Origin of the sequence: Devosia sp. (assembly GCF_028290625.1) — a bacterium.
GTDB lineage: Bacteria > Pseudomonadota > Alphaproteobacteria > Rhizobiales > Devosiaceae > Devosia.
In genome coordinates, this window is the sequence record NZ_JAQGJM010000022.1 from 1 (window position 1) to 56,974 (window position 56,974).

The window sequence follows — 56,974 nt, forward strand, 5'->3', positions numbered from 1 at the left end:
GAACGGCCGTGGGGAGTTTGGTGGGAGGGGAATGCGGTCGCGCGATCCCTGGGCCAGCGCGACGTTCGTCTCCTGAAACAATGGAGGCCACGTTCGAGCGGCCAGAAACCCCATCGCATGCGGCGAGACGTTGTCTCGCTTACTAATATAACCCATGAGGCACGTCTCGCCGCATGCCGCAGTCTTCTGCAAACCCGGAGGTCATCCCGTCCGGCGCTCCGACACGCCCACTTCCATACTAGTCAAGTCCGCCTCGCCCCGCTAAGCCTGATGCAGCTTGAGGAGGTATCCATGACCACGACCAAAAAAATCCGCTGGGGCATTCTGTCCACCGCCAATATCGGCATGGCCAAGGTGACGCCCGCCATCCAGAAATCGGCCCATTCCGAAGTCGTGGCCATCGCCTCGCGTGATCTTGGCAAAGCCCAGGCCGCCGCCGCCGAGCTCGGCATCGCCAAGGCCTACGGCTCCTACGAAGAACTCTTCGCCGATCCCGATATCGACGCCATCTACAATCCCCTGCCCAATCACCTGCATGTGCCGATGACCCTCGCCGCCGCCAAGGCCGGCAAGCACGTGCTGTGCGAAAAGCCCATCGCCCTCAATGCCCAGGACGCCGAGGCGCTGCGGGGCATCCCGCCCGGCATCATCGTGCTCGAAGCCTTCATGATCCGCTTCCACCCGCAATGGCTGCGCGCCCGCGACATCGTGCGCTCAGGCGAACTGGGCGACGTGCGCGCCATCAACGCGGTCTTCTCCTACTTCAACAACGATCCCTCAAACGTCCGCAACCAGGCCGATATCGGCGGCGGCGGCATCATGGATATCGGCTGCTACCCGATCACCGCCGCGCGCTTCATCTTTGGCGCCGAGCCCAAGCGCGTTGTTTCCCTCGTGGAACGAGATCCAAATTTCGGCACCGATCGCCTCGCTAGCGTGCTGGCCGATTTCGGCAATGGCCGCCAGCTCAGCTTCATCTGCTCCACCCAGGCGGCCGCGCATCAGCGCGTGCAGGTGCTCGGCACCAAGGCCAAGCTCGAAATCACCATCCCGTTCAACGCCCCTGCCGATGAATTTACCGCCATCACGGTGGACAACAGCGGCGGCCTTGATGGCTCGCTCGCCCGCCGCGAAATCCTGCCCTCCGTCGATCAATATACCGAACAGGCCGAAGCCTTCGCCCTGGCCGTGCTCGGCGAACAGCCCCTGCCCTGGGGCGTGGACGACGCCATTGCCAGCATGCGCGTCCTCGATGCCGTCGTTGCCAGCGAAAAGTCCGGGGGCTGGGCGACTGTCTAGTGCAGTTCCGGCTCGATCAGTCGCCGGCACAGCAATTTGATGCCGGCGACCATTTGGGCCTCATCGGTGATTTTCAACGCAACGCCATAGGCTGCCGCGCAGATCACCCTGGTCAACAGCTCGGGCTCGCCGACCCCGGCGGCCCGGAGCGCCGCGGCGATCTCGGCCTCGGCCCGCAGATCCTTCTCGCGGAACCTTACGCCGACCCGCTTGTGTTCGCTCATCAACTCGCCAGCATGTGGCGATCCCGCCAGCGTCCGGGCCAGTATCGCATATTGGCCCGCCAGCGCCGCGCCGACACGCTCCGAGATATCCCCGCCGCCCGCCATGCCGCTATCATAGGCGGCAAGCAGATCGTCCATCATGGCATCGACAATGCCGACAAAGATCGCATCCTTGTCGGCAAACTGGGCATAAAGCGTCGGCTTGGCGATCCCAGCTTCCCGGGCGATCGCCTCCATGGTGGTGCCGCGCAAACCATTGCGCAGCACCAGAAAACGCGCCGCTTCAAGGATGCGCCGCCGTTTTTCCTGGGTTTTGCCGTCGGCCAATTCGTTCAAATCTAAAAACTCACTCTTGAACTAACTGAACGAAGATAGTATCTATCGTTCAATTCGTAAAGGAGACCTTCATGTCCGACCGTGTCCTGCTCACCGGCATTTCCGGCTTCCTCGGCGGCCACGTCGCCCTCCAATTGCTCAACGCTGGCTACACCGTTCGCGGCAGTGTGCGCAATCTCGACAAGGCCGACAAGGTCCGCGCTACCTTGGCCAAGGCCGGCGCCGATGTCTCCGGGCTCGAATTCGTCGCCCTCGACCTGCTGAGCGACGCCGGCTGGACCGACGCCGTTAAGGATTGCCGCTACCTGCAGCACACCGCCTCCCCTTTCATCCTTGAAACGCCCAAGGACCCCGACGAGCTGATCCGCCCGGCCGTCGAGGGCACCCGCCGGGCCATCACCGCAGCGCTGGCCGGCAAGGTCGAGCGCATCGTGCTGACCTCCTCCATCGCCGCCATCCAGTATGGCCACGCCGACTATTCGCGCCCCCTGACCGAGGCCGACTGGACCAATGCCGATAGCCCGACCACCGGCCCCTACCCCAAGTCCAAGACACTGGCCGAACGCGCGGCCTGGGCGCTGATGGATGCGGCCGGCCGGCACGACGATCTCGCGGTCATCAATCCGGCCGGCATTTTCGGCCCCCTGCTCGATGAAGACCCCGGCACCTCGTCCCTGCTGGTGCGCCGCCTGCTCGATGGCAAATTGCCCGCCGTGCCAAAGCTCGCCATGTCGGTAATCGACGTGCGTGACGTCGCGGCCTTGCAGGTCGATGCCATGACCAATCCCGCCGCCGCCGGCCAGCGCTGCATCGCCTCCGAAGGCACCTATTGGATGTCCGATATGGGAAAAATGCTTAAGCCAGCCTTCCCGGATCGCCGCGTGCCCACCGCCGAACTGCCCAATTGGGTGGTGCGCCTGGTCGCGCTGTTCGACCGCGACGTGCGCGACAACATGCACGAAATGGGCATCCAGAAACGCGTCGACGGCCATCTCGGCAGCGTTCGCCTCGGCCGCCCGCTGATCCCCGCCGCCGAGGCATCCGTCGCCACCGGCAACAGCCTGGTCCAGTTCGGCTTGGTCTGATCACAGTGGGCAAGCGGGCGCAATATCCCCCTTGCCCTCCTCACGATTTTTCTTCATACCACGCGCTGTCGGAACGGGGCTGTAGCTCAGTTGGGAGAGCGCGTCGTTCGCAATGACGAGGTCAGCGGTTCGATCCCGCTCAGCTCCACCATTCCGGCATAGGCCCGTATTGCCCATAAATTCAGTGGGTTACCGGAGGCCGATCCTCATCCCACATTATTTCGCGTCGGTCGACGTCGACCTTGATGCTTGGCGCCCCCCGCACCTCAAGCTACCTGTGTGTCTGAGACACAAACGCACTTTGATGTCTTGGGCAAGGCGGCGCGACGCGGTAGCTTGCCTCGACCACGGGGACCCTCATGCAGAAGATCATCGCCGAACTCGAAGACAAACGCGCCCAGGCCCGGCTCGGCGGCGGACAGCGGCGCATCGATATCCAGCACGGCAAGGGCAAGCTGACCGCGCATGAGCGGCTCGACGTGCTGCTCGATCCGGGCAGCTTTGAGGAATACGACATGTTCGTCACCCATCGGGCGACGGATTTCGGCATGGGCGAGACCATCATTCCTGGCGATGGCGTGGTCACCGGCTGGGGCACCATCGAGGGCCGCTTGGTCTATGTGTTCAGCCAGGATTTCACCGTGTTCGGCGGCTCGCTGAGCGAAACCCACGCCGAGAAGATCTGCAAGATCATGGACCTGGCGCTGCAGAACGGCGCGCCGGTGATCGGCCTCAACGACAGCGGCGGCGCCCGCATCCAGGAGGGTGTCGCCTCCCTGGGCGGCTATGCCGACGTATTCTGGCGCAACGTGCAGGCATCGGGCGCCGTGCCGCAGATTTCGGTCATCATGGGCCCCTGCGCCGGTGGCGCGGTCTATTCGCCGGCGATGACCGACTTTATCTACATGGTCAAGGATACGAGCTACATGTTCGTGACCGGCCCCGACGTGGTCAAGACCGTCACCAATGAGAGCATGACGCAGGAAGAGCTTGGCGGCGCCTCCACCCATACCAAGATATCGTCAGTGGCCGATGCCGCTTTCGACAACGACATCGAGACGCTGCTCGAAGTACGGCGCCTGTTTGCCTTCCTGCCGCTCAAGGCCGGCGAGAAGCCGCCTGTGATCTCGACCGCCGACCCGCTCGATCGCCGCGACGATAGCCTGGACACCATCATCCCCGATGGCGCCAACAAACCCTACGACATGCGCGAGGTGATCCAGAAAGTCGCCGACGAGGGCGACTTCCTCGAGCTGCAGAAAGACCATGCGGGCAATATCCTCACCGGTTTCATCCGGCTCGGCGGCAGCACCGTCGGCGTGGTAGCCAACCAGCCGCTGGTGCTGGCCGGTTGCCTCGACATCAACGCCTCCAAGAAGGCCGCCCGCTTCATCCGTTTCTGCGACAGCTTTGAAATCCCCATCCTCACCCTGGTCGACGTCCCCGGCTTCCTGCCCGGCGTCGCCCAGGAATATGGCGGCATCATCAAACACGGCGCCAAGCTGCTCTTCGCCTATGCGGAGGCCACGGTGCCGCTGGTCACCGTCATCACCCGCAAGGCCTATGGGGGCGCCTATGACGTGATGGCGTCCAAGCACATCAAGGCCGACGTAAACTACGCCTGGCCGTCGGCCGAAATCGCCGTGATGGGCGCAAGGGGCGCGACCGAAATCCTTTACCGCTCCGAACTGGGCGACAAGGACAAGATCGCCAAGCGCACCGCCGACTACGAGGCCCGTTTCGCCAACCCCTTCGTCGCCGCCGAACGCGGTTTCATCGACGATGTCATCATGCCGCACGGGACCAGACGGCGAGTCATCCGGGCGTTCTCGACGCTGCGCAACAAGACAGTCACGATGCCGAAAAAGAAGCACGACAACATTCCCCTTTGAGGAGCCGGGCCATGATCACCAAACTCCTCATCGCCAATCGCGGCGAGATCGCCTGCCGGGTCATCAAGACCGCCAAGAAAATGGGGATCGCCACGGTCGCGGTCTATTCCAATGCCGACCGCGAGGCGCTGCATGTCCGCATGGCGGACGAGGCTGTGCATATCGGGCCGTCGCCGGCCAAGGACTCGTACCTCCAGATCGACAAGATCATCGCCGCCTGCAGGCAGACCGGCGCGCAAGCGGTGCATCCGGGCTATGGCTTCCTCTCGGAAAACCCCAAATTCGCGGCGGCGCTCGAGGCCGCAGGCATCATCTTCGTCGGGCCGCCGGTCGGGGCCATCGAAGCCATGGGCGACAAGATCGCCTCCAAGAAGCTGGCGGCCGCGGCGGGCGTATCGACTGTGCCGGGCCATATGGGGCTGATCGCCGATGCCGAAGAGGCCGTGACGATCTCCAATTCCATCGGCTATCCGGTGATGATCAAGGCCTCGGCCGGTGGCGGCGGCAAGGGCATGCGCATTGCCTGGAACGACGCCGAAGCCCGTGAGGGTTTTGCACGCTCCAAGTCCGAGGCCGCCTCGTCCTTTGGCGACGATCGCATCTTCATCGAAAAATTCGTCACCGAGCCGCGCCATATCGAAATCCAGCTGATCGGCGACGCTCATGGCAACGTGCTCTATCTGAACGAGCGCGAATGCTCGATCCAGCGGCGCAACCAGAAGGTCATCGAGGAAGCGCCTTCGCCATTCCTCGATGAAGCCACCCGCAAGGCCATGGGCGAGCAGTCGGTCGCTCTCGCCAAGGCGGTCGGCTATACCAGCGCCGGCACGGTGGAATTCATCGTCGACAAGGATCGCAATTTCTACTTCCTCGAGATGAACACCCGCCTGCAGGTGGAGCACCCGGTAACCGAGTTGATCACCGGGCTCGATCTTGTCGAACTCATGCTGCGCGTCGCCAATAGCGAAAAACTGCCGCTGACCCAAGACCAGGTCCAGCGCAATGGCTGGGCCATTGAGAGCCGGCTTTATGCCGAGGATCCATACCGCAACTTCCTGCCCTCGACCGGTCGGCTGGTGCGCTACCGTCCGCCAGTAGAAAGCGTCCACGCCGACCGCGTGGTGCGCAACGATACCGGTGTGTTCGAGGGTGGCGAAATCTCCACCTTCTATGATCCGATGATCGCCAAGCTGTGTACCTGGGCGCCGACGCGGCTGGAAGCTATCGACGCCATGGCGTTGGCCCTCGACACGTTCGAGGTCGAGGGCGTCGGCAATAATCTGCCGTTCCTCTCCACCGTGATGGACCAGGAACGCTTTCGCGAGGGCCGCCTCACCACCGGCTACATCGCCGAGGAATTCCCCGAGGGCTTTTCCGGCGCCGAGCTGCCGCGCGGCCGCCTGTTCGAGGTTGCTGCCGCCGCAGCCATGATGCGGCACCTGCAGGAGGACCGCAAAGGCCAGGTAGTGCATGCCGCCATGGGCACCGCCACCGAAAGCTATGGCGAATGGGTCGTGGTGCTGGCCGGCGAACCGGTGCCCACCCGCCTGCATCGCCTCGACCCCGGAGGCACCTGGGAGCTGAACCTGTTCGACCAGACCGCGACCGCCACGCGCTTCGACTGGGCGCCCGGCCAGTCCATCGCCCGCGTCGATTGGGCCAGCGGGGAGGTCAGCGTGCTCAAGGTCACGCCGACCACGTCCGGCTTCCGCATCGGCTATCGCGGCGCCGATCTCAAGGTCATCGTGGTTCGGCCGCACATCGCCGCGCTGCTGCCCCTGATGCCGGCCAAAGTGCCCGCCGATATGAGCCGTTTCCTGCTTTGCCCGATGCCGGGGCAAGTCGTGCGTATCGACGTGGTCGAGGGCGACATCGTCGAGGACGGGCAGACCCTCGCGATCGTCGAAGCGATGAAGATGGAAAACGTGCTCAAGGCGGAAAAGCGAGCGCGGGTGAGCAAGGTACACGCGATGCCAGGCGCCGTGCTGGCGGTGGATCAGGTGATTTTGGAATTCGAGGCGTTGTGATGAGCGATAAGCCCAACTTCGCCCACTGGGCCACACTCGCCCAAAAGGAACTCCGCGACATCCCGCTGTCCTCGCTCGACCGCGACTATGGCGGTGTTGCAGTCAAACCCGTCTATTTCGGCCCCGACTCCGAGAGCCCCGGCGTCGAGCCCTTCACCCGCGGCGTGCGGGCCACCATGTATGCCAACCGGCCCTGGACCATCCGCCAATATGCCGGCTTCTCCACGGCCCGCGAGAGCAACGCCTTTTACCGGCAGGCGCTAGAAAAGGGTCAGAAAGGGCTCTCGGTCGCCTTCGATCTGGCCACCCATCGCGGCTATGATAGCGACCATCCGCGTGTCATCGGCGATGTTGGCAAGGCCGGCGTGGCCATCGACAGCGTCGAGGACATGAAGGTGCTGTTCGACGGCATCCCGCTCGATCAGATGAGCGTCAGCATGACCATGAACGGCGCCGTCATCCCGGTGCTGGCCATGTTCATCGTTGCCGCCGAAGAGCAGGGTGTGCCGCAGGCCAAGCTCGACGGCACTATCCAGAACGACATCCTCAAGGAGTTCATGGTCCGCAATACCTATATCTACCCGCCAGAGCCCTCGATGCGGATCGTCGGCGACATCATCACCCATACGGCCCGCCATATGCCAAAATTCAATTCGATTTCGATCTCGGGCTACCACATGCACGAGGCCGGCGCGACGGCTGTCCAGGAGCTTGCCTATACGCTGGCGGACGGCATGGAATATGTCCGCGCCGCCCAGGCCAAGGGGCTCGATATCGACGCCTTCGCCGGTCGCCTGAGTTTCTTTTTCGGCATCGGAATGAACTTCTTCCTCGAGATTTCCAAGCTCCGCGCGGCCCGCCAGTTGTGGAGCGAAATCATGACCGGCCTGGGCGCCAAGGATGCCCGCAGCAAGATGCTGCGCACCCATTGCCAGACCTCCGGCGTGTCCCTGACCGAGCAGGACCCGCACAACAACGTCATCCGCACCACCATCGAGGCCCTGGCATCGACGCTGGGCGGCACGCAGAGCCTGCACACCAATTCCTTCGACGAGGCCATCGCCCTGCCCACGGAATTTTCCAGCCGGCTGGCCCGCAATACCCAACTCATCCTGCAGCACGAGTCGCGCATCACCGACGTCGTCGATCCGCTCGGCGGCTCCTACTATGTGGAGGCGCTGACGGCACAACTGGTCGTGGGCGCGCGGGCACTGATCGGCGACGCCGAGGCGCAGGGCGGGATGACGCAGGCCGTGCAGTCGGGCGGCCCCAAGCTCGAGATCGAAAAGGCAGCTGCGCTCCGCCAGGCCCGCGTTGATCGCGGCGAGGATGTGATCGTGGGCGTCAACCGCTACCGGCTCGATGTCGAGGACGCTATCGAGGTCCGCGACATCGACAATGCCAAGGTCCGGGCCGAACAGATCGCGCAGCTCCAGCGCATTCGCGCCACGCGTGACGAAGCCCGGTGCCAATCCATGCTGTCGGCCCTACGCGAATTCGCCGCCAAGGACGAGGGCAACCTGCTGGAAGCCGCCATCGAAGCGGCGCGGGCTCGAGCCACGTTGGGTGAGATCAGCCTGGCGATGGAGGACGTGTTTGGGCGCCATTCGGCAGTGACGCGGGTGATTTCCGGTGTCTATGCGGAAGGCTATGGGGACGATCCGGAATTCTCGGCGATTGCTGGCCGTATTGATGCCTTCAAGGCGGCACGCGGTCGGGCTCCCTCCATCTTCATCGCCAAAATGGGACAGGATGGCCATGATCGCGGCGCCAAGATCATCGCCAGCGCCTTCGCCGACCTCGGCTTTGCCGTCCACATGGGCGACCTGTTCGAAACCGCCCCCGAGGTTGCCGCCCATGTCGATGAGTTCGAGGTGGACGCCGTTGGCGTGTCCTCACTAGCGGCCGGTCACAAGACCCTCGTGCCCGAACTGATTGCCGCATTGCGGGATCGCGAACTCGGTGAAGTAACTGTCATCGTCGGCGGCGTGATCCCCGAACAGGACTATGGCTTCCTGCTCGATGCCGGGGTCGCGGCGATCTTCGGGCCGGGTACCAACGTGCTCAGCGCGGCGTTTTCGGTCCTCAGCCAGATCGAGGGAAGGCTGTCCAACCGATGATCGGGCGCCTCAACCACATCGCCATCGCGGTGCCCGACCTGGCGACGGCGTCGGCAAAATATCGCGACCTGCTTGGCGCCCAGGTCGGCCAGCCGATCGCCTTGCCGGAGCACGGCGTCACGGTAATCTTCATCGATACCGGCAACACCAAGGTGGAATTGCTCGAGCCCCTGGGCGAAGGATCGCCGATCGCGGGCTTCCTGGCCAAGACGCCTGGTGGCGGCATGCATCACATCTGTTTCGAAGTCGCCGACATCACCGCCGCGGCCAGGGCGCTGGTCGCCGGCGGCGCTCGTGTGCTGGGCGACGGGGAGCCCAAGACCGGTGCCCACGGCCTACCCGTGCTGTTCCTGCATCCCAAGGATTTCGACGGCACGCTGATCGAGCTCGAACAGCACCGATAGCGCACCCATCGACAAGTAAGCTGGGCGCGCACCAAAAGTGCGTGCCGGACCGACCAGCTTACCGAGCTGTCATCAGCGCCTTGGCGCGTTCCAGGCTTTCGGGTTGCTCGCTGCGATAGCGACTGCCGATTTCCATCATCAGGATGGTATCGGGCAGGAAGTCGAGTTCGGCGAAAATCTCTTCCCAGGCGATGTCGCCCCAGCCCAGCGGCATGTGCAGATCGCCAATGCCCATCGCGGTGTTTTCCTGCGGGAAGAACGGCTTGTAGAAGGCCTGCGGACGGCCGAAATTGTCGTGCACATGCAGGTGGCCGGTGACCGGCGCCATGGCGGCGATCTGCTCGCGGAAGTTGAGGCCCTTATACGTGCTCTCGAGATAGGCGTGGCCGAAGTCGATCAGCGCGACGACGTTCGGGTGGTTCACCGCCTTGACGGTCTCGGCGAGTTCGGCCGGGGTCTGGCGATACTGGCCGGGCTCGGTGCTGAAGATGTTCTCGAAGGCAATGCGCACGCCGTGCGGGCTGGCGAAATTGCCGAGTTCGACCAGGGCCTCGCGTTCGCGCATGTCGGCGTTGGGGCGATCCTGCCACTGGTCGGCGCGCAGGCACCCGCCATGCTGGACGATGATGCCCGAACCGATGTCGTTGCACACTTCGATCAGCGCCTTGGCGGCGGCGATCTGATAGGGCGCGGTCACCGGGTCCATGAAGTTAGACGAAACCAGGCCGTGCACGGTGTAGCGGAAATCGAACTGGCTGGTGAGCACCTTGAGGCGACGGGCGCGTTCGGGGATGATGCGGCCGCCGGCGACCAGGTCGAGGCTGGTGACGGCGAGTTCGACCGTGTCGACGCCCATATCGGCCAGCGCGCGCAGGTCAGCCTCGAGGCTGGGCAGCTCGCCATCGTCGGAGCCGGCGTTGAAGCCGGTGGCGGTAATATTGCTCATGAGAAAAGTCCTTGCGATCAGGCGTTGATGGTTTTGTTGGCGTGGGCCGCCATGCGGGCGGCGCTGGCATGGGTTTCGATGCGGCGGCCGTCTTCCCCGAAGAGATGCACGTCCTGCTCGCTGAAGGTGAAATGCAGCTTGGTGCCGCTCGGCAGGTGACCGGTGCCGTTGTCGACGGCGATCAGGCGGCTGCCATCGGCGTCGGCATAGATCAGGCGGGAGGCGCCCAGCTCTTCGACATAGTCGACCACCGCGGCGACGGCACCGTTGCTGCCGGCCTGGGCGCGGCGAACGGCTTCGGGGCGTACGCCCAGCGTGATCTTGCGGCCGGCCAGGGCCAGGCCGGACTCGGTGGACAGCCTGCCGCCCTTGCCATGGTTGAACGCGCCCTTGGCGTCGAACTGGCCTTCGATTAGGTTCATGGCCGGCGAGCCAATGAAGTCAGCGACAAAGCGGCTGGCGGGGTTGTGATAAACATCAGAAGGTCGCCCGATCTGCTCGACGCGGCCGGCATTCATGATGATCAGCCGGTCGGCCAGCGTCATGGCCTCGGTCTGGTCATGGGTGACGAACACCGACGTCACGCCGAGGTCACGGTGCAGCCGCCGCACTTCCGAGCGCATGGCGACACGCAGCTTGGCATCGAGGTTGGAGAACGGCTCGTCGAACAGGAACACCTTGGGCTCGCGCACCATGGCGCGGGCCATGGCGACGCGCTGGCGCTGGCCGCCCGAGAGCTGGCCCGGCAGGCGATCGAGATAGGTTTCGAGGCTCACCGATTGGGCCACCTTCATGACGCGGTCTTCGCGTTCGAGCTTGGGAACGCCCGCCACCTTGAGCGCATAGCCGATATTCTTGCGCACCGTCATGTGCGGATAGAGCGCGTAGTTCTGGAACACCATGGCGCAGCCGCGCTCGCGCGGCTCCAGCTTGTTGACGACGGTGTCGCCGATCAGGATTTCGCCATCGCTGATCTCTTCCAGACCGGCGATCATGCGCAGCAGCGTGGACTTGCCACAGCCCGATGGCCCCAGGATGACGACGAACTCACCAGACTGGATCTGGGCATCGACGCCGTGCACGACCGGGGTCTTCTGGTAACGCTTCTTGACGGACTTAAAGGTGATTGTGGTCATCGATCGATCCGATCACTTGTCGCTGGAGATAAGGCCGCGCACGAACCAGCGCTGCATGAGGGCCACCACCAACAATGGTGGCAGCATGATGATGAGGGCGCCCGCCATGGTGACGTTCCAGTCCTGCGTGCCGTTCAGCGCGGGGATCAGGGACTTGAGCTGCATCACGGCGGTGCCGAAATGCTGCCGATCGGTGGTGATCAGGAGGGGCCACAGGTACTGGTTCCAGGTGGAGACGAAGAGGATGGTGGCAAGGGCGACCATGTTGGTGCGGCTCAGCGGCAACAGCACGTCCCAGAAGAAGCGCAGTGGGCCGGAGCCATCCATCTTGGAGGCTTCCACCAGCTCGTCGGGGATGGTCATGAAGAACTGGCGATAGAGGAAGGTGCCGGTCGCGGTCGCCACCAGCGGCAGGATCAGCCCCGGATAGGAATTGAGCAGGTTCCATTCCATGTCGATCCGCAGGCCGGACAGGGTCTCGACTAGCCCGGTGATCCCCAGCGTATCCAGGATAACCTGGAACGGCATCAGCGCATTGGCGGCGATCGAATAGGTCGGCACGATGCGCACTTCGAGCGGCAGCATGAGGGTCGCGAAGATCAGCCAGAAGCAGATCATACGGCCGCGAAAATTGAAGAACACGATGGAGAAGGCCGAGATCGAGGCGAGGCTGATCTTGGCCACGGTGACGCCGACGGCCATGATCATGCTGTTGAGCAACTTAGGGCCGAGGTCCGCGCGGGTCCAGGCCTCCGCCAGGTTGTCCCACAGGTGGCTCGACGGCCAGAGCACGATCGGCACCCGGCTGACTTCGGCCAGTGACTGTGACCCTGCCACGATGGTGATCCAGAACGGCAGGACCACCACGATCACGCCAAGAGCCATCACCATATAGGTGACGATGTCGAAAATTCGCGAGCGTTCGATCATGACCGGCCCTCAGTTATAATGGACGCGCTTTTCGACCCATTTGAACTGGACGAAAGTGAGCGCAACGACGAGCAGCATGAGGATGATCGACTGGGCGGCGGCGCCCGAATAATCGAGCCCCTTAAAACCGTCGAAATAGATTTTGTAGACCATCACCTCGGTGGAGCCGAAGGGGCCACCCTCGGTCATGGTGTCGATGAGCCCAAAACTGTCGGTGAAGCTGGAGATCAAGTTGATGATCAACAGGAAGAACACCGTGGGGGCGATCAGCGGCAGCTGCAGGTCGAGCATGCGGCGCACCGGGCGGGCGCCGTCCATGGCCCCGGCTTCGGAAATCGAGCGCGGGATCATCTGCAGGGCGGCGAGGAAGAAGATGAAATTGTAGCCGATGCCGAGCCAGGAGTGGCAGACGATGATCATGCCGAGCGCCTGGTAGCCATTGATGGCGGGGTTCCAGATGCCGGGCCAGATATCGTTGATGGCGCCGATCAGGCCGGCCTCGGGCGCGAACATGAAGCGGAAGGCCACGCCGGCCGCCGGAGCCGCGATGGCATAGGGCCAGACATAGACGGACTGGAAGGCTCGGGTACCCTTAAGCGAGCGATCGACAAACACCGCCAGGGTCAGCGCCATGAACATGGAGAGCGCCGTGGTGCAGCAAGCGTAGAACGCGCTGCGCACGACCGTGCCCCAATATTCCTTATCGTGGAAAATGCTGAGGAAATTGTCCCAGCCGACCCATGTATTGCCGCCGCCCCAGGGCTGCTCGAGCGTGAAGGCCCAGTAGAGCGCCTGCGAGGTTGGCCAATAGAAGAATACCAGCACGAGCAGGAGCTGGGGCGCGATAAGCAGCCAGGGCAGTCCCTTATTGCGGTAGTAAGCGCGCCGTTCCATGCAGATACCCGCCTCGTCAAAATGAAAGAGCGCGGGCGGCCTGATGGCCGCCCGCGCAGTTAGTCAACCGATCAGGGGAGAACGGCGTCCTTGTAGGTGGCCTGGAAGCGACGCAGGATGTCGTTGCCCTTGGCGTCGAATTCGTCCAGCGCCTGCTGGACGGGGACGTTGTTGAACAGAACGTTCTGGATGGTCTTGACCATTTCGGCGCGGATCGAGGCGTAGTTGCCAAGACGGATACCGCGGGTGTTTTCGGTCGGAGGGGTGGCGGTCAGGCTTTCGATGGCGCGCTGGCGACCGGCGTAGGGGGCCTTGTCGTAGAAGCCGTTGGCCTTCATGGCCTCAAAGCCGGTATTGGTCACCGGGATGTAACCGGTCACGGTCGACCACCATTCGGCCTGCTTGGGAGTGGCGAGGAAGTTGTAGAACGCAGCGGCGCCCTTGTACTCTTCCGGGGTCTTGCCCTTAAGGGTCCACAGCGATGCACCACCCACGAGGCTATTGGTGCGGGTGACGCCGTCAAGCGTCGGCAGCATGGCAACGTCCCAATGCAGATCCGGGATTGCCTTGGCGGTCACGCTGCCGTGGCCGGCGATCGAACCCGAGAAGATCTGGCATTTGCCGGCAGCGAAAGCGTCCTGGTCGACTTCGCCGGTGTCCTTGGACTTCAGGACGAGCAGGCCTTCGTCGTACATGGCCTTGAGCCAGGTGAGCTGCTGGACGAACTTGCCCTTGCCAACGACCATTTCGGCATCGAGGCCGTCAAAGCCATTGCCGTGGGTGGCGATGGGCTGGTTGTGGACGGCTTCGAACTGCTCGAACCACTGCCAGGCACCGGCCGGATCGAAACCGATCGGGCAATCGTAGCCAGCAGCCTTCATCTTGCGGGCGACGTCTTCAACCTGCGACCAGGTGGTCGGCAGGCCTTCGAAGCCGACCTTGGTCAGAGCGTCGGTGTTGTAATAGATCATCGCGGTCGAGGAATTGAACGGCATCGAGAGCAGTTCGCCCTTCGAGGTCGAGTAGTACGACGCGATACCGGAAAAGTAGTTGCTCCAGTCGATGTCGTAGCCGTTCTCGGTCATCAGCTGGCCGATCGGCAGATAGGCCTGGCTCAGCATCAGGTCGAGCGTGCCGGCGTCGAAAATCTGGCTGATCGTCGGCTGCTTGTTTGCACGATAAGCAGCAATTGTGTTCTGCAGGTTGGTGTCGTAGTCGTTCTGGCTGGTGCAGACGATTTCGTAATCGGCCTGGGACGCGTTGAAGTCCTTGCACATGTCCTGGATGCGCTCGGACAGATCGCCCGACAGGCCATACCAGAAATCGAACTTGGTCGGAGCCGCGAGGGCGGGCGCAGTGGCGAGCGCAAGCGCGCCTACCGTAAATGCTGCATTGAGCAGCCAATTGCGTGTCATTGGGGTCTCTCCAAATGGGGTGCCGAGCGCTCTTGCCAGCGGCGGCAGTCCTATTCGGCCTGTTTGACAGTCGCGTTTCATGGGCGTGACTGTGATGTGACCCTTGTACGACGGTTGAGCGACACGCCGCAGGCCCGGCCCATCAGCTATTGGCACGGACCAGCACAGTGGCGACGCGGCTGAAACCCAGCACGGCATGGCTATTGAATGGGCGCAGCATCCGCGTTGCTACCACCGCCAGCGAAAGAAACACCGTGGTGCAGAACGAGTTAAACTAACTCGGATCGGCGAACGGCTTGGTATATCGCTTGGTCATTGCGAACCTATGGTTCACATGAACATTATCGCTGTACTGAAGGACTGTGGGACCATTCCCCGTCCGGCCGGAGGCTCCAATATCCAAAGCGACCCTGCATGACTGAAGTGGCGGCATCTTCGAAACGCCTCAAGCAAGTGGCGGCGCTGCCGTGGCGATTAAGCGTGGACGGCGAGCTGGAAATTCTGCTCGTCACCTCGCGCATCAGCCGGCACTGGCTACTGCCCAAGGGCTGGCCGATGGACGGCAAGAGCAACGCGCAGGCGGCGCGCCAGGAGGCGTTCGAGGAGGCCGGCGTCACCGGACGGATCAGCAAGTCACGGCTCGCCAAATTCGCCTATCGTCGCATCGAACTCGATGGCTCGACCTCGCCGTGCGTCGTGTCGGTATTTGCCTTCCGGGTCAGCCACGAATTGCCCGAATGGCCCGAACAGCATCAGCGCGACCGGCAATGGTTCACGCCCGAGGCCGCCGCCGCCGTGGTGTTCGTCCCCAGCCTCGCCGCCCTGCTGTCGCTGCTGGCGGTCAAGAACGACGCTCTCGTGCTCCACCGCGCCTGGCGCTCCAAAGGTGGCCGCATCGGCAGCTTCACCTTTGGCAGTGACCGCAGCGACGAATAGTGCCTGCTTTTAGCGCTCGGCCATCGTCGCAACGGCTTGGAAACCGTGTTTTGACTTAGCCCGAAGGCGCCCGCCGGGCGGGCGAAAATTAAGCATCGAATAAGAGCTTGGCCTTATGTTTCGGGTGGGGAATTCCAGAGGCGTCAGATGCGGGTGCTCATAGTCGACGATAGCCGGTCGAGCCTTGCGATGATCGCCTCGATCGTCCACGAGGCCGTCACCGCGCAGATCGATACCTGCCAGCATCCGCTCGAGGCGATCAAGCGCGCGCAAAGCCAGCAGTACGACCTGGTGCTGGTCGATCACATCATGCCCGAAAAGGATGGCGTCGAGGTCACCACAGCCTTGCGCGCCATGGACAGCTACCGCCTGGTGCCCATCATCATGGTCACCTCCGACATGGACAAGAAAATCCGGCTCGAGGCCTTTGGGGCCGGGGTGACGGACTTCGTCAACAAGCCCTTCGACCCCACCGAATTGCAGGCGCGCGTCGTCAACCTGCTGGCGCTGCGCCAGGCCCAGGTCGAACTGGCCGATCGCGCCACCTGGCTCTCGCGCGAGGTCGATCAGGCCACGAGGCACCTGCTGGAGCGCGAGGAAGAAGTCATCTGGCGGTTGGCCCGGGCCATCGAATATCGCGACGGCGATACCGGCGAGCATGTCTCGCGCGTCGCCCTGATCAGCCAGTTGATCGCCGCCGGCATCGGGCTCAGCCCGCAGCGCTGCCGCACCATCTATCTGGCCGCCCCGCTGCACGACATCGGCAAGATCGCCATCGCCGACGCCATTCTGTCCAAGCCCGGCAAGCTGACGCCCGAGGAAATGGCCGTCATGCGCGAGCATGTCACCATCGGCGCCCGCATTCTGGAAAACGGTTCGTCCGACCTGATCAAGACCGCCGAGCTGATCGCCCAGAGCCACCACGAACGCTGGGACGGCGCCGGCTATCCCGACAAACTCTCGGGCACCGACATTCCGATCGAAGCCCGCGTCGTCGCCATTGCGGACGTCTTCGACGCCCTCTGCTCGCAGCGCCCCTATAAGAAGGCCTGGCCCATCGAAAAGGCCTATGCGGAGATCATTACCTGCAGCGGCACTCATTTCGATCCGACCTGCGTCGCCGCCTTCCGCGACAAGTGGAGCGAGATCCAGATGATCATGCAGGGCGAACTGCCCCGCAGCGCCGTCGGCTTCTAGTCCGGCCCAGTCGCGCGCCGTTCTACCCCTCAAATCACTAACCTACGGTCGCGCAAGAAAATTATGATTGGCGCTCGGCCGAGCTCACGTCGTCGATTTGCGGCAAATTTGTGGCAGAGACCCTTCCGCCGAAAGTGTAGATACGTCTAAATCTACAATACCCGCAGAAACTTCCAGTTTAACTTCAGTATATCTATGCCTCTTTTGTCGGTCTGACTCGTCGCACTGAATCGATGACTCACCACCCCGGCATACGGATTCATGGTCAGCCGGAAGATTCCAGGATTGATTCATGGCAAGCCGATAAATATTGCTTTGATTCCAACCTGCAGAGACAAGTGTAACTTTCGAAATCCAGTAACTCTCAATTAAGCACCTTCGTATACCTTAAGTCATGTGCTCGATGGGAATAGGGCGCACACAGAAGAAGCTCCGTGATGCAAATCGAAAGCAATTTAATAGACTAGTAATATTTCGAAAAGCGCCTGCGCTTCCCAACCTCTTAGTGCGGTAGAGTAATATAATGCCCAGCCATATCAGTCTTGCCTTCCGGTCATTCAAATGACCGGAGATAGCGCCCACATGCTCTCCATCAGCGGCGACGCCGGCCTGCGCAATGTGCAGGACATAGCCGGTTTGCTGCGCCAGGCCCTGGATAACCACAGCTCCATTACTGTGGTCACCGATGGCCTGACCAGTATCGACGTCACCATTCTCCAATTACTCGTCGCCGCCAGGAAATCTGCCCTGGCGTCCGGCAAGCTATTGACCCTGCGCGCCCCCCCGGACGGCGTGCTGCATCGTCTCCTGGTCCAAACCGGATTTATCGGCACCGACGGCAAGTCGCGCACGCCGGAAGGCGAGTTCTGGACCAAGACCTCACCAACGGAACACGCAGCATGAGCAAAACGATCCTGACCATCGATGACAGCGCCTCCATCCGGCAGATGGTGGTCATGACCCTTGCATCCGCGGGCCACGAGGTCATCGAGGCCATCAACGGCGCCGATGGCTACACCAAGGCCACGACCAACACGGTCCATGCCGTCATCACCGATCTGAACATGCCGGTGCTCAACGGCATCGAGTTCATTCGCAAATATCGCCAGCACCCCTCCAGCAAGGGCGTGCCGATCATTTTGCTGACCACCGAATCCGATGATGAGCTCAAGCGCCAGGCCAAGGAAGCCGGCGCCACGGGATGGATCGTCAAGCCCTTCAAACAAGACCAACTGCTGGCCGTCATCAAAAAGGTAACCGGCGAATGAGCTTTCCCGATCCCACCGAGACCTTCCGCCAGGAAGCGCGCGAACTGCTCGAGCAGCTTGAGCAGGGCCTGCTCGATCTGGAGCAGAACCCCGCCAATGACGATCTGATCAACTCCACCTTCCGCGCCCTGCATACCATCAAGGGCTCGGGCGCCATGTTCGGCTTCACTGCCGTCGCCAATTTCGTGCACGAATTCGAAACCGCCTTCGACCAGGTCCGCAAGGGCCAGACCATTGCGACCCCGGCGCTGATCGGAGTGGCGCTCGACGCCAAGGATCACATCCACAAGCTGGTCGAGCAGCCCGATACCAAGCTGGCCGGCGGCGACGCCATCCTCGAGGCGCTGCGCGCCGTCATCGACGGCACCAATGCGCCTGCCGAAGCCGAAGCCGCACCCGTAGCGGCACCGGTTGCCCAGGGCGCTGTCATCGCGTTGGATATGCCCGAGCCGGCGGCAGTCATCGCCAAAGCCGCTCCCGCCGCGACCACCACCTGGCGCATCCGCTTCCGCCTGCCCAGCGATGCGCTGGTCTATGGCACCAATCCGCTGCTGCTGCTCAAGGAAATCACCGACCTTGGCCCGTGTGTCGTCACGGCGCTGACCGATACCATTCCCACGCTCGACGTGATCGATCCCGAAGTGCCCTATCTGGGCTGGCAGATCGATCTCACCATGGCCGAGGACCCGCACGCCGCCATCGAAGACGTCTTCATGTTCCTGCGCGATGGCATGGAGCTGTCCATCGAGCCGCTGACCGGCACCGAGCCCGCTGTCCAGCCTGTCGCCGCGCCGGTTGTCGAAGCCGCGCCGGCCCCCGTGGCCGCGGCGCCTGTCGCCACACCCAAGCCTGCCGCCGCGCCCAAAGCCACCAAGGCCAAGCCGGCGCCCGCAACCGAAGCTCCTGCCGCCCCCACCGATACCAAGGCTCCGGCCGCCTCCTCAATGCGCGTCGATGCCGAACGGCTCGATGAGCTGATGGACCGCGTCGGCGAACTGGTGATTGCCCAGGCTCGCCTGACCCAGATCGCCGCCTCCAGCAGCGACGGCAATCTCAAGACCATCGCCGAGGAACTCGAACGCCTGTCCTCGGGCCTGCGCGATACCACGATGGGCATCCGCATGGTGCCGATCGGCACCCTGTTCAGCCGCTTCCGCCGCCTGATCCATGATCTCAGCCGCGACCTGGACAAGGACATCGAGTTCATCACCACAGGCGAGGATACCGAACTCGACAAGACCATGATCGAGCGCCTGGCCGATCCCCTGGTCCACCTGATCCGCAACTCGGTCGACCATGGCCTCGAAAGCGTCGAAAAGCGCCTTGCCGCCGGCAAGACGCCCAAGGGCACGGTTCGGCTGTCGGCTGTTTACGCCGGCGCCGAAGTGGCCATCTCGGTTTCCGACGACGGGGCCGGCCTCAATGCCGAACGCATCCGCGCCAAGGCCGAGGAAAACGGCATCATCACCGCCGATACCAAGCTGACCGAGCAGGAGCTCAACCAGCTGATTTTCGCGCCGGGCTTTTCCACCGCCAGCGCAGTCACGTCGCTTTCCGGCCGCGGCGTCGGCATGGACGTGGTCAAGCGGACCATCGATGGCCTGCGCGGCAGCATCGATGTCACCACCAAGGCCGGCGTCGGCTCGACCATGACCCTGCGCCTGCCGCTGACCCTGGCCATCATCGATGGCATGCTGGTGCGGGTCGGCAATGGCCGCTTCACCATCCCGCTCTCGGCGGTCGAAGAGTGCGTCGAACTGCCCGATGGCATCGAAGGCAATGCCAAGGGCCGCAACTTCCTCGATATCCGTGGTGCCCTGGTCCCCTTCCTGCGGCTGCGCGAAGTGTTCAACACCGCAGCGCCCGCCGAACCGCACCAGAAGGTGGTCATCGTCTCCTCCGGTGAAGGCCGGGTCGGGCTCGTGGTCGATCAGATCATCGGCAACAACCAGACCGTGATCAAGCAGCTCAGCAAGCTCCACTCGCCCATCAAGTCCTTCTCCGGCGCCACCATTCTGGGCGACGGCACCGTCGCTCTCATCCTCGACACCGCTCACCTGGTCGGCTTCGGCCAGAGCTATGTCGACCGCAATAAGTCCGAAGGGAAAGCCGCATGAAAGCGTTCAAAGCCGGGCCGATGAAAGCCCTGACGCTGCGCCTGCAGGATGAACTGTTCGCCGTCGAAGCGGAAAGCGTGCGCGAGATCCTCGATCTCGTGCCGATCACCGAGGTGCCCAACGCCCCCGCTTTTGTCGGCGGATTGATCAATGTGCGCGGCCGCGTCGTGCCGCTCGCCGATCTGCGGGTCATGTTCGGCATGGATCGGCCGCCACCGGACAAGGATACCCGCATCGTCGTCATCGAGATCGACATCGATGGCGAACCCACCATTGCCGGTATCCTCGCCGACAAGGTTCACGACGTCACCGACATCGAGGCCGCTTCCATCGAAGAGGCCCCCCGTGTCGGCATGCGCTGGCGTGCTGATTTCGTTCGCGGCATCGGCAAGCGCAATGGCGGCTTCATCATCATCCCCGATCTGGGGCGTATTTTCGAAACTCAGGGCGCCAGAAACGCGCCTGTAGCAGCATCAGAAGAAAGGCTTGCATCGTGAGACTAACTCTAAAAGTAAAGCTGGCGACTGCGTTTGCAGTCGTGGTGGCTTTATCGGCCGGCAGCATGTTCATTGCCGTCCAGAGCCTTGGCACGCTCAACGACTCGATGGCCCAGACCATCAATGTCGACGCAGCCGGCGTCCGCATCGCCACCGAGTTGCAGGGTAGCCTCTACAAGATGGCCCGCGACCAGCGCGCCATGGTGATGTCGAGCGATCCCGAGGCCATGGAAGCCTCCTCCGTCAAGGTCACCACCGAAGCCGACACCGTGCTCGGCAAGATGGATGGCCTGATCGCCGCTGAAGACGATCCGGCCGCGCTGGCCGAGCTCAACAACGTCAAGACCCTGTTCACCACTTTTGTCGGCTTCCACAGCCAGCTCGCCGATTTCTCCAAGATGAATTCGACGTACGAAGCCCGCACCCTGTTTCAGGGCGATGCCTCGGCTGCCTTCAAGACCGTCGATACCGCTCTGACCGGCCTGCTGAACCGCCTCGGCGCCGCCGTTCCCGCCGGTCACGAAGTCGAATTCCGCCGCTACCAGGCGGCCGTTACCGCCAGCGTGGCAGCCCGTGAACTGCGCATTGGCGCACTCAACGTGCTGATCTCCGCCGACGATATGGCTGCACAGGCCGAGTACGCTGCCACCTCCGCCGAAAAGCGTGCCACGTTCGACGCCGCCATCACCAATCTCGGCCGCCAATTGTCGGGTTCCGATGAAGCCAATGCTTTCGACAGCCTGAACCAGGCTCTCGGCATCTGGCTACCGATCGTCGACAAATACCAGGCGATCTCAATCGAAAACGGCGACGCCAAGGCCGCCACCCTGATGGCCACTGAGTCCGAAACCGCCCGCAGTGCCGTGGCAACCGCTCTGAGCGCCGTCGTGCTGACCAATGCCAATGCCCTCGACAAGGCCAAGGCCGATGCCGTCGGCCTCTACGAGTTCAACCGCGTGCTGCTGCTGAGCCTGCTTGCCGGCTCGGTGCTGATCGCCCTGATCGCCGCCACCTGGATCGTTGTCGGCATCACCCGCTCGATGACCGCAGCCCTCAACCTGGCCAACGCCGTCGCCGGTGGCGACCTCAACGCCACCGCCAAGGTCAAGAGCAATGACGAAATCAAGGATCTCGTCGATGCGCTGAACGCCATGACCCGCAAGCTGCGCGAAGTGGTCAGCGAAGTCACCACCGCCACCCGCAACGTCGCGGCCGGCAGCCAGGAACTATCGGCCACCGCCGAGCAGATGAGCCAGGGCGCTACCGAACAGGCCTCCTCGACCGAAGAGGCTTCCGCCTCGATGGAAGAAATGACCGCCACCATCAAGCAGAGCTCGGAAAACGCCACCCAGACCGAAAAGATCGCCCGCCAGTCCGCGGCCGATGCCATCGCCTCCGGCGAAGCGGTCAACAAGGCAGTCGACGCCATGCAGACGATCGCCGAAAAGATCATGGTGGTGCAGGAAATCGCCCGCCAGACCGATCTGCTCGCCCTCAACGCCGCGGTGGAAGCCGCCCGTGCCGGCGAACATGGCCGCGGCTTCGCGGTGGTTGCCTCCGAAGTGCGTAAGCTCGCCGAACGCAGCCAGGCTGCCGCCGCCGAAATCTCGACCCTCTCCGGCACCACTGTCAAGGCGGCCCAGTCGGCTGGTGAAATGCTCTCCAAGCTGGTCCCCGATATCCAGCGCACGGCTGAACTAGTGGAAGAAATCTCCGCCGGTAGCCGTGAACAGAATGCCGGTGCGGCCCAGATCAACACTGCCATCCAGCAGCTCGACAAGGTGACCCAGCAGAACACCAGCGCCGCCGAAGAAATGTCGGCGACCTCCGAAGAGCTGGCCACCCAGGCCGAGCAATTGCAGAACGCGATCAGCTACTTCCGCATCGAGGGCAACCAGGTCAACCGTGCCAAGGCCCCGGCACCCGCCGCACGCAAGCCCGCCAAAGCCAGCATGCGCGATGCCGTCATGGCCGGCGCCCCCCACATGAGCCCACGCAAGGCGGCGGGTGCCGATCATGAGGGCGGCGGCTTCAGCCTCTCGCTCGATGACGGCCAGGACGAACTCGACGGCGCCTTCTCGCGCCGCGGCGCAGCGTAAGACGAGGACAAGATGGCAGAAAACCAGCAATACGTAACTCTCGGGGTCGCGGACGAAATCTTCGCCGCACCCGTCGAAAAGGTGCAGGAAATCCTGGACATGCGCCCGATCGCGCGCCTGCCCCAGGCTCCCGCCAACCTGCTCGGCATGATCGATGTCCGCGGCCAGGGCATTCCGGTGCTCGACCTGCGCCTGACGCTCGATATGGAGCCCAGGGAGGACACCGAGAACACCCGCATCGTGGTGCTGTCGATCGACGGCGCTGATGGCGAGCGTCGGCTTGGCCTCCGAACCGACCGGGTGTTCGAGGTCACCATCCTCGACGAGAACGAGCTCGATCCACCGCCCTCGATCAGCGGCGCCTGGAACGGGCGCTGCATCGCCGGCATCGGTCGCCGTAACGGCAAGTTCGTTACCGTGCTCGATCTCGACACCCTGCTGGGCGCTTCTGCGGCGCCCGTGACGCAGGCTGCCTGAACCCTTTCGGCACGTCGTCCCGCAGCAGCGGGTTCCGACGTGCCGCCATCGGCCGGAGTTTATTGTGCCCCTTCCCGCTCGTACCGCCGCCGCTATCCGCATCGACGACGAAGACGATCACCTCACCGCGCTGGACTACAAGCGCATCGCCACTCTGATTGGCGACGAGGTTGGCATCAAGCTGCCGCCCGCCAAGCGCCTGATGGTGGAGGGCCGCCTGCGCAAGCGTATCCGTACCTTGGGTCTGGACAGCTTCGACGCCTATTGTGCCTACCTGTTCAAGAAGGACGGCCTGGTCGCCGAGCGCCCCTTCCTGATCAATGCGGTCACCACCAACAAGACCGATTTCTTCCGCGAGCCCGAGCATTTCGATTGTCTCGAGCAGCGCATGGTGCCCGCACTGCTGGAACTGCGCCGCGGCGAGCGCCAGCCCGTGCTCAAGGTCTGGAGCGCCGCCAGCTCCACCGGCGCCGAGGCCTATACGCTGGCCATGGTACTGGCCGATCTGGCCGGCCAGCGCGGTGATTTCCGCTTCTCAATCCTGGGCACCGACATCTCGACCGCCGTGCTCGCCCAGGGCCAGCGCGCGGTCTATCCGGCCGAAATGATCACCCCGGTGCCCCAGCTCAAGCAGTCGCGCTACCTGATGTTCGCTCGCAAGGCGGGTATCCGCTCCGAAGTGCGCATCGTGCCCGAACTGCGCCGCCTGGTGCGCTTCGCTCGCCTCAACCTGATGGACAAGACCTATCCCTTTGATAGCGACGTCGACATCATTTTCCTGCGCAATGTGCTGATCTATTTCGAGAAGGCCGATCAGGAAGCCGTGATCCTCAAGTTGATCAAACATTTACGTCCGGGGGGGTATCTGGTCCTCGGCCATTCCGAATCCATGATCGGAACCAACATCACCATGCGCCAGGTCGCGCCCGCCGTTTTCCAGAAGCCGTGAGCGCGCCCATGCCTGAAGCCGCCCAGCCCGGTCCCCATCGCAAGATCCGCGTCCTCATCGTTGATGACAGCGCCTCCGTACGCATGACCCTGAGCGAGATCATCGGCAGTGACCCCGAACTCGAAGTCATGGCCACCGCCGCCGATCCCTACGTCGCCGTCGAGCGCATCCGCCAGGAAGTGCCCGACGTGATGTTCCTCGATATCGAACTGCCGCGCATGGACGGCCTGACCTTCCTGCGCAAGATCATGAGCCAGCGGCCAATTCCCGTCGTCATCTGCTCGTCGCTGGCCGAAGCCGGCTCCGACACGCTGATGCAGGCGCTCGAAGCCGGGGCCGTCGACGTGGTCACCAAGCCGCGCGTCGACACCGCCGAATTCCTCAAGGAATCCCGGATGCGCATCTGCGACGCCGCCAAGGCCGCCGCCCATGCCAAATTCCGCGGCGTGCACAAGCCGGCCCCGCGCCTCACCGTCGAGGCCAAGCTCAACGCCGACGCGATCATCCCGCCCCATTCCGAAGCCCGCGCCGCCTCCCAGCGCGCCAAGATGCCGGTGACCGAACCGATCATCTGCATCGGCGCTTCGACCGGCGGCACCGAAGCGCTGCGCGAAGTGCTCGAGGCCCTGCCCGCTACCACGCCGGGCATCATCATCGTCCAGCACATGCCAGAAAAATTCACCAACGCCTTCGCGCGCCGCCTCAACGGCATCTGCGCCATGGAGATCAAGGAAGCCGAGGATGGCGATGTGGTCCAGGCCGGCCGTGTCCTCATCGCACCGGGCAACCTGCACATGGCGCTGCATCGCGCCGGCAGCCGCTACACCGTCAACGTCATCGAAGGCCCCCACGTCTCGCGCCACCGTCCTTCGGTGGACGTGATGTTCCGCTCCGCCTCCCAGGCCGCCGGCAAGAACGCCATGGGCATCATCCTGACCGGCATGGGCGATGACGGCGCGCGCGGCCTGCTCGAAATGCGCCAGGCCGGCAGCTACACGGTCGCCCAGGACGAGGAAAGCTCCGTCGTCTTCGGCATGCCCAAGGAAGCCATCCAGCGCGGCGCCGCCACCAAGGTGGTGGCGCTCAACCGCGTCGCCAACGAAATCAACACCTATGTCCGCACCGCCTTAGGGGCAATCAAATGACGGCTCTCGCCCGCCAGACCCAAGCTGCCCTGCCCACCGCCAGCGACCTGCGGGCCCTCGTGCCCGGCATTGTCGAGCCGCGCGAACGCATCGAAACCACCTTCGTGGCGGTCGGCGATCGCCTGACCAAGGGCGCGGCCATGCTCAACCGCATCACCCGCATTTTCGAGGCCCTGCCACAGAGTCTGGAAAGCCCCGAACTGCATGAGGCCTCGGCCCGCCTGGCCGCCATCGGCACCGAGTCCCAGGCCATTGCCGCCGTCTTCGCCACCGAACAGGCCGATCTTGCGCGCCTCGTCAGCGTCGTTGCCGCCGCCGATCACCCGATTTCCGATCTGCGCCGCACCGTCAAGATGATGGGCATCGTCGCCATCAATGCCCGCGTCGTCGCTGCCGGCATTGTGGGCGACGGCGATGATTTCGAGGTTTTCACCACCGATATCGCCAAGCTGTCGGAAAGCGCCAGCCGCACCATCCAGGAATTCTCCACCGTCTATCGGCAATTGACCGACGAAGTGCGCCGCGCCGCCGAACAGCGCGCCCATTTCGAGGCCGCCCATGCCGACACTTTGAGCGGCCTCGCCGCCAGCATGGATGGCAGCCTTGAGGCCGTCACCCGCCAGCGCCAGGCCTCGGTCGACGGCAGCGCCGAAACCGGCCGCGTCGCGCGCCAGATCGGCGGCCGTATCGCCAGCGCCGTCATGGCCCTGCAGGTCGGCGACGCCACCCGCCAGCGCCTCGAACATGTCGAAACCGCGCTCGAAACCCTGGCCGACCTGATAGACGGCAACAGCGTCGCCGGTGCCAGCCTGCCCACCGACGAACACGACCTCGCCCTCGCCGCCATTGCCAGCTTGCAGGCCGCCCAATTGGCCAGCGCCGCCGAGGCCTTTACCGCCGACGTTGCCGATGCCGCCAATGCGCTGGGCGATCTGGCGACCGACGCCCGCACCATCATGGTGCGCAGCCGCGACATCTACGGCCATGGCAAGGCCGGCGCGCAATCCCCGCTCGCCGCCCTCAGCGACCAGCTCCGCCACGCCGCAGAGGTGCTGCGCGACTGCGAGACCGAGCGAAGCAAGCTCGAAATCGTCGCCGGCGCCGTGCAGGCCACCGTGCAGTCCCTCCTCGGTCACGTCGAAGCCGTGCAGGAAATCGAGGCCAATATGCGCCTTGTCAGCCTCAATGCCGCTGTCAAATGCGCCCAGCTCGGACCGCGCGGCACCGCCCTCAACGTCATCGCCAGCCAGTTGCGTGAACTGACGGGCGAAACCGTCGCCGCCGCCGAAACCGCCATGAGTGGCCTGCACGAAGCCGCCGGCCTCGCCCAGTCCTTCGGCGCCGCTGCCTCTGGCGATGCTGCCGGCCAGGTCGGCCAGCTTGAACAGGAAGCCACTGCCGCGCTCGGCCTGCTCGAAACCGTCGACCAGACGCTGGCCGAAGCCCTTGGCGTGCTCAACCTCGATGGCCCCAAAGTCGTCAACCTGTTGGGCGAAGCCGCCTCCAGCTTTGCCGACCAGACGGCCATTTCCGAGGCCATGGCGGACATGCACGTCCTCATCGCCCAATATTCCAGTGACCACATCGACCCGCCCTCCGGGCCCTTGGCCGCCGTGCTGTCAATCCTGCGCTCCAAATACACCATGGACGCCGAACGCCGCATCCACGAACAGCTCTTCGGCAAGGACCTCACCGCACCCCCACCGGCTCCCGCCGCCGAAGCCTCGGCCGAAGCGGACCTGGACGATCTGTTCTTTTAGCACCGACGATACGATTGCCGGCGCGCCCTAGCCGCCGGCAATCGTGTTCGCCACGACGCCTTCGGGCTTCCGCGCCGGCTCCAATTGCTCGAACGTGCACTGGCGCGGCGCCTTGTCCGGCCGCCAGCGATGCAGCTTGGTGCCATGGCGGAACCTGTTGCCCGTCACATGGTCATACAGCACCTCCACCACCAGTTCGTGGCGCAGGCTCTCCCACTGGCTCGAACGCTCCGTCGACCATCGGCTCGACCCGCCCGGCGCGTCTCCGGTAAAGCCCGGTGGTCCCTTGAGGGCCTCCAACCGCTGGGTGATGTCCGGCTTCTCCGCCGCCGAAAATCCCGAGGTGAACCCGACATGGTCGAGCAGGCCCTTATCGTTGAACAGACCCAGCAGCAGCGAGCCAACCAGTTCGCTATCGGTGCCGTAGCGAAACCCACCCACCACGCAATCGGCCGAGCGAATGCGCTTAACTTTGAGCATGGCCCGTTCGCCACTGAGATACGGCCCATCCAGTCGCTTGGCGATGACGCCATCCAGCGCCCCGCCCACCTTTTCCAGCCATTTGACCGCCTGCTTGCGATCGCGCGTGAACGGCGACAGCCGCAGTCCCGTCGCCTTGGCCGCACCCACAAACGCTTCCAGCGCCGCACGGCGCAAATCCAGGCTTGATGCAGTCAGGTCGCCGGCCGCATTGGCCAACATATCGAAGGCAATGAACAGCGCCGGCGCGTCCGCCGCGAGCTTGCGCACCCGGCTCTCAGCAGGATGCAGCCGCATCTGCAACGCATCGAACGACAGTTCACCGCCCGTCGCGATCACCAATTCACCATCCAGCACGAAGTGGTCGCCGGGCAGTCCGGCAATCATCGCCACCACTTCGGGGAAATACCGCCCCAGTGGCTTGCCCGATTTGGCGAACAGCGCCACCCCGTCGCCACTCCGCACGGCGATGCAGCGAAAGCCGTCCCATTTCGGCTCGAACTGCCAGCTCTCATCCGCGGGCAATTCATCCACGCTCCTGGCTTCCATCGGCTCGATCGGCTGCAGCGTCACTGTCTTGGTCATGAGCGGTCTCCGCTCGCTCAACGGTTCAGCGGGTGGAGTCGGTTCCCGCCAAAAAAAAGCCCCGGCGTGATGCCGAGGCCTGAAGTTGTGCATGGAAAGGAGGAGGTCAGGCGATAAACTGTAATGTCACGCCGCCATCGCCTGCCTGACACTGCCGTCGCCGGCCTTGCCCTGCAGGAATTGCGGTGTCGATATCGGCGTCACCGCGGATGGGGTGCGGCCGACTGTGGATGCGGGCGCGGCCTCGGTCAGGCTGCCCACGCCGGCAGCAAGCAGCAAGGCCGTAATGGCTGAGGCTGAAAGGTGCATGGGAAACTCCTTTGGTTCGCGTCCAGAACATCCGAACTTGCGTTAACCATAGATGGTTCCATCTGAGCCCCGTTTGAGCGCACCGTTCATATTCGATTCATCATAAATCGGGCTGGACAGGCTTCCTCGCCCCGCGCCATGGTCACGCCAAATCAAATCGGAAGTTCTACCCATGACCATCGCCCCCGCCATGCTCGACGCTGTCCTTGCCCGCGTCGATGCCGATCTCGCTAACGCATTGAGCCGGCTCAAGGATTTGCTGCGCATCAAGTCGATCTCGACCGATCCGGCCTATGCGGCCGAATGCCAGCGCGCCGCGCAGTTCCTGGTCGATGATCTGGCGGGCCAGGGCTTTACCGCTGCGGCCCGACCCACGCCCGGCCATCCTGTTGTTGTGGCTCACGATTCCGTCGGCACGGGTCCGCATGTGCTGTTCTACGGCCACTATGACGTGCAGCCGGTCGATCCGCTGAACCTGTGGCACACCGATCCGTTCGAGCCGGTGATCAAGGACGACGCCAATGGTCGCAAGATCATCGTCGCGCGCGGCTCGTCCGACGACAAAGGGCAGCTGATGACCTTTGTGGAAGCGTGCCGGGCGTGGAAAAATGTTAACGGATCGTTACCCGTTCGTGTCTCATTAATGCTCGAAGGCGAAGAAGAGAGCGGCGGCAAGAATCTGCCCCCGTTCATGGCCGCCAATGCCGATGAATTGCGCGCCGATATCGCGCTCGTCTGCGACACCGACATGTGGGACCGCAAGACCCCTTCGATCACCACCATGCTGCGCGGCCTCGTCGGCGAGGAGATCGAGATCACCTGCGCCAGCAAGGATCTGCATTCGGGCATGTTCGGCAATGCCGCGCGCAATCCCAATCAGGTGCTGGCCGAAATCATCGCCAGCCTGCGCGCGCCCGATGGCAGCGTCACCCTGCCGGGCTTTTACGACGACGTCGCCGAAGTGCCCGACGCCATCAAGGCGCAGTGGAAAGGCTTGGGCTTCGATGAAAAAGCCTTCCTCGCCGAGGCAGGCCTGTCCATTCCGGCCGGCGAAAGCGCCCGATCGGTGCTCGAAATGATCTGGGCCCGTCCGACCTGCGAGATCAACGGCATGATCGGCGGCTATACGGGCGACGGCTTCAAGACCGTCATCCCCGCCAAGGCCAGCGCCAAGATTTCATTCCGCCTCGTGTCGGGCATGGTGCCGGACAAAATCCGCGCCGCCTTCCGCAAGCATGTGCAGGATCGCATCCCTGCCGACTGCTCGGTGACCTTTAGGGAACATGGCGGCTCCCCCGCCATCACCGTCCCCTCGGACGGCGTCTATCTCAAGCAGGCTCTGGCCGGCCTCACGGGCGAATGGAACAAGGAAGCGGTCATCACCGGCTCGGGCGGCTCCATTCCCGTGGCCGGCGATTTCAAGAAAATCCTCGGCATGGACACGCTGCTCATCGGCTTCGCCCATGTGGACGACAGCATCCACAGCCCCAACGAGAAATACGACCTCGAAAGCTTCCACCGCGGCATCCGCTCCTGGGTGCGGGTGCTGGCGGCATTCGCTGCCTAAGCGACCGGCGGATCAGTCTGCAGGTAAATCGCCATGGTCACCACGATCATGGCGATCACTGCCGGCACGGTCTGGATGAACAGGATCGACCGCTTGGCGGTGATCGCCCCATAGATGCCCGCAATCGCCACGCAGGCGAGGAAGAACATCTGCAATTCCCAAGCAACCTGGCGATCCGGGTGCAGCAATCCCCAGACCAGCCCGACCGCCAGGAAGCCGTTATAAAGCCCCTGATTGGCCGCCAGTGTCCTGGTTGCCTGCGCGGATTCCGGCGTCTGCCCGAACGCCTTGAGCCCGCGCGGCGTGGTCCACAGGAACATCTCCAGCACCAATATATAAAAGTGCAACAGCGCGATCAGCCCAACCAGGACCTGTCCGATAAAGCTCATTTGGTCTTGGTCTTTCCGACTGGCGCAGCGTCAGCCGCATCCCATTCATCCTGCATCTTGCGCCAATCCTCATAGGCGGCGTCCTGGTCCGGCAGCGGCTCGCGCGAGCCGCCCAAGGCGACCAACTGATCGAGTATCGGCTGCACGGTCGGCCCATAGGTCTCGCAAGCGCTTTTGTCCTCCAGCACGGCGAAAGCGGGGCCGAAATACTGCTGATCATAGGCCTCGGCATTGAGGTGAAACTGCCCCCTGCCGATGAGATCGGCCGAGTCGGTCAGCAGCGACCATTCCGGCTCGGTCACCGCAAAATCCGGACAATTGGACGAAATCACATTGGCGAGGATCAAGCCGCGCAAAAAGTCCTTTTGCCCCTCGCCATGCAGCGACGACAGGTCCGGCAATTGCACATAGACCTTGCCGTCCGCCAGCGCCGGGGACACCAGCATCAGCCCGGCCAAACTCGCGCCTATCAGTTTCCGCATCATCGTTCTCTCCCTCAGCTTTGCAACTCTCTAGCCTGCCGATTTAGACCGAACCATGTCGCCCGGGCCGGCGGCATCTGCACGACAAGTGTCATTCGGTCTTTTCCCAGGCGGGAAAGTCGGAGAATTCATTGGGCTCGAAGGCCGCGGCCGCAGCCTTTTGGTCGGGCAGGGGCTGGCGCGAGCCGCCATGGGCCACCAGTTCGCGCAGGGTAAGTTCGACCTTGGGGCCCTCGAGCGGGCAGGTTTCTTCCTCGACCAGCGCATTGTAGGCAGGACGAGAATAATCGCCGCCATAGAGATCGGTATCGAGGCCCAATTGCACGGCAACGATGTCGGCTGTGTCCAGCAGTAGCCACAATTCCGCGTCGCTGATCGCGAAGCCTGCGCAGTGCGACGACACCACATTGGCCATCACCAATCGGTGCAGCAGTGCCTCCGCCGCCGCGTCCTGGTAGCCCGAGAGATCCGGCAATTGCACATAGACCTTCCCGTCCGCCAGCGCCGGTTGCACCAGGGCAGCACAGCCCAAGAGCCCGAGTAGGATTTTCCGCATCAATGCCTCCAAGCCCCGCCCCTTCGTGCCACGCCCTATTCGGCAAGTCGAGCGCGCTCGGTGTAGTAAGATTGAGCCTGGCCGAGTCGAGATGGCGGTCTTCGAGAAACCGGAGCGGAGCGTACGTTCCATACATGAGCACCGGAAGCGCGGAGGACTGCGATTTGCAGGGCCGGCCTCGCCCAAGCTCACCCCATCGACGGAGGCTGCCCGCCGATCGAGCGCACCGCCTTGGCCCCCGCCTCGATCGCCCGCGCCAGCGCTACCTCGGGGCTAGCGCCATCCACATGCGCCGCCAGGAACCCGGCCGCGAACGCATCGCCCGCCCCAGTGGAATCCACCACAGTCACCACCGGCGCCTCCATGGTCAGCTTGATCCCATGCAACCCGCCCAGTGCTGCGCCAAAGCGGCCACGCTTGATCACCACATTGGCGAAATGACTGCCCAGAAGCCGCATCTGCACATCGAGCTCGATGGCGCCGCACAGCGTTTCCGCCTCGTCCTGGTTGGCGAAAATCCAGTCCGCGCCCGCGGTCCATTCCACGAACTTGTCCGGCCCCACCTCGCGCAAGAATCCCTCGGAGGCCGGATCGACAGCCACCGCTACCCCGCTTGCCTTGGCGAGGGATAAAAAGTCGCGCACTGCCGCCCGCGGCTCCGGCGCGAACAGGCTATAGCCCGACACCACCACCATGCCGAGATTATCGAGCAAGCTCTTGGGCAGGTCAGCCGCGCTCAAATGCAGGTTGGCGCCGCGATCGGTGAGGAAGCTGCGCTCTCCGTCGGGATCGACGATGGTCACCAGCACGCCCGAGGGCAATTCCTTGTCGCCCCCGAGGAACGGCACCACGCCCAGCCCGCGGAAATAGTTCTCGTACATATGCAGTTCTTCGGTGCCGACCCGCGCCACCAGCGCAACTTCGGCCCCCATCGCACCCAGCCACACCGCCTGGTTGGCGCCCGACCCGCCCGGCCGGCTGCGCACTTTGGCCCGCCGGTCGCTGCCTTTGACCAGCGGCCCCTCGGGCATGACGATGACATCGGTCATCACATCGCCAATGACCAGGACCTGGCGGCTCATGCGCGGCGGATCGCTGGCTTGGGCTGGGCCCGCGCCGCCAGCGCCACCGCGATCTGCGCCGCCACCTTGGCGTTGTTTTCCACCAATGCAATATTGGACTTGAGCGACTTGCCTTCGGTCAATTCGAAGATGCGGTTGAGCAGGAACGGCGTCAGCGCCTTGCGCGATACCCCCTCGGTTTCGGCACCACGAATGGCCTCGGCGATCCGCGCCTCGATGCTGGCCGCATCCAGCGCATCGGCTTCGGGGATCGGATTGGCGATCAGCACGCCACCCATGCCCAGCTCGATCTGCAGCGCCACCACCTTGGCGAGATCGGCGACATCGTCGAACCGGTGATCCACCTTGTGCCCGCTGACCCGCGTCCAGAAGGCAGGGAAATCGTCGGTGCCATAACCCAGCACCGGTACCCCATTGGTCTCCAGCACTTCCAGCGTCTTGCCGATATCGAGGATCGACTTGGCGCCAGCGCAAATCACCGCCACCGGCGTGCGGCTCAGCTCTTCCAGGTCCGCCGAAATATCGAATGTGTCTTCGGCCCCGCGATGCACCCCGCCAATACCGCCGGTGGCGAAAATCGAAATCCCCGCCAGCGCCGCGATCTGCATCGTCGTTGCCACGGTCGTGCCCGCCATGCCGCCCTGCACCAGCAGCGCCGCCACATCGCGCCGCGACGCCTTGGCGGCCTTGCCGCCTTCCAGCGCCAGCCGCTCCAGGTCGTCGCCCGAAACGCCCACCGCGAAGCGCCCGTCCATGATGGCGATCGTCGCCGGCACCGCGCCATGCTGACGCACCACGGCCTCGACATTCTTGGCCATTTCGAGGTTCTGCGGATAGGGCATGCCATGGGTGATGATGGTGGATTCAAGAGCCACCACCGGCTTGCCGGCCGCCAGCGCGGACTTCACTTCATTGCTGATCGACAAATAGGCCTTGGCGCTCATTTTTGCGCTCCGTCACTAGGGTCAGATGGCCGCCTGCTGCGGCCCTGTTGTGCCGGTTTTGCGCTTGCGGCGCGCTGCGCGTCAACCCCTGCAAAATCTTGCCACGCAATCTCTTGTCGCCCCGCAATTTTGGCTCTAGCTTGCCCCCATATTCCTCGTGCCAAGGGTTACTTCGCTGAAGACGATCATCATTGATTGCGCCCCATTGGCGGATCGATACGCGCCCGGCCCCGGGCCCATGACCAGCGACTGTCCCGATGCCCGCCGGCATCCCCTTGGTGCAACCCTCTCCATTTTTTCAGTCCTTCCCGGCCCGCAAAGATAAGCGCGTCCGGCTTCGCCAATTGCCGCGCGCCAGAACGCGGCGCCGCCAAAAACCGACCCTCACAGGAGCTCAACCCCAGATGAACAAATCGCTCGTCCTCGCCCTTGGCGCCCTGATGGTCGCGGCCCCCGCCGTGGCCCAGGAAGAAGCCGTGCTCAACGTCTACAACTGGTCCGACTATATCGCCGAGGACACCATCGCCAACTTCGAGGCGGAGACCGGCATCAAGGTCAACTACGACGTCTACGACAATAACGAGATCGTCGATGCCAAGCTCCTGGCCGGCTCGTCGGGCTATGACATCGTGGTGCCCTCGGGCAATTTCCTCGAACGCCAGATCAAGGCCGACCTGATCCTGCCGCTCGACAAGTCCAAGCTCCCCAACCTGGTCAATCTCGACCCGGCCGTGATGGCGACGGCGTCCAAGCAGGACCCGGACAATGCCCATGCCGTGCCCTACATGATCAACACTATCGGCTATGGCTACAATGTCGCCAAGGTCAAGGAAGCGCTGGGCGACGCTGCCCCGGTCGATAGCTGGGACCTGATCTTCAAGCCCGAAAACGCCGAAAAACTGGCCTCGTGCGGCATCAGCCTGCTCGACAGCCCGTCCGAAGTAGTCGGTATCGCGCTCAACTATCTGGGGCTCGACCCCAATTCGGAGAGCGAGGACGATCTCGCCAAGGCCGAGGCGCTGCTGACCTCGATCAAGCCCTATATCCGCTACTACAGCTCGTCGCAGTATATCGACGACCTGGGCAATGGCGAAACCTGCGTGGCCCTTGGCTATTCGGGTGACGTGTTCCAGGCGGTCGACGCCGCCGCCAAGGCCGCAACGCCCACCGAAGTCAAATACGTCATCCCCAAGGAAGGCGCCGCGACCCTGTTCGACTTCCTCGCCATTCCGGCCGATGCGCCGCACCCGGACAATGCGATGAAGTTCATCAACTACATCCTCGAGCCCAAGGTCGTCGCCGCGATCACCAATTACGTGTTTTACGCCAACCCGAATTTGAAGGCGACCGAGTTCGTGGACGACGCCGTCAAGACCAATCCCGGCATCTATCCGCCCGCCGAAACCATCGCCAAGGCCTTCGTGCTGGGTGCTCACAGCCCCGATTTCGAGGAAGTGTTGACCCGCACCTGGACCCGCATCAAGACCGGCCAGTAACACCCATCGGGCGGAGCTTCGGCTCCGCCCCTTCTTCGTCGTCCAGCATCGGATGGCGCGATTGGAAAATTGCGGCAGTCGCCGCCCGAATAGAGTTCGCACCGCGCCATGGCCAAGAAACCGCAAATTGCTGCAGACACTCGGCCCTGGCGCGATCCATCGGCAAAACCGTTTGTTCGGATCAGCAACGTCACCAAGAAATTCGGTGACGTTTATGCCGTCGCCGACGTGTCGCTGGATATCTACAAGGGCGAGCTGTTCTGCCTGCTCGGCGGCTCGGGCTCCGGCAAATCCACGCTGCTGCGCATGTTGGCGGGTTTTGAGGAACCCACCTCCGGCAAGATCGAGATCGATGGCCAGGACATGACCGGCGTGGCGCCCTATAACCGCCCCGTCAACATGATGTTCCAGTCCTACGCGCTGTTCCCGCACATGAATGTGGAACAGAACATCGCCTACGGCCTCAAGCGCGATCACCTGCCCAAGGCCGAAATCGCCGACCGCGTCGCCGAACTGCTGTCGCTGGTGAAACTCCAGGATTACGGCAAGCGCCGCCCCGACCAGCTTTCGGGCGGCCAGCGCCAGCGTGTTGCCCTGGCCCGTTCCCTCGCCAAGCGGCCAAAGCTGCTGCTGCTCGACGAACCGCTCGGCGCGCTCGACAAGAAGCTGCGCGAGGAAACCCAGTTCGAGCTGGTCAAGATTCAGGAAACCCTGGGCGTCACCTTCATCGTCGTCACCCACGATCAAGAAGAGGCCATGTCGCTGGCCACCCGCATCGGGGTGATGAACTACGGCGAAATCGCCATGATCGGCGAGCCGACCGACATCTACGAATTCCCCAATTCCAAGTTCGTCGCCGGCTTCATCGGCTCGGTCAACATGGTGGAAGGCGTCGTCACCGAGGACGAAGCCGACCATGTCCGCATCCGCTCGGCAGAACTGGGCTGCGATATCTTCGTCGGCCACGGCGTCGATTGCGCACCGGACCAGATCCTGTGGTGGGCCATCCGCCCCGAAAAGATCGCCCTGTCGCGCGAACGCCCTGAAGGCGACGCCAATATCACCAAGGGCGTGGTCGAGGACATCGGCTATCTGGGGGACATGAGCGTCTACCAAATCCGCCTCGACAGCGGCAAACACCTGCGCGTCACCCAGACCAACACCATCCGCGGCAATCCCGACGCCATCACCTGGGACGAACCCGTCTACTGCACCTGGCACGACAACGCCGGCTCGGTGCTGACCGTATGAGCCCGAACGCCGCTACACCCTTTCTTCACCTCTCCCTGGGGGGAGAGGTCGGCGCACCGCGCCGGGTGAGGGGGTCTTCCCTAGGCACATCACCCAGTAAAGGCCCCCTCACCCGACCCAAGAGGGTCGACCTCTCCCCCAAAGGGAGAGGTGAAGGCAGCGCCCGTGTCATCGAAGGAGCCCATCCATGAGCTCCTTCGACATCGACAATCCCGCGCCACGCCGCCACCGTCCCTGGACCGCGGTCGAACGCGCCTTCGCGGCCGTGGGCCTGTCTGGCCGCGCGCTCGTCATTGCCGCCCCCGCCGCCTGGTTGACGCTGTTGTTCCTGATCCCGCTCGCCGTGGTGTTCGGCATTTCGCTGGCCACCAAGCAGTTCGGCAAGCCACCCTATTCCGACCTGCTGACCACCGGGGACGGCACCGTGCAGCTCACTCTGCACCTGTCCAACTATGTCCGCCTGTTCACCGACAGTCTCTATGTCGCGGCCTATTTGAACTCGATCAAGATCGCCTTCATCTCGACCATTTTCGCGCTGCTGATCGGCTATCCGATGGCCTATTTCATCGCCCGCTCGTCCGATCGCTGGCGCAATATCCTGCTGATGCTGGTCATCCTGCCGTTCTGGACCTCGTTCCTGCTGCGCGTCTACGCGCTGACCGGCTTCATGCGCGGCAATGGCGTCATCAACCAGTTCCTGGAATTCATCGGCTTCCAGCACGTCATCAATGGCTACAATGCCGTCCTAGGCTGGGCCGGCTGGCAGATGCCGTCGCTGCCTTTCGTGATGATGCAGACCGATTTCGCCGTCTATGTGGGCATCGTTTACACCTACCTGCCCTTCATGATCCTGCCGCTGTTCACCAATCTGGTGAAGCTGGATGGCGCCCTGCTTGAGGCCTCCGCCGATCTGGGCGGCAGGCCCATGCGGACCTTCTTTTCCATCACCCTGCCGCTTTCCATGCCCGGCGTCGTCGCCGGTTCCATGCTGGTCTTCATCCCCGCCATCGGCGAATTCGTCATTCCGTCGCTGCTCGGCGGGCCCGAAACCCTGATGATCGGTCGCGTGCTCTGGGACGAGTTCTTCACCAATACCAACTGGCCCCGCGCCGCCGCGGTGGCTATCGCCATGCTGGTCGTGGTCGTGGTGCCCATCATGCTGCTGCAAAAGGCGCAGGACGCCGTGCAAGACACCGCGAGGACCAAATAATGCGCCGCGGCTGGTTCCTGCCCACAATGGCGATCCTGGGCTTCGTCTTCCTCTACGCGCCGATCATTTCGCTGGTCGTGTTCTCGTTCAATGAAAGCAAGCTGGTCACTGTCTGGTCCGGCTTCTCCACCAAATGGTATGGCGAATTGTTCGCCGACCCACAAATGCTCGGCGCCGCCTGGCTCAGCCTGCGCATTGCGGCCGTCAGCGCCACCATCGCTTTGGTGCTGGGCACGCTTTGCGCCATATCGCTGGTCCGCTTCCGCCGCTTCCGCGGCCGCACCATCCTGTCGGGCATGGTCTCGGCGCCATTGGTCATGCCCGACGTGATCACCGGCCTGTCGCTGCTGCTGCTGTTCGTCGGCATGGAAAGCATTCTGGGCTGGCCCGCCGGCCGCGGCATGCTGACCATCATCCTCGCCCATTCGACCTTCTGCATGGCCTATGTGTGCGTCGTGGTGCAGTCGCGCCTCGCCGATTTCGACATGAGCCTCGAGGAAGCCGCCATGGACCTCGGCGCCACCCCGGCCCGCGTCTTCTTCGACATCACCCTGCCCATCATCGCCCCGGCGCTGGTCTCGGGCTGGCTGCTGGGCTTCACCCTCTCGCTCGACGACCTGGTGATTGCCAGCTTCGTCAGCGGCCCCGGCTCGTCCACCCTGCCCATGGTGATCTTCTCAAAAGTCCGCCTCGGCGTCTCCCCCGACGTTAATGCGCTCGCCTCCATCATCATCGGCATCGTCGCCCTCGGCGTCTTCGCCGCCACCATCTTCCAGCTCCGCTCCCGCCCCAAAAAGGCGCGCGCCTGACTGAGTCTTTCCGATCACATCGTCACACACACGAAATCTAATCAGTGTTTGTTCACATTTAGTTCGCTTTTCGTTCATAAACCGCCCTATTTACAGGTCGGAAAAACGGGCGCATGCTTTTGTCATGTTCAACCAACGTGAAGGAGGTGATCCAATGGCTTATGAGATTACGGCGCTCGAAGAGGGTCTTGGATATAATGTGTTCGTGTCGGGGGTAAGCCTCGGCTAGAACACACTTCCTTCAGACGAGAAATCGTCAGGCACTTGAGGCCGAATACTCATGGAAGGGCCGCAGCAATGCGGCCCTTTTCTTTTGGCTAGACGGGAAGGTCTTCCAGACGCAGCGAATCCGCTAGCGTTGTACTGTCGAGCACTGCGCGCGTCGCCAACGTCACCCGCTCGAACACATGCCGGATTTCGCAGGAGCTTTCCTCCCGGCAATCCTCGCATTTGCGATAGGCGATCTTGGACAGGCAGGGTAGCGGCGCGATCGGCCCGTCGATCAGCCGCAGCACTTCGCCGAAGCGGATTTCCTCCGGCGCCTTGAGCAATTCATAGCCCCCGGTACGCCCGCGCCGGCTCGCCACGAACCCGGCCCGCTTCAGTTCCAACAGAATCTGTTCGAGGAATTTCTTGGGGATCGCCTGCTCGCGCGCAATGTCGCCGATCATCATCGTTTCGCCACGCTGCGCCCGCGCCAGTGACACTAGCGCGCGCAAAGCATATTTGGCCTTTTGCGAAATCATCGAAGTTCAGTGACTTTCAAATCTTGGGTTCAGGCACCACGGGCGGCACTGCGCGTTCTTCCGGTTGCTGTTCGGCGTCAGGCTCCGTCGGCTCCGGCACAGCCACCGGGCCACCCTCCGACACTTCATCCTCAGCCGCGACCTCGTCAGCCGCAGGCTCGGCGGGCGTCGCTTCGTCGTCAGCGACGACCGGCGCCTCCGGCTCGATCACCGGACTACCCTCATAAATTTCGTCTTCCGTGGCGAGTTCCTCAGGCGTTTCATCGGCCACAGGCGTCGCTTCAACCAAGGCCTCCGGCGTCTCCGCCACGGCCGGGGTTGTCTGCACGCTCTCCAGCGTCGCCGCGTCGACAACAGCGGGCTCGCCGACAACAACCTCTTCCGGCACGGCCTCGACGGCCTCGACGGCCTCAATCACCGCAACATCCTCGACCGGCGCCACGGCCGTCTCGAGAGCCGGCAATTCGATCACGCTCTCGCTGGCGACAATGTCCGCCGCCTCCGCCATGGCCGCAGGCTGCACGACTTGCGGTTCCGCAGCCACAGCCGGCTCGACCGTCGCCACCAACTCCACGGGGACGGGCGGCTCAGCAACAACCAGCGGCTCTGCCGCCGCCACGATGGCGGCCTTTTCCAGAATGTTCTCCACCGGCGCCAGCTTGGGTTCAATCGGCGGCACCGGGGCGGTATCGACGATATCCTCAACCCGCTCGCCGCGCAGCCAGGCCAGCATGCCTAGGCCGATCTCGCGCTCGCCCATGATCACCTGATCGGCCCCGAAATGGCGCAGATGGGTCTCTTCGTCTTCGGAATGCGCCCGCGCCAAAATGCGAATGCCCGGATTGATCTTGCGGCCGACCTCGACCACGGTCCCGGCCTCAAAACCGTTGGGAATGGCGATCATCAACACCTTGGCTTGCGCCAGGTTGGCCAGCTTGAGCACCTCGGCGCTGGCCGCGTTGCCGCTGACCACTTCGATGCCCTTAGAGCGCGCATAGGCGATGCTGTGATCGGAATCCTCGATCACCACGAGGGACGCACCCGCATCCTTGAGCCCCTGCCCGACCACGCGGCCCACCCGGCCAAAACCCACGAGGATCGTATGATCCTTCTGCCGCGTCGGCTGGGCTTCGTCCTCATTGTCCCCAACCGGAGCCTCTGCGGCAGGCGCTTCGGGCGCAACCGCGCCTTCCACCGAAACGGTCGTCTCGCCCGGCTCGACCCGCACCTCAGGTTCGCCCCGACGGCTGGCCACCCGCTGCTCGAGCCGCGGCTTGACCAGATCGACCGCCCAGAACACCACGGGATTGAGCACGATGGAGATCAGAGCGCCGGCCAGGATCAGGTCCTGCCCTTCCTTGGGCAGGATCGCCAGGGAGACACCCATGCTGGCCAGGATGAACGAGAACTCGCCGATCTGCGCCAGGCTGGCCGAAATCGTCAGCGCCGTGCCGATCGGCCGGCGGAATAGCAGCACGATAGCAAAGGCCGCCACCGACTTGCCGATGACGATGATGAACACCGTCGCCAGCACCTGCAGCGGCTGGCTGACCAGGATGGAGGGATCGAACAGCATGCCGATGGACACGAAGAACAGCACCGCGAAAGCGTCGCGCAGCGGCAGGGTTTCCTGCGCGGCGCGCTGGCTGAGTTCGCTTTCCGCCAGCATCATGCCGGCAAAGAACGCACCCAGTGCCAGCGAAACGCCAAACAGCACCGAGGAGCCCAACGCCACGCCCAGCGCAATCGCCAGCACCGCCAGACGGAACAATTCGCGTGAGCCAGTATGGGCCGTGGCATGCAGGGCCCAGGGAATTGCCCGCCGCCCGACGATCAGCATGAAGCCGATAAACGCCGCGACCTTGACCAGGGTCAGCCCCAGCACGCCCCAGATGCCAATTTCCATGCGCAGCATGCGCTCGACGAACGACACGAACGGATCGTGCATCACCGTCTCGGGATTACCCGACAGGCTCGCAAAGGCTGGGATCAGCACCAAAGCCAGCACCATGGCCAAATCTTCGACGATCAGCCAGCCGACGGCGATGCGCCCCCGTTCGGTCTCGATCAATCGCTTGTCCTGCAAGGCCTTGAGCAGCACCACGGTGGAGGCCACCGACAACGCCAGCCCGAACAGGATGCCGGCGCCCAGGCCCCAGCCCAGCAGCGTCGCCAGCCCCAGTCCGAGCAGCGTCGCAAAGGCGATCTGCACCAATGCGCCGGGGATAGCCAGCGCCCGCACGCTCAACAGGTCCTTGAGCGAAAAATGCAGGCCGACGCCGAACATCAGGAGGATCACGCCCAGTTCGGCCAGTTCGGCGCTCAGCGCCTGATCGGCAACGAAGCCCGGCGTATAGGGTCCCGCCAGCATGCCGGCGAACAGATACCCCACCAATGGGGGCATCTTGAACCGATTGGCGATCATCCCGAATATATATGCCAGCACAAGACCCGCGACGATCATGGTGATCAGGGGGGTTTCATGCTGCATGGGGCGCCTCCGGAGCGGGGTATGGACCTGTCAAACTAAACTCTACGGACAAGATGGGGTATCGGCCTCCCGCATGCAAGCGCATGGCGTCGGAAAATCGAGCAATCCCGCATGTTTGGCCGCAAGCCTTCACATTAGGCAATACATCAGGATAAGTTCGGCTTTGTCATGGCGTAACCACAACGCCGGGGGATCAGCAATGGCGCACGAGAGCCTTCCACCCATCCTCATCGCGTTTCGTGACGCCATCAATGCGGGCGACACCGAGTCATTCCTGAGCTTCTTTCCCCCCACCGGCATCGTCGAGGACTGGGGCCGCCGCTTTTCCGGCCTCACCGCCATCCGCGGCTGGAGCGACAAGGAACTGATCGGCGCCAAGGGCACCATGACCTTCGGCTCTGTCATCGAAGAGACGCCGGAGCGCATTAGCCTGAACGTCGACTGGACCAGCAGCTTCTATACCGGGCCGGGCGTTTTCACCTTCGTCTTCGCGGATGGCAAAATCCGCGAAATGAAGATTTCCGGCGCCTGATCGCCGGAACTTCGGCGTGCCGCTCGTGTTAACGCCGATATCGCAGAGGAACGCCCGTGAGATTCAATGTTGGCTGTGAAATCGGCTACGAGGTCAACGACGCGGCAACGCTGATCTTCAACATCGAGGCCATGCGCGGCGGGCGGCAGTCCATCCTGCAGGAAAGCCTGACCATCACGCCGCAGTACGAGGCCGACGAGAACACCGCCACCGATACCGGCAACCGCTATCTCCGCCTCACCGCGCCGCAGGGCCCGGTGCAATTGCGCTACGAGGCCGTGGTCGAGCTCGATCCGGTGCATCGGCAGCCCGATTTCATCGGCGAGGTGCCGGTGGCGAAGCTGCCGCTCGACACCATGGCGTACATCAATCCGTCGCGCTATTGCCCGTCCGACCAGCTCGCCCGCTTCGCCGGCCGCCAGTTCGGCAATATCCAGCCCGGCTTCCAGCGCGTCACCGAAATCTGCAACTGGATCAATGGCGAAGTCGACTACATGTTCGGCTCCAGCGACACCAGCACCACCGCCGCCGACACCTTCTCCACCCGCGCCGGCGTCTGCCGCGACTTTGCCCATCTGGGCATCACCTTCTGCCGCGCGCTGGGCATCCCGGCCCGCTTCGTCTCCTGCTACGCCTGGCAATTGCAGCCGCAGGATTTCCACGCCGTGTTCGAAGCCTATCTGGGGGACCGCTGGTATCTGTTCGACGCCACCCGCATGGCCGCGCTGGATGGCATGGTGCGCATCGGCTGCGGCCGCGACGCTGCCGATACGGCGTTCGCGACGATCTATGGCAACGTGCATTCGCTGCCCATCAGGGTCTGGAGCGAAGCAGTCGACGGCGACAAGAACGAGGAATGGACCACCGACGCCGTGAGCGTGGCGCGGGTCTAGCCCATCGAGTCCTGGGGCGAGGTGACGCGCTCAACCTTCACCTCGACCTCCATGCCGATATAGTCGCTCTTGGCCCCGATAAACGTCCCCGCAATCGGGATCGCCTGCCGCGGCTCGCGTGCCACGCCCACCCGGATCAAATCCCGCGTGCCGATGATCCCATTGGTCGGATCAAACTCCACCCAGCCGGCGCCCGGCAGATACACCTGGCACCAGGCATGCGTCGCCCCGCCGCCACGATGATAGCCGTCCCGGGCCGGTGAATAGAGATAGCCCGTCACGAACCGCGCCGAGAATCCCAGCGACCGGCACGCCTCCATCATCAGCCAGGCGAAATCGCGACACGTCCCCTGCCGGCTCGACAGTGTCACCGCCGGCGTCTGCGTCCCCGGATCGGGGCGGCGCAGATATTTGAAGCCTTCCTTGATGGCATAGGTCATCGTCATCAATAGGTTGCCGGTATTGGTCGTCCCGCTCGCATTGAGGAACCGCCGCGCCCATGCGTCGACCTCGCTCTGCTCGGGAAATTGCCGCAGCGTCGTCGACGCCAGGTCGATCGCGTCGGCGGCCGCGTATTCGAACGGATAGCTCCGCGCCCGCGTGTCGATCTCGAAATTGGGCGTCAGTTCCGGCGTGTGATCGAGCACCATGTGCGCCTCGATCCGCAGCTCCCTGGCCTCGCCAGCAAACTCCGCGATGGCGATACCATTGCCGAACACGTCATGGATCCAGCGCACAGTCTTCGGCTCCGGCCAGATGCGGAGGCTAAAACTCTCCAGCGTCTGCTCCATGCTGTCGCGCGGCCGCACCAGTATGCGGTGCTCGCCAAACCGCACCGGCGTGGCATAGCTGTAGACCGTCTTGTGGCTGACCTGCAGCAGGGTCACGAAACGACCGTGATCTTTTCGGCAGCCCGCGTGATGCCGGTATAAAGCCAGCGCGCCCGTTCCTCGCGGAACACAAAGCTCTCGTCGAACAGATAGACATTATCCCACTGGCTGCCCTGTGCCTTATGCACGGTCAGGCAATAGCCGAAGGTGAATTCGTCGAACTGCCGCCGTTCGGGCCAGCTCATGGCGTCTTCCTCGCCGGAAAAGAATGCCTTGTGCGTCAGCACGCGCGTCTCGCCCTTGCCCTCGTCATCGGCCATCAGCAGCGACCATTTGCCATTGGTGCGGCGCGTCACCTCGGTGCAGATCCAGATCTGTCCGTTGAGCAGCTTCTTGCGCGGATTGTTGCGCAGGCAGACCATGCGGTCGCCCTCGACCGGCTCGTGGAAGGGCAGCCCCTTCAGCTCGCGCAGTCGGTCATTGTATTGCAGGCGCGTCTTGTTGCGCCCCACCAGTACCTGGTCGGCCAGCAGCACCGCGCCGCGATCCACATCCTCGCGACCGACCACGACGGACTCGCCATAACTGCCCCGCTCGAGGAAGCCGCCCTCGCGCACCTGCATCGACAGGTGAATGATCGGATTGTCCGCCGCCTGCCGGTGGATTTCGGTCAGCATGATGTCGGGCTCTTCGGCCGTGAAGAAGCCCGCCCCCTGCACCGGCGGCAGCTGGAACGGATCGCCCAGCACGAGGACTTTAACCCCGAACGAAAGCAGGTCGCGCCCAAGCTGTTCGTCCACCATCGACACCTCGTCGATGACGATCAGGCCGGCATCGGCGGCCGGCGATTCCGGATCGAGCACGAAGCGCGGCTCGCCCTCTTTTTCGGAGACCAGCGTATAGATGAGGCTATGGATAGTCTGCGCGCCCTTGCAGCCGCGCTTGCGCATCACCAGCGCCGCCTTGCCGGTGAAGGCGGCATATTTGACGCTCTTGACGTCCTGCGCCAGATGCACCGCCAGCGTCGATTTGCCCGTGCCGGCCCAACCGAACAGGCGGAACACCTGCGGCCCGTTCTTGTCCTTGAGCCATTCGGCGACGGCAACCAGCGCCGCGTCCTGCTGGGGCGACCATTCAACCATCAGATGATCTTGGTCCTGACCGTGCCGACGCCTTCGATCTTGCCTTCCAGCACATCGCCGCGCACCACCGCGCTGACGCCCGAGGGCGTGCCGGTCATGATCAGGTCGCCCGCCTTGAGCATGACGAACTGGCTCAGATAGGCGATGGACTCCGCCACGCTCCAGATCTGGTCGCCCAGATCACCGCGCTGCCGTTCGGTCCCATTCACATTGAGGGTGATCGCACCCTTGTCCGGATGCCCGATATTGCTCGCTGGCTCAATCGAACCAACCGGCGCGGAATGATCAAACCCCTTGGCCATTTCCCACGGCCGACCGGCCTTCTTGGCCGCCGCCTGCAAGTCGCGCCGGGTCATGTCGAGCCCCACCGCATAGCCATAAACATGCTCCAGCGCGTCCGCGACGGCAATGTTTTCGCCATCCTTGCCGATGGCGACGACCAGTTCGATTTCGTGGTGAAAATCGGCCGTCTGGCTCGGATAGGGCGTATCCGCCCCACCGATAACCAGCGCATCGGCCGGCTTGGCGAAAAAGAACGGCGCATCGCGCTCGTCATTGCCCATCTCGCGGATGTGCTCGGCATAGTTGCGCCCGACGCAATAGATACGGCGGACGGCGAACAGCCCGCCGCGTGCGATCGGCACGCTGGCAGGTGCGTAGGGTTCAAACAGGAAATCAGCCACGGCGGTCTTCTTCCACAAAGGGGGCAAGGAGGGTCATGTCGATCGGGCCCGCGCGATCGGCCGCCGTAAACGTCTGGTGCCAATAGGGATAGAGCATTGGCGGCTGGCTGACCTTGTCGAGCCTTGCGCGCTCTTCATCGGTCAGCTTCAATTCCGCCGCCGCCAGGTTGTCCTGGAACTGCGCTTCGCTGCGCCCGCCGATGATGACGGAAGTCACCCCCGGGCGACCCAGTTCCCAGGCCAGCGCCACCTGCGCGCCCGACACGCCACGGGCGTCCGCGATCTCCACGACCACGTCGACGATGTCATAGAGGCGATCCCAATTCGGCACCGGCGGTTCCTTCGAGCCGCCCACATGCCGCCCCGAATCCGGCCCCCCATTGCGGCGATACTTGCCACTCAACAACCCGCCGGCGAGCGGCGACCAGATCAGGATACCGAGGCCCTGATCTAGCGTGATCGGCACCAGCTCATACTCGGCTTCGCGCGAATGCAGCGTGTAATGGATTTGCTGGGAGACGAACCGCTGCCCATGCCGCACATCGGCGGCGGCCAGCGCCTTCATGATGTGCCAGCCCGAATAGTTCGAGCAGCCAATGTAGCGAACCTTGCCCTGCTTCACGAGCGTATCGAGCGCTTCCATGGTCTCTTCGATGGGCGTCAGCCCGTCCCACTCATGCACCTGATAGAGGTCGATCGCATCGGTCTTGAGGCGTTTCAAACTGGCTTCCGCCTGCGCCACGATATGGTGACGGCTGAGCCCGATCTCGTTGGGGCCATTGCCCATCTTGAAGCGCACTTTCGTGGCCACCAGCGCCTTTTGCCGGCGCCCGCCTTCGCTCAGCGCCACTCCGATCATCTCCTCGGAGACGCCCGCATTGTACACATTGGCGGTATCGAGCAGGTTGATGCCATGGTCGAGACAAAGGTCGATCTGCCGATTGGCATTGGCCTGGTCGGTATGGCCGACCTTTTCGCTGCCACCAAACGTCATCGTGCCCATAGTCAGCACCGAAACCTTAAGGCCCGAACGGCCCAGCAACCGATATTCCATAATCAACCTCCTCTTGCCCGAAGCTGCGGCGAGGCAGACTCACGGAACGTATCGCACCTACATAAAGCACGCGGCTATTCCCGCGAAGGCAGGAAACCACTCTTATTCGATCGCCACCATACCGCATCACCCCACCGGGTCATTCCCGCGCAGGCGGGAACCCCTGTTGACCGATGCCCGACTAAGCAAACGGAGGTTCCCGCCTGCGCGGGAATGACCTTGTGAAAATCCATTACGATGACGCAGTGGGAAATATTGCAGAAGCCTGCTAGGCAACGCCCGTCAAAGAAAGCCTCTCCGTGCGCCCGTCCTCCATCATCCTGCCTGTCGCCCTCGTCACCCTCGGCATGGTGGCGACCCAAACCGGCGCATCCTTCGCCAAGGGCCTGTTCCCGCTGGTCGGCGCTTCGGGCGCCACCGCGCTCCGCCTCACCCTCGCGGCCCTCGTACTCATCGCCATCTTCCGCCCCTGGCGGCACAAGCTCGACGCCAGCCAGTGGCGCGCCGTGCTGCTCTACGGCGCCGCCATGGGCGCCATGAACCTGTTGTTCTACGCCGCCATCGCCCGCATTCCCCTGGGCATCGGCGTCGCCCTCGAATTCACCGGCCCGCTCGCCGTGGCCCTGGCCGGCTCCCGCAAGCCGCTCGATTTCCTCTGGATCGGCCTGGCTCTGCTCGGCTTCTTCACCCTCCTGCCGTTCGGCAAGATGAGCGGCACGATCGACCCCGTGGGCATAGCCCTGGCGCTTGGTGCCGGCATCTGCTGGGCCGGCTACATCGTCTTCGGCCAACGCGCCGGCACCGGCGGCGGTCCGCACACCGCCGCGCTCGGCGTCGGCCTCGCCGCCCTCATCGCCCTGCCCTTCGGCATCGCCTCGGCCGGCGCGACCTTGATCGATCCCGCCATCCTGCCCGTCGCGCTTGGCGTCGCCCTCCTGTCCAGCGCCATTCCCTATACGCTCGACATGATCGCCCTGCCCCACATCCCGACGCGGCTCTTCTCCATCCTCGCCAGCGCTCACCCGGCGCTCGCCGCGCTGTCTGGCTTCGTCATCCTGTCCGAACGCCTCACCCCCTGGCAGGTCGCCGGCATCGTCTGCATCGTGCTGGCCTCCATCGGCGGCACCGCGACCATCGCCCGCAGCAACTCCCCGCCCGTAGCGTAGAGCCGTCCTTCACCTCTCCCTTTTGGGGGAGAGGTCGACCTTCTCAGGTCGGGTGAGGGGGCCTCCCCCACTCCGAACTTAGTAAAGGCCCCGTCACCCGTCGCTGCGCGCCGACCTCTCCCCCAAAGGGAGAGGTGAAGTAGCGCTCGACCCCACCTTCATCGATCAAAAATAGCTGCAAGCCGTGTCTGTCTTGGGCATAGTCGTGCGTCATAACCTCATGACAGGGACACGCCATGCAATACGCCATCCTCTGCTATAACGATGAAAACGCTGTCGCTTCCTGGACCAAGGAGGAAGACGATGCCTGCATGGCGCGCCTCGCCAAGGTCCAGGGCGATATGGCCGCCAAGGGCAAGATGGGTCCCGTCGCGCGCCTGCTGCCCACCACCTCGGCCACCACTTTGCGCAAATCGGCCACCGGCTCGATGGTCATCGACGGCCCCTTCGCCGAAACCAAGGAGCAGTTCCTCGGCTTCTACGTCGTCGAGGCCGACACGCTCGACGAGGCCATCGCCTTTGCCAAGGACCTGGCTGTGGCCAATCCCGGCATCGGCGCCTATGAACTGCGTCCCGTCTCCCTGTTTTTCCCCCACACCATCACGGCGGGAAGCGGGGCCACATGACCGACAATGCCTGGATCGGCGCTGCACTCGCCGCCGCCCGTCCACAGGCGGTCAGCGCCCTGCTGCGTTATTTCCGCCAGCTCGATACTGCCGAGGAAGCCTTTCAGGAGGCATGCCTGCGCGCCATCCGCACCTGGCCCGACAAGGGCCCGCCGCGCGATCCCATCGCCTGGCTGATCTTTGTCGGCCGCAATTCGGGCGTCGACGCCATTCGCAAGAGCCGCCGCAACGTCGCGCTGCCGCCCGAGGACCTGCTGTCGGACCTCGATGACGCCGAAGCCGATATGGCCGAGCGCCTCGACGGCGAGCATTACCGCGACGATATCCTGCGCCTGCTGTTCATCTGCTGCCATCCCGACCTGCCCGCCAACCAGCAGATCGCTCTGGCGCTGCGCATCGTCGCCGGCGTCCCCACCGCGCAGATCGCCCGCGCCTTCCTCGTCCGCGAGACCGCGATGGAGCAGCGCATCACTCGCGCCAAGGCCCGCATCGCCGCCAACGACACGCCGTTCGATCCGCCCGATGCCGTGGCCCGGCAGGAACGGCTCGGCACCGTCGCGCTCATGCTTTATCTGGTGTTCAACGAAGGCTATTCGCGCGGCCATGCCGATCCGGCCGCCGCCCAGCTCTGCGACGAGGCCATCCGCCTCACCCGCCTGCTCCTGCAGCTGTTCCCTGCCGAGCCCGAAATCATGGGCCTCTGCGCGCTGATGCTGCTGCAACATTCGCGCTCGCCCGCCCGCACCGACGCGAACGGCCAGATCGTGCTGCTCGACGCGCAGGACCGCACAATGTGGAGCCGCCCCATGATCGCCGAAGGCCTGGCTCTGGTCGACAAGGCCCTGCGCCATGGCACGCCCGGCGCCTATCAGGTGCAAGCCGCCATCGCCGCCCAGCACGCCCGGGCCCTGCGCGCCGAGGGCACCGATTGGGCCGCCATCGATCACCTCTATCAAATCCTCGAAGTGATCCAGCCATCCCCGGTCATCACCCTCAACCGCGCCGTGGCGGTCTCCAAGTCCCGCGGCCCGGCCGCTGCCCTCGCTTTGATCGCCCCGCTCGCCGACCAGCTCGACAACTACTTCCATTTTCACGGCGTCCGGGGTGGCCTGTTGCGACAGCTCGGCAATGCGGCTGCCGCCCGCATTGCCTTCAACCGCGCCATCGCCCTGGCCAATTCACCCGCCGAGGCCGCCCATATCCGCACCCATCTCGATGCGCTGAGCGCACCCGCGCTTCCCGATCCGACGGCGGCTGCGAAATAATTCACGGGCTGTGTCTGACTAGCGCCCCGCCACTCGTCGTGATTGCAGAAACCAACGGAGGGACTTCCACCATGACCGATACCCCAGCCACCAGCGGCCTGACCCCCTATATCAGCATTGACGGCACCCGCGCCGCCCTCGCCTTCTACGAAAAAGCCTTTGCCGGAGCGATCATCGACGTGCGCGACGCCGATGGCTCAAGCGGCCGCGTCATCCACAGCCATATCCAGATCAACGGCGCGCCGCTGTTCATCTCCGACTTCTTCCCCGATTACGGCTATCCCGCAGTTGCCCCCGCCGCCTTCATGCTGCATTTGCAGGTCGAGGACGCCCAGGCCTGGTGGGATCGCGCCGTTGCCGCCGGCTGCACCATCAAGTCGCCCATCAAGGTTGAATTCTGGGGCGATATCTATGGCCAGCTCACCGACCCCTATGGGGTGACCTGGACCATCGGCCAGACGGTCAAGAAGTAACGCGCAACGAGGAGACCCATCATGACCACCATCGATACCTCGGCCTCGCTCGCCCCATCCCGCAACTGGACCTTCTGGCTCGGCTGGGTGCTTTCGGGCCTGTTCATCGCTTTCATGATCTTTGACGGCAGCATCAAGCTGGTGCCAATCCAGCCGGTGATCGATACCATGACCGAGCTGGGCTACCCGGTCGAACATGCCCGCCTGCTCGGCGTGCTGAGCCTGGTTTGCACGCTGCTGTACGCCATCCCGCGCACCTCGGTGCTGGGGGCCGTGCTGCTCACCGCCTATCTGGGCGGCGCCGTCTCGGCTCATGTGCGCATCGGCTCACCGCTGTTCAGCCATGACCTGTTCGGCGTCTATATGGGCCTCTTCGCCTGGGGCGGCATCTGGCTACGCAACGCCAAACTGCGCGCCATCTTCCCAATCATCCGCGCCTAGCCAAACTTGCCCTCACATCGGGAGCCTGCCAAGCTGCAGGCTTTCGATGCGACTGGGAATTTGCTCATGACCATTTTTCTCTGCGCCACCTGCGGCACCTCCTACCCGGACGCGCCCCAGCCGCCCGCCCATTGCCCGATTTGCGACGACGAGCGCCAATATGTCCCCGCCGCCGGCCAGTCCTGGACCACGCGGGAGGCGCTGGCCAAGACCTATCGCAATGCCTGGCAGCACCACGAGCCCAACCTGTTCAGCATCCAGCCGGTGCCGGCCCTGGGCATCAACCAGCGCGCTTTCCTGCTGCGCACGCCAGCCGGCAACGTGCTGTGGGACTGCGTTGCCCTGCTCGATGACGCCACCGAAGCGCTCGTCGATAGCCTGGGCGGCATCAGCGCCATCGCCATCTCGCACCCGCACTACTACACGGTGATGCAGGACTGGGCGGCCGCCTTTGGCGCCACCATCCACCTGCACGCAGCCGACGCAGCCCATATCGTGCGCCCCGACGCCAATGTGCATCTGTGGCACGAGGAAACCCGCCAACTGCTGCCCGGCGTCACCCTGATCCGCGCCGGCGGCCATTTCGATGGCGGCACTGTGCTGCATTGGGCCGACACCGCCGACAATGCCGGCGCCCTGCTGGTCGGCGATATCCTGCAAGTCACACCCGGCGGCCACCGCGTCTCCTTCATGTGGAGCTATCCCAACATGATGCCGCTGCCCGCCGCCAAAATCCGTCACATCGCCGATGCGCTCACGCCCTGGCGCTATGATCGCATTTACGGCGCCTTCGCCGGCCAGAATATTCCCAAGGATGCGCCGGCCATCGTCGCCAATTCGGCGGCCCGCTACATCGAATTGCTCGCCTAGGAGTTTCCCATGTGCCGCAACATCAAAACCCTATTCAATTTCGAGCCGCCCGCCACCGGCGATGAAATACACGCTTCCGCCCTGCAATATGTGCGCAAGCTGAGCGGCTTCACCCACCCCTCGCAGAAGAACCAGGCCGCCTTTGAACACGCCGTCGAGGAAGTCGCCGCCACCACCCGCCGCCTGCTCGCTGCCCTCGAAACCACTGCGCCCCCGCATGATCGCGACGTCGAAGCCGCCAAGGCCCGCGAGCGCGCCAAGGTGCGTTTCGCCTGATCGCTTCGCCCGAACGGCAACTGCGCACTATGTCTTGATGCTCTCTCACAAGATGAACAGAAATTCTTAATCGGCCCTGCGCTAGGGTTCACCAATTGTCCACCCCGCACGTCAACCGAGTTCAGCGATGCCCGCCGCCGCTTCGGCCCAGATGGCTCCCGCACCGTTCCAAAACCCGTCTCGGGTCGGCCGGACCGCTGGCGGCCTGGCGTCCCTGCTCGAAAGCATCCGCCAACGGCTCGATGTCGATTTCGCCACGCTGCGCCTGATCCAGGGCGATCAACTGGTCCTTGCCGGTTCGGCCGGCGCACCATCCCCGGCGCTCGAAAACGAATCCCGTTTCTCTAGTCGTGCCCTGATCGCGCCCCTGGTCGTGCCGGATACGGCCCTCGATGCGCGGTTCCGCGACCGTACCACAATCCGGTTTTATGCCGGCATTCCGCTGGTGACCGCGTCCGGCCGCACCGTTGGCCTGCTCAGCCTGTTCGACCGCTCCCCGCGTCCCCTGCAATTGGCCGCTCGCCTCGCCGTTCTGGCCGCCAATGCCATGCGGTCGGTCGAGGAAGCCCCGAGCCAGGAGCGGCTCATTGCCACCCTCAAGGGTCAACTGGCCGACCAGGCCCGCCTGATTCACGAGCAGGCCGCTGCGCTGGACCATAGCCGATTGATCTTCGAACGCGCCGCGGCCACCGCGCGGATCGGCGTTTGGGAATGCGATCTTGCGACCGAGGAATTGACCTGGACCGACGGCGTCTACGACCTGTTCGAGCTGCCCCGCGGCAGTTCCATCGACCGCGCCACGACGCTGCTTTGTTACGCCCCGACCTCTCGCGCGCTGCTGGAAAAACTGCGCACCCAGGCCGTAACACAGGGGATCGGCTTTACGCTCGACGCCGAAATCACCACCGCAAAGGGCAACCGGCGCTGGATGCGGCTAACCACCAGCGTTGAGACCGAAAACGGGGTCGCCACCCGCCTGTTCGGCATGAAGCAGGATATCACCGAGGAAAAGATCCTCGCCGATCGCACCCGCTATCTGGCCGAGTTCGATGTCATGACCGGACTAGCCAACCGCAGCCGGTTCCAGTCCCGGCTTGCCGACCAGACCCAGGCGATCGGCGCACTGCTGCTGGTCGACCTGGATGGCTTCAAGTCGATCAACGACACCTTCGGTCATGCCCTGGGCGATGAGTGCCTCAAGGAAACCGCTTTGCGCCTCGAAGCCGTCGGCATCGAGGCCGAACTTGTCGCCCGCATCGGCGGCGACGAATTCGCGGTCCTGCTCGGCCCCCAAACCGATTACACGGCCGCCGAACATCTCGCCGGCCAGATCGTCGAAATCCTCGGCCGCCCGGTCACGCGCGGCGATCAGGTCCTGCAGCTCGGCGCCTCCGTGGGCATTGCCCTCGCCATGCCCGAAGCCTCCCCGGACCAGTTGTTCAAGCAAGCCGACACCGCTCTCTACGCCGCCAAAGCCGCCGGCCGAAAAACTTTTCGCCTGTTCAGTCCTGCCGAGCGCTAGAGCCGCCAGCTCTTCACCTTTGGCCGCTTGCGCCAAGGTGCGTCGAGATTCAGGTCAGGCCGAGACGAAAACTGTGCTCTTCGAGAACCGGAGCGCAGCGTACCTTTGGGTACGTGAGCACCGGAAGCGCAGAAGAGCGCAGTTTGCAGACCGGCATCACCTGAATATCGACGCACCTAGCCGTTGGTGCTGTCGCGGATGACCAGATCCGGCTCGATCATGGTCACGCGCGGCTCGGGCAGCACGTCGCCGGCTCCGATCAGGCCGATCAACCGCTCCACGGCCTGCTCGGTCACCATCTGCACCGCATAATTGACGCTCGATATCGGGGTCGCCGCGTGCTCGGCGAATTCGATATTATCGAAGCCCATGATGGCGACGTCCTGCGGCACCCGATAGCCATTCTTCTGGGTCCAGCGCAACGCGCCCATCGCCAGGCTATCGCAGGCGGCGAGCAGCGCTGTGGGGGGCTTCGCAAGGTTCATCAGCCGGTCCATGGCCCAATAGCCGCGGATGACCGCATTGCCCTGCGGATCGGCGACGAGGCACTCGTCGGTGCTCAAGCCCGCTTCGGTCAGCGCTCGGGCATAGCCTTCACGCTTTTCGAAGTTACCGCTTGGCTTGGCGCCATCGATGATGCCGATGCGCTGGTGGCCGATATCGATCAGGTGTCGCGTGGCTTGATAGGCGCCCCGCCTTTCGTCCATGCAGACGGCGTCGATGCCGGCATCCAAGTCGGCGACCAGCAGCACGACGGGATAATTGTCCTGGCGCAGGCGCTTGATGTGATCGAGGTCGCGATGGTTGCGCGGATAGATCAGCATGCCGTCCACCTGGCGCGAGCGGAACATCTCGATGACCTTTTTCTCGGTCGCCAAGTCGTTATTCGAGGTCGCAAAAAGCGTGGAATAGCCGCGTTCGGCCAGTGCCAGTTCGATCGCCTGCGCCACATGGGTCAGCATTGGATTGGTGATTTCGGTCAGCACCAGCCCCACGGTCATGGTCTGCCGGCTGACCAGCGATTTGGCCACGTGATTGGGCGCGTAGTTCAGCGCTTCGGCCGCCTGCTGGATGACCACGCGGGTGTCTTCGGGAATGCGCGCGCTTTGGCGCAAGGCCAGCGACACGGTGTTTACGGAAAACCCGGTGCGCTCGGCGATGTCCTTCAGGCGAACGATGGATCTACCCATGACTTACTGTCTATCCCGCTTCAGCCGCTCGATTGTGGCTCGTAGCACGCTTAAATGCGGCGGCGAGTGGTAATCGGCGCACTGGCGTTATCCAATCAAATGCCGTGTTGGCGCAACCGTGCGATCGCCTGCAATTGCTGGCTATTGGCGTGCATCTGCATCAGCTCGATCTTGTTGCCATCGGGATCGAGCAGCCAGGCCTGACTATTGCCGTCGGCGCCCGATTTCGGCTCGATCAGCATGGTAACGCCCTTGCCCTTGAGCTCCGCCACCACCGCGTCCAGATCGTCCACCATCAGGCACAGATGCCCAAAGCCATTGGCATGCCAGCTTTCCGACGCCCGTTCCGTCTCGGCACCGGGAAAGATTTCGATGAACTGATCGTCGGTGACGCGCAGATAGACCAGCCATGGCGTGCCGTTGTCATGATCGATCCGCATCATCTCGGCAAAGCCGAGCGTGCCGATGTAAAAGTCCAGCGACTTGGCCAGATCGGCGACATTGATCGCCACGTGACCAATGCTCGTTATACCCTTCATCGAAATTCCTCCCGGCCGTCATTGCGGCCAAAGTAGTCCATCCCCGCCGACAGCACCGCCGGCGGGCTCCAATGGGTCGGCATTCGCGACCTGTAGGAACGTTAATACGACAAACCATACGCCCCGCTATCGGCTTGTCAACCGCCCACCGAGAGGCCGTCAGTCCCAGGCGGGTCCCCAGCCTGGATTGATCTCGCGCTGGCCACGGTCCACGCCCTCAATGGCCACGATATCCTCACTGCTCAGGCGCAATTTCGTCGCCTCGAAGTTCGAGCGGATGCGCTCGGCCTTCCCCGAAGTCGGGATGGCGATGTAGCCCTTGGCAAATTCGAAGGCCAGCGCCACCTGCTCCGGCGTCGCTCCATGCCGGTCGGCAATCTGGCTTATCACCGGCTCCCCACCCAGCACCCCCCGCGCGATCGGCAGATAACAGGTCACCGAAATTCCGCTGCTTAAACAATAGTTTGCCAGCTTACGATTCTGCAGCAGCGGATTGAGTTCGAACTGGTTATTGGAGATCGGCACCTCGCCCAAAACCGTTTTTGCCTGTTCTATCAAGGCGATGGTGAAGTTGGAAACTCCGACCAGCCGCGTCAGGCCCAGCGCATGCGCCTCGGCCAATTGCTCGATATAAACCTCCAGTGGAATCTCTTCATTGGGTGATGGCCAATGGATCAGCGTCAGGTCGAGCTGGTCCACCTGCAGATTATCGCAACTCTGCCGCAGCGACGGCACCAGCATGCCCTTGCCGAAATTGCCGGTCTTGATCTTGGTGGTCACAAACACTTCGGAGCGCCGGAGCCCCGAGCGCTTTACCGTCTCGCCGACTTCCGTCTCGGTGCCATAGTCCTGCGCCGTGTCCAAATGTCGATAACCCACCTCCAGCGCCACCAGCATGGCGGCGATTCCGGCCTCCCCGGTGCGCCCATATGTGCCGAACCCCATTGCGGGGATATCGTATTGATTTGTCATCGCTTTTAACCTCCACAGACCCCCTCGGGCCGCTTCCTATTGTCCACAGCCTCGATGCTACCGCTAACACAGGCCGATTTTTTTATTGACGGATTGTTTCGGATGACCTTAGTTTAACGATAATATGGCTCGCAAGGGCAGACATGCCAACGAGCAGAACAATCTGACATGGCATGCTGGAAAGGGAGAGATCATGGCCTTTCGGTGGAGCCGATGGTCGCCGCAACTGGCTTTGCTGCCGGCGGTCACCGTCACAGCCGTCGCCTTTGTGGGCGCGATCATCTGGACCATTTACCTGTCGCTCACGCGCAGCCGGCGCCTGCCGGAATATGGGATCGACTGGTCCGAACCGCTGCGGCAGTACACGCGCCTGTTCGCCGACGACGCCTGGGCGATTTCACTGAAAAACCTGATCATCCTTGGCCTCGGCAGCGCCCTGGCCATCGTCTTCGGCTTCATCCTCGCCGCCATGATCGACAAGGAAAAGCGCGGCGAGAGCCTGTTCCGCACCGTTTTCCTCTACCCGCTCGCCGTGTCGCTGATCGTCACCGGCACGGCCTGGCGCTGGCTGTTCAATCCTGAATTCGGCGTCGAGCACGCGCTTCATTCCATCGGCCTGACCTGGATCAACTTCTCCTGGCTGTCCACCGGCGAAACTGCCATGTACGGCGTCATTCTGGCCGCGGTCTGGCAAAGCTCGGGCTTCTACATGGCCCTGATGCTGGCCGGCCTGAAGTCGATCAACTCCGAGATCTGGAGCGCTGCCCGCCTCGATGGCGTCAACCTCTTCCGCCTCTATACCGAGATCATCATTCCGATGATGAAGTTCACCTTCGTCACCTGCGCCATCCTGCTCTCGCTGGGCGTGATCAAGGCCTATGACGTGATCGTCGCCATGACCAATGGTGGCCCCGGCCAGTCCACTTACGTGCCGGCCTATTTCACCATCC

At 63.5% G+C, this 56,974-nt stretch carries 54 protein-coding genes, 1 tRNA gene and 1 pseudogene (1 of these 56 cut by a window edge); 34 read left to right on the forward strand and 22 right to left on the reverse strand.

The genetic code is table 11. The annotated features are described in order from the left end of the window. Positions 1-291 precede the first annotated feature (291 nt). Complete coding sequence (locus tag JWR51_RS12110) at positions 292-1,299, forward strand: Gfo/Idh/MocA family oxidoreductase (RefSeq protein WP_299747708.1); 1,008 nt, start codon at positions 292-294, stop codon at positions 1,297-1,299. Here the strand turns inward: JWR51_RS12110 and JWR51_RS12115 are convergent. After that, positions 1,296-1,859 carry a helix-turn-helix domain-containing protein gene (locus tag JWR51_RS12115; RefSeq protein WP_299747710.1) on the reverse strand — a complete coding sequence of 188 codons (564 nt, stop codon included), beginning with the start codon at positions 1,857-1,859 and terminating at the stop codon, positions 1,296-1,298. The two genes, JWR51_RS12110 and JWR51_RS12115, sit on opposite strands and share 4 nt — an antisense overlap. A 71-nt stretch (positions 1,860-1,930) precedes the next feature. On the opposite strand from JWR51_RS12115, the gene JWR51_RS12120 reads away from it, so the two are divergent. The 6 genes from JWR51_RS12120 (at position 1,931) to mce (ending at position 9,387) form a co-directional block, all read left to right on the forward strand. Then, positions 1,931-2,944 carry an aldehyde reductase gene (locus JWR51_RS12120; protein WP_299747712.1) on the forward strand — a complete coding sequence of 338 codons (1,014 nt, stop codon included), beginning with the start codon at positions 1,931-1,933 and terminating at the stop codon, positions 2,942-2,944. Between the two features lie 75 nt (positions 2,945-3,019). Further along, positions 3,020-3,095, forward strand: a tRNA-Ala gene (locus JWR51_RS12125). A 208-nt stretch (positions 3,096-3,303) separates the two neighbouring features. Beyond that, complete coding sequence (locus JWR51_RS12130) at positions 3,304-4,836, forward strand: acyl-CoA carboxylase subunit beta (RefSeq protein WP_299747714.1); 1,533 nt, start codon at positions 3,304-3,306, stop codon at positions 4,834-4,836. A gap of 11 nt (positions 4,837-4,847) precedes the next feature. Then, positions 4,848-6,863: an acetyl/propionyl/methylcrotonyl-CoA carboxylase subunit alpha gene (locus JWR51_RS12135; protein WP_299747715.1), complete on the forward strand. Its 2,016-nt coding sequence runs from the start codon at positions 4,848-4,850 to the stop codon at positions 6,861-6,863. Beyond that, positions 6,863-8,983, forward strand: coding sequence for a methylmalonyl-CoA mutase (gene scpA, locus JWR51_RS12140; RefSeq protein ID WP_299747717.1), 2,121 nt, complete (start codon positions 6,863-6,865; stop codon positions 8,981-8,983). The genes JWR51_RS12135 and scpA overlap by 1 nt, the downstream gene beginning before the upstream one ends. After that, positions 8,980-9,387, forward strand: a complete 408-nt coding sequence (gene mce / locus JWR51_RS12145) for a methylmalonyl-CoA epimerase (RefSeq protein ID WP_299747719.1) — start codon at positions 8,980-8,982, stop codon at positions 9,385-9,387. Before scpA ends, mce begins: the two co-directional genes overlap by 4 nt. 58 nt (positions 9,388-9,445) lie before the next feature. Here the strand turns inward: mce and JWR51_RS12150 are convergent, their stop codons facing one another. The 5 genes from JWR51_RS12150 to JWR51_RS12170 all read right to left on the reverse strand — a co-directional run bounded on the left by JWR51_RS12150 (position 9,446) and on the right by JWR51_RS12170 (position 14,708). After that, complete coding sequence (locus JWR51_RS12150; RefSeq protein WP_299747721.1) at positions 9,446-10,333, reverse strand: TIM barrel protein; 888 nt, start codon at positions 10,331-10,333, stop codon at positions 9,446-9,448. 17 nt (positions 10,334-10,350) lie between these two features. After that, positions 10,351-11,469 carry a sn-glycerol-3-phosphate ABC transporter ATP-binding protein UgpC gene (gene ugpC, locus JWR51_RS12155; RefSeq protein ID WP_299747723.1) on the reverse strand — a complete coding sequence of 373 codons (1,119 nt, stop codon included), beginning with the start codon at positions 11,467-11,469 and terminating at the stop codon, positions 10,351-10,353. A 12-nt stretch (positions 11,470-11,481) separates the two neighbouring features. Further along, positions 11,482-12,399, reverse strand: a complete 918-nt coding sequence (locus JWR51_RS12160; RefSeq protein WP_299747725.1) for an ABC transporter permease subunit — start codon at positions 12,397-12,399, stop codon at positions 11,482-11,484. Between the two features lie 9 nt (positions 12,400-12,408). After that, entirely contained in the window at positions 12,409-13,293 is an 885-nt protein-coding gene (locus JWR51_RS12165) for an ABC transporter permease subunit (RefSeq protein WP_299747727.1), read from the reverse strand. A 71-nt stretch (positions 13,294-13,364) separates the two neighbouring features. Next, entirely contained in the window at positions 13,365-14,708 is a 1,344-nt protein-coding gene (locus JWR51_RS12170) for an extracellular solute-binding protein (RefSeq protein WP_299747729.1), read from the reverse strand. Between the two features lie 414 nt (positions 14,709-15,122). Between JWR51_RS12170 and JWR51_RS12175 the strand changes: the two genes are divergently transcribed. From JWR51_RS12175 to JWR51_RS12225, 11 genes are all read left to right on the forward strand, one after another. Beyond that, positions 15,123-15,644 carry an NUDIX hydrolase gene (locus JWR51_RS12175; RefSeq protein WP_299747731.1) on the forward strand — a complete coding sequence of 174 codons (522 nt, stop codon included), beginning with the start codon at positions 15,123-15,125 and terminating at the stop codon, positions 15,642-15,644. A 147-nt stretch (positions 15,645-15,791) separates the two neighbouring features. Beyond that, positions 15,792-16,841, forward strand: coding sequence for an HD domain-containing phosphohydrolase (locus JWR51_RS12180; protein WP_299747733.1), 1,050 nt, complete (start codon positions 15,792-15,794; stop codon positions 16,839-16,841). 582 nt (positions 16,842-17,423) lie between these two features. Further along, a complete protein-coding gene (locus JWR51_RS12185) occupies positions 17,424-17,744 on the forward strand; it encodes an STAS domain-containing protein (protein WP_299747735.1) in 321 nt (106 codons plus the stop codon). Continuing rightward, a complete protein-coding gene (locus JWR51_RS12190) occupies positions 17,741-18,109 on the forward strand; it encodes a response regulator (protein ID WP_299730593.1) in 369 nt (122 codons plus the stop codon). Before JWR51_RS12185 ends, JWR51_RS12190 begins: the two co-directional genes overlap by 4 nt. Beyond that, a complete protein-coding gene (locus tag JWR51_RS12195) occupies positions 18,106-20,226 on the forward strand; it encodes a chemotaxis protein CheA (RefSeq protein WP_299747736.1) in 2,121 nt (706 codons plus the stop codon). The genes JWR51_RS12190 and JWR51_RS12195 overlap by 4 nt, the downstream gene beginning before the upstream one ends. Then, entirely contained in the window at positions 20,223-20,723 is a 501-nt protein-coding gene (locus tag JWR51_RS12200) for a chemotaxis protein CheW (protein WP_299747738.1), read from the forward strand. The genes JWR51_RS12195 and JWR51_RS12200 overlap by 4 nt, the downstream gene beginning before the upstream one ends. Continuing rightward, complete coding sequence (locus JWR51_RS12205; RefSeq protein WP_299747740.1) at positions 20,720-22,822, forward strand: methyl-accepting chemotaxis protein; 2,103 nt, start codon at positions 20,720-20,722, stop codon at positions 22,820-22,822. Before JWR51_RS12200 ends, JWR51_RS12205 begins: the two co-directional genes overlap by 4 nt. Positions 22,823-22,834: 12 nt before the next feature. Continuing rightward, positions 22,835-23,299 carry a chemotaxis protein CheW gene (locus JWR51_RS12210; RefSeq protein WP_299747742.1) on the forward strand — a complete coding sequence of 155 codons (465 nt, stop codon included), beginning with the start codon at positions 22,835-22,837 and terminating at the stop codon, positions 23,297-23,299. A gap of 64 nt (positions 23,300-23,363) precedes the next feature. Continuing rightward, entirely contained in the window at positions 23,364-24,248 is an 885-nt protein-coding gene (locus JWR51_RS12215) for a CheR family methyltransferase (RefSeq protein WP_299747744.1), read from the forward strand. A gap of 8 nt (positions 24,249-24,256) precedes the next feature. After that, positions 24,257-25,393, forward strand: a complete 1,137-nt coding sequence (locus tag JWR51_RS12220; protein ID WP_299747746.1) for a chemotaxis response regulator protein-glutamate methylesterase — start codon at positions 24,257-24,259, stop codon at positions 25,391-25,393. Next, on the forward strand, positions 25,390-27,153 hold the full coding sequence (locus tag JWR51_RS12225; protein ID WP_299747748.1) for a hypothetical protein: 1,764 nt from the start codon (positions 25,390-25,392) through the stop codon (positions 27,151-27,153). The genes JWR51_RS12220 and JWR51_RS12225 overlap by 4 nt, the downstream gene beginning before the upstream one ends. A gap of 27 nt (positions 27,154-27,180) precedes the next feature. Here JWR51_RS12225 and JWR51_RS12230 read toward each other — a convergent pair whose 3' ends face one another. Both JWR51_RS12230 and JWR51_RS12235 read right to left on the reverse strand, forming a co-directional pair. Beyond that, a complete protein-coding gene (locus JWR51_RS12230; protein ID WP_299747750.1) occupies positions 27,181-28,218 on the reverse strand; it encodes an ATP-dependent DNA ligase in 1,038 nt (345 codons plus the stop codon). Positions 28,219-28,344: 126 nt separating this feature from the next. Continuing rightward, complete coding sequence (locus JWR51_RS12235) at positions 28,345-28,527, reverse strand: hypothetical protein (RefSeq protein WP_299747752.1); 183 nt, start codon at positions 28,525-28,527, stop codon at positions 28,345-28,347. Positions 28,528-28,699: 172 nt separating this feature from the next. On the opposite strand from JWR51_RS12235, the gene JWR51_RS12240 reads away from it, so the two are divergent. Beyond that, complete coding sequence (locus JWR51_RS12240; RefSeq protein ID WP_299747754.1) at positions 28,700-30,094, forward strand: M20/M25/M40 family metallo-hydrolase; 1,395 nt, start codon at positions 28,700-28,702, stop codon at positions 30,092-30,094. On the opposite strand, the gene JWR51_RS12245 is transcribed toward JWR51_RS12240, so the two are convergent. The 5 genes from JWR51_RS12245 to JWR51_RS12265 form a co-directional block, all read right to left on the reverse strand. After that, entirely contained in the window at positions 30,091-30,483 is a 393-nt protein-coding gene (locus tag JWR51_RS12245; protein ID WP_299747756.1) for a DUF1304 domain-containing protein, read from the reverse strand. The genes JWR51_RS12240 and JWR51_RS12245 overlap by 4 nt on opposite strands. Then, complete coding sequence (locus JWR51_RS12250; RefSeq protein ID WP_299747757.1) at positions 30,480-30,965, reverse strand: hypothetical protein; 486 nt, start codon at positions 30,963-30,965, stop codon at positions 30,480-30,482. The genes JWR51_RS12245 and JWR51_RS12250 overlap by 4 nt, the downstream gene beginning before the upstream one ends. Positions 30,966-31,056: 91 nt before the next feature. Continuing rightward, positions 31,057-31,521, reverse strand: a complete 465-nt coding sequence (locus JWR51_RS12255; protein WP_299747759.1) for a hypothetical protein — start codon at positions 31,519-31,521, stop codon at positions 31,057-31,059. A 188-nt stretch (positions 31,522-31,709) separates the two neighbouring features. Beyond that, entirely contained in the window at positions 31,710-32,603 is an 894-nt protein-coding gene (locus tag JWR51_RS12260) for a carbohydrate kinase family protein (protein ID WP_299747761.1), read from the reverse strand. Next, positions 32,600-33,547 carry a pseudouridine-5'-phosphate glycosidase gene (locus JWR51_RS12265; protein WP_299747763.1) on the reverse strand — a complete coding sequence of 316 codons (948 nt, stop codon included), beginning with the start codon at positions 33,545-33,547 and terminating at the stop codon, positions 32,600-32,602. Before JWR51_RS12265 ends, JWR51_RS12260 begins: the two co-directional genes overlap by 4 nt. Positions 33,548-33,951: 404 nt before the next feature. Between JWR51_RS12265 and JWR51_RS12270 the strand changes: the two genes are divergently transcribed. The 4 genes from JWR51_RS12270 (at position 33,952) to JWR51_RS12285 (ending at position 38,313) form a co-directional block, all read left to right on the forward strand. Then, positions 33,952-35,043, forward strand: coding sequence for a polyamine ABC transporter substrate-binding protein (locus tag JWR51_RS12270; protein WP_299747765.1), 1,092 nt, complete (start codon positions 33,952-33,954; stop codon positions 35,041-35,043). 108 nt (positions 35,044-35,151) lie between these two features. After that, positions 35,152-36,294, forward strand: coding sequence for a polyamine ABC transporter ATP-binding protein (gene potA, locus JWR51_RS12275; protein WP_299747767.1), 1,143 nt, complete (start codon positions 35,152-35,154; stop codon positions 36,292-36,294). A gap of 187 nt (positions 36,295-36,481) precedes the next feature. Continuing rightward, positions 36,482-37,504, forward strand: coding sequence for an ABC transporter permease subunit (locus tag JWR51_RS12280; protein ID WP_299747769.1), 1,023 nt, complete (start codon positions 36,482-36,484; stop codon positions 37,502-37,504). Next, entirely contained in the window at positions 37,504-38,313 is an 810-nt protein-coding gene (locus tag JWR51_RS12285; protein ID WP_299747771.1) for an ABC transporter permease subunit, read from the forward strand. The genes JWR51_RS12280 and JWR51_RS12285 overlap by 1 nt, the downstream gene beginning before the upstream one ends. A 317-nt stretch (positions 38,314-38,630) precedes the next feature. Here the strand turns inward: JWR51_RS12285 and JWR51_RS12290 are convergent, their stop codons facing one another. Both JWR51_RS12290 and JWR51_RS12295 read right to left on the reverse strand, forming a co-directional pair. Next, on the reverse strand, positions 38,631-39,059 hold the full coding sequence (locus JWR51_RS12290; protein ID WP_299747773.1) for an Rrf2 family transcriptional regulator: 429 nt from the start codon (positions 39,057-39,059) through the stop codon (positions 38,631-38,633). A 727-nt stretch (positions 39,060-39,786) separates the two neighbouring features. Next, positions 39,787-41,550, reverse strand: a pseudogene (locus JWR51_RS12295) (cation:proton antiporter); the annotation flags it as partial. A 199-nt stretch (positions 41,551-41,749) separates the two neighbouring features. Here JWR51_RS12295 and JWR51_RS12300 point away from each other — a divergent pair. Both JWR51_RS12300 and JWR51_RS12305 read left to right on the forward strand, forming a co-directional pair. After that, positions 41,750-42,082, forward strand: coding sequence for a nuclear transport factor 2 family protein (locus JWR51_RS12300; RefSeq protein ID WP_299747775.1), 333 nt, complete (start codon positions 41,750-41,752; stop codon positions 42,080-42,082). A gap of 56 nt (positions 42,083-42,138) precedes the next feature. Further along, positions 42,139-42,975 (forward strand): transglutaminase family protein, encoded by an 837-nt coding sequence (locus tag JWR51_RS12305; protein WP_299747777.1) that lies wholly within the window; start codon positions 42,139-42,141, stop codon positions 42,973-42,975. On the opposite strand, the gene JWR51_RS12310 is transcribed toward JWR51_RS12305, so the two are convergent. The 4 genes from JWR51_RS12310 to JWR51_RS12325 are packed head-to-tail and all read right to left on the reverse strand — an operon-like array spanning position 42,972 to position 46,684. Then, positions 42,972-43,862 carry a transglutaminase family protein gene (locus JWR51_RS12310; protein ID WP_299747779.1) on the reverse strand — a complete coding sequence of 297 codons (891 nt, stop codon included), beginning with the start codon at positions 43,860-43,862 and terminating at the stop codon, positions 42,972-42,974. The genes JWR51_RS12305 and JWR51_RS12310 overlap by 4 nt on opposite strands. Beyond that, positions 43,859-44,947: an AAA family ATPase gene (locus JWR51_RS12315; RefSeq protein ID WP_299747781.1), complete on the reverse strand. Its 1,089-nt coding sequence runs from the start codon at positions 44,945-44,947 to the stop codon at positions 43,859-43,861. Before JWR51_RS12315 ends, JWR51_RS12310 begins: the two co-directional genes overlap by 4 nt. Next, a complete protein-coding gene (locus JWR51_RS12320) occupies positions 44,947-45,630 on the reverse strand; it encodes a fumarylacetoacetate hydrolase family protein (RefSeq protein ID WP_299747783.1) in 684 nt (227 codons plus the stop codon). Before JWR51_RS12320 ends, JWR51_RS12315 begins: the two co-directional genes overlap by 1 nt. Further along, the gene (locus tag JWR51_RS12325; RefSeq protein WP_299747785.1) at positions 45,623-46,684 is read right to left on the reverse strand and encodes an aldo/keto reductase; all 1,062 of its coding nucleotides are present in this window, start codon (positions 46,682-46,684) and stop codon (positions 45,623-45,625) included. The genes JWR51_RS12320 and JWR51_RS12325 overlap by 8 nt, the downstream gene beginning before the upstream one ends. Before the next feature lie 299 nt (positions 46,685-46,983). Between JWR51_RS12325 and JWR51_RS12330 the strand changes: the two genes are divergently transcribed. The 8 genes from JWR51_RS12330 to JWR51_RS12365 all read left to right on the forward strand — a co-directional run bounded on the left by JWR51_RS12330 (position 46,984) and on the right by JWR51_RS12365 (position 53,323). Continuing rightward, on the forward strand, positions 46,984-47,850 hold the full coding sequence (locus JWR51_RS12330) for an EamA family transporter (RefSeq protein ID WP_299747787.1): 867 nt from the start codon (positions 46,984-46,986) through the stop codon (positions 47,848-47,850). A 236-nt stretch (positions 47,851-48,086) separates the two neighbouring features. Next, positions 48,087-48,476, forward strand: a complete 390-nt coding sequence (locus JWR51_RS12335; protein WP_299747789.1) for a YciI family protein — start codon at positions 48,087-48,089, stop codon at positions 48,474-48,476. Further along, positions 48,473-49,741 carry an RNA polymerase sigma factor gene (locus JWR51_RS12340; protein ID WP_299747791.1) on the forward strand — a complete coding sequence of 423 codons (1,269 nt, stop codon included), beginning with the start codon at positions 48,473-48,475 and terminating at the stop codon, positions 49,739-49,741. The genes JWR51_RS12335 and JWR51_RS12340 overlap by 4 nt, the downstream gene beginning before the upstream one ends. 71 nt (positions 49,742-49,812) lie before the next feature. After that, positions 49,813-50,214: a glyoxalase/bleomycin resistance/extradiol dioxygenase family protein gene (locus tag JWR51_RS12345; protein ID WP_299747793.1), complete on the forward strand. Its 402-nt coding sequence runs from the start codon at positions 49,813-49,815 to the stop codon at positions 50,212-50,214. Between the two features lie 21 nt (positions 50,215-50,235). Beyond that, positions 50,236-50,655, forward strand: a complete 420-nt coding sequence (locus JWR51_RS12350; RefSeq protein WP_299747795.1) for a DoxX family protein — start codon at positions 50,236-50,238, stop codon at positions 50,653-50,655. A gap of 66 nt (positions 50,656-50,721) precedes the next feature. Continuing rightward, positions 50,722-51,525, forward strand: a complete 804-nt coding sequence (locus tag JWR51_RS12355) for an MBL fold metallo-hydrolase (protein WP_299747797.1) — start codon at positions 50,722-50,724, stop codon at positions 51,523-51,525. A 9-nt stretch (positions 51,526-51,534) separates the two neighbouring features. Further along, positions 51,535-51,801 carry a DUF2277 domain-containing protein gene (locus JWR51_RS12360; RefSeq protein ID WP_299747799.1) on the forward strand — a complete coding sequence of 89 codons (267 nt, stop codon included), beginning with the start codon at positions 51,535-51,537 and terminating at the stop codon, positions 51,799-51,801. A gap of 127 nt (positions 51,802-51,928) precedes the next feature. After that, the gene (locus tag JWR51_RS12365) at positions 51,929-53,323 is read left to right on the forward strand and encodes a diguanylate cyclase (protein WP_299747801.1); all 1,395 of its coding nucleotides are present in this window, start codon (positions 51,929-51,931) and stop codon (positions 53,321-53,323) included. 176 nt (positions 53,324-53,499) lie between these two features. Here JWR51_RS12365 and JWR51_RS12370 read toward each other — a convergent pair whose 3' ends face one another. The 3 genes from JWR51_RS12370 to JWR51_RS12380 all read right to left on the reverse strand — a co-directional run bounded on the left by JWR51_RS12370 (position 53,500) and on the right by JWR51_RS12380 (position 56,024). Beyond that, a complete protein-coding gene (locus JWR51_RS12370) occupies positions 53,500-54,513 on the reverse strand; it encodes a LacI family DNA-binding transcriptional regulator (protein WP_299747803.1) in 1,014 nt (337 codons plus the stop codon). 95 nt (positions 54,514-54,608) lie between these two features. After that, positions 54,609-55,052, reverse strand: a complete 444-nt coding sequence (locus JWR51_RS12375) for a VOC family protein (protein ID WP_299747805.1) — start codon at positions 55,050-55,052, stop codon at positions 54,609-54,611. A 159-nt stretch (positions 55,053-55,211) separates the two neighbouring features. Continuing rightward, positions 55,212-56,024, reverse strand: coding sequence for an aldo/keto reductase (locus JWR51_RS12380; protein WP_299747807.1), 813 nt, complete (start codon positions 56,022-56,024; stop codon positions 55,212-55,214). Positions 56,025-56,217: 193 nt separating this feature from the next. Between JWR51_RS12380 and JWR51_RS12385 the strand changes: the two genes are divergently transcribed. Beyond that, positions 56,218-56,974 carry the 5' portion of a sugar ABC transporter permease gene (locus JWR51_RS12385; RefSeq protein ID WP_299747809.1) on the forward strand. Its footprint extends 140 nt past the window's final position, so only the first 757 of its 897 coding nucleotides appear in the window; it begins with the start codon at positions 56,218-56,220; its stop codon lies off the right edge, out of view.

Coding starts and splice junctions, on each gene's coding strand:
- JWR51_RS12110 (WP_299747708.1), top strand. CDS start 292: ATGACCACGACCAAAAAAATCCGCTGGGGCATTCTGTCCACCGCCAAT.
- JWR51_RS12120 (WP_299747712.1), top strand. CDS start 1,931: ATGTCCGACCGTGTCCTGCTCACCGGCATTTCCGGCTTCCTCGGCGGC.
- JWR51_RS12130 (WP_299747714.1), top strand. CDS start 3,304: ATGCAGAAGATCATCGCCGAACTCGAAGACAAACGCGCCCAGGCCCGG.
- JWR51_RS12135 (WP_299747715.1), top strand. CDS start 4,848: ATGATCACCAAACTCCTCATCGCCAATCGCGGCGAGATCGCCTGCCGG.
- scpA (WP_299747717.1), top strand. CDS start 6,863: ATGAGCGATAAGCCCAACTTCGCCCACTGGGCCACACTCGCCCAAAAG.
- mce (WP_299747719.1), top strand. CDS start 8,980: ATGATCGGGCGCCTCAACCACATCGCCATCGCGGTGCCCGACCTGGCG.
- JWR51_RS12150 (WP_299747721.1), bottom strand. CDS start 10,333: ATGAGCAATATTACCGCCACCGGCTTCAACGCCGGCTCCGACGATGGC.
- ugpC (WP_299747723.1), bottom strand. CDS start 11,469: ATGACCACAATCACCTTTAAGTCCGTCAAGAAGCGTTACCAGAAGACC.
- JWR51_RS12160 (WP_299747725.1), bottom strand. CDS start 12,399: ATGATCGAACGCTCGCGAATTTTCGACATCGTCACCTATATGGTGATG.
- JWR51_RS12165 (WP_299747727.1), bottom strand. CDS start 13,293: ATGGAACGGCGCGCTTACTACCGCAATAAGGGACTGCCCTGGCTGCTT.
- JWR51_RS12170 (WP_299747729.1), bottom strand. CDS start 14,708: ATGACACGCAATTGGCTGCTCAATGCAGCATTTACGGTAGGCGCGCTT.
- JWR51_RS12175 (WP_299747731.1), top strand. CDS start 15,123: ATGACTGAAGTGGCGGCATCTTCGAAACGCCTCAAGCAAGTGGCGGCG.
- JWR51_RS12180 (WP_299747733.1), top strand. CDS start 15,792: ATGCGGGTGCTCATAGTCGACGATAGCCGGTCGAGCCTTGCGATGATC.
- JWR51_RS12185 (WP_299747735.1), top strand. CDS start 17,424: ATGCTCTCCATCAGCGGCGACGCCGGCCTGCGCAATGTGCAGGACATA.
- JWR51_RS12190 (WP_299730593.1), top strand. CDS start 17,741: ATGAGCAAAACGATCCTGACCATCGATGACAGCGCCTCCATCCGGCAG.
- JWR51_RS12195 (WP_299747736.1), top strand. CDS start 18,106: ATGAGCTTTCCCGATCCCACCGAGACCTTCCGCCAGGAAGCGCGCGAA.
- JWR51_RS12200 (WP_299747738.1), top strand. CDS start 20,223: ATGAAAGCGTTCAAAGCCGGGCCGATGAAAGCCCTGACGCTGCGCCTG.
- JWR51_RS12210 (WP_299747742.1), top strand. CDS start 22,835: ATGGCAGAAAACCAGCAATACGTAACTCTCGGGGTCGCGGACGAAATC.
- JWR51_RS12220 (WP_299747746.1), top strand. CDS start 24,257: ATGCCTGAAGCCGCCCAGCCCGGTCCCCATCGCAAGATCCGCGTCCTC.
- JWR51_RS12225 (WP_299747748.1), top strand. CDS start 25,390: ATGACGGCTCTCGCCCGCCAGACCCAAGCTGCCCTGCCCACCGCCAGC.
- JWR51_RS12230 (WP_299747750.1), bottom strand. CDS start 28,218: ATGACCAAGACAGTGACGCTGCAGCCGATCGAGCCGATGGAAGCCAGG.
- JWR51_RS12235 (WP_299747752.1), bottom strand. CDS start 28,527: ATGCACCTTTCAGCCTCAGCCATTACGGCCTTGCTGCTTGCTGCCGGC.
- JWR51_RS12240 (WP_299747754.1), top strand. CDS start 28,700: ATGACCATCGCCCCCGCCATGCTCGACGCTGTCCTTGCCCGCGTCGAT.
- JWR51_RS12245 (WP_299747756.1), bottom strand. CDS start 30,483: ATGAGCTTTATCGGACAGGTCCTGGTTGGGCTGATCGCGCTGTTGCAC.
- JWR51_RS12250 (WP_299747757.1), bottom strand. CDS start 30,965: ATGCGGAAACTGATAGGCGCGAGTTTGGCCGGGCTGATGCTGGTGTCC.
- JWR51_RS12255 (WP_299747759.1), bottom strand. CDS start 31,521: ATGCGGAAAATCCTACTCGGGCTCTTGGGCTGTGCTGCCCTGGTGCAA.
- JWR51_RS12260 (WP_299747761.1), bottom strand. CDS start 32,603: ATGAGCCGCCAGGTCCTGGTCATTGGCGATGTGATGACCGATGTCATC.
- JWR51_RS12265 (WP_299747763.1), bottom strand. CDS start 33,547: ATGAGCGCCAAGGCCTATTTGTCGATCAGCAATGAAGTGAAGTCCGCG.
- JWR51_RS12270 (WP_299747765.1), top strand. CDS start 33,952: ATGAACAAATCGCTCGTCCTCGCCCTTGGCGCCCTGATGGTCGCGGCC.
- potA (WP_299747767.1), top strand. CDS start 35,152: ATGGCCAAGAAACCGCAAATTGCTGCAGACACTCGGCCCTGGCGCGAT.
- JWR51_RS12280 (WP_299747769.1), top strand. CDS start 36,482: ATGAGCTCCTTCGACATCGACAATCCCGCGCCACGCCGCCACCGTCCC.
- JWR51_RS12285 (WP_299747771.1), top strand. CDS start 37,504: ATGCGCCGCGGCTGGTTCCTGCCCACAATGGCGATCCTGGGCTTCGTC.
- JWR51_RS12290 (WP_299747773.1), bottom strand. CDS start 39,059: ATGATTTCGCAAAAGGCCAAATATGCTTTGCGCGCGCTAGTGTCACTG.
- JWR51_RS12300 (WP_299747775.1), top strand. CDS start 41,750: ATGGCGCACGAGAGCCTTCCACCCATCCTCATCGCGTTTCGTGACGCC.
- JWR51_RS12315 (WP_299747781.1), bottom strand. CDS start 44,947: ATGGTTGAATGGTCGCCCCAGCAGGACGCGGCGCTGGTTGCCGTCGCC.
- JWR51_RS12325 (WP_299747785.1), bottom strand. CDS start 46,684: ATGGAATATCGGTTGCTGGGCCGTTCGGGCCTTAAGGTTTCGGTGCTG.
- JWR51_RS12335 (WP_299747789.1), top strand. CDS start 48,087: ATGCAATACGCCATCCTCTGCTATAACGATGAAAACGCTGTCGCTTCC.
- JWR51_RS12340 (WP_299747791.1), top strand. CDS start 48,473: ATGACCGACAATGCCTGGATCGGCGCTGCACTCGCCGCCGCCCGTCCA.
- JWR51_RS12345 (WP_299747793.1), top strand. CDS start 49,813: ATGACCGATACCCCAGCCACCAGCGGCCTGACCCCCTATATCAGCATT.
- JWR51_RS12350 (WP_299747795.1), top strand. CDS start 50,236: ATGACCACCATCGATACCTCGGCCTCGCTCGCCCCATCCCGCAACTGG.
- JWR51_RS12355 (WP_299747797.1), top strand. CDS start 50,722: ATGACCATTTTTCTCTGCGCCACCTGCGGCACCTCCTACCCGGACGCG.
- JWR51_RS12360 (WP_299747799.1), top strand. CDS start 51,535: ATGTGCCGCAACATCAAAACCCTATTCAATTTCGAGCCGCCCGCCACC.
- JWR51_RS12365 (WP_299747801.1), top strand. CDS start 51,929: ATGCCCGCCGCCGCTTCGGCCCAGATGGCTCCCGCACCGTTCCAAAAC.
- JWR51_RS12370 (WP_299747803.1), bottom strand. CDS start 54,513: ATGGGTAGATCCATCGTTCGCCTGAAGGACATCGCCGAGCGCACCGGG.
- JWR51_RS12375 (WP_299747805.1), bottom strand. CDS start 55,052: ATGAAGGGTATAACGAGCATTGGTCACGTGGCGATCAATGTCGCCGAT.
- JWR51_RS12380 (WP_299747807.1), bottom strand. CDS start 56,024: ATGACAAATCAATACGATATCCCCGCAATGGGGTTCGGCACATATGGG.